Origin of the sequence: Pedobacter sp. PLR, assembly GCF_026239675.1 — a bacterium.
Classification (GTDB): domain Bacteria; phylum Bacteroidota; class Bacteroidia; order Sphingobacteriales; family Sphingobacteriaceae; genus Pedobacter.
Map to the genome: position 1 here is coordinate 1 of NZ_JAPIVQ010000001.1, position 57,671 is coordinate 57,671.

The 57,671-nt window shown below is 41.9% G+C and carries 39 protein-coding genes and 1 pseudogene (1 of these 40 running past the window's edge); 10 read left to right on the forward strand and 30 right to left on the reverse strand.

Translation table 11 applies throughout. The annotated features are described in order from the left end of the window. From OQX61_RS00005 to OQX61_RS00020, 4 genes are all read right to left on the reverse strand, one after another. On the reverse strand, positions 1-343 hold a 343-nt coding region (locus OQX61_RS00005), incomplete at its 3' end, for a hypothetical protein (RefSeq protein ID WP_265839584.1). Positions 344-623: 280 nt separating this feature from the next. Further along, positions 624-779: a hypothetical protein gene (locus OQX61_RS00010; RefSeq protein WP_265839585.1), complete on the reverse strand. Its 156-nt coding sequence runs from the start codon at positions 777-779 to the stop codon at positions 624-626. A gap of 150 nt (positions 780-929) precedes the next feature. Beyond that, positions 930-3,326, reverse strand: coding sequence for a TonB-dependent receptor (locus OQX61_RS00015; RefSeq protein WP_265839586.1), 2,397 nt, complete (start codon positions 3,324-3,326; stop codon positions 930-932). A 129-nt stretch (positions 3,327-3,455) separates the two neighbouring features. Further along, entirely contained in the window at positions 3,456-4,517 is a 1,062-nt protein-coding gene (locus OQX61_RS00020; RefSeq protein ID WP_265839587.1) for a helix-turn-helix domain-containing protein, read from the reverse strand. 449 nt (positions 4,518-4,966) lie between these two features. Between OQX61_RS00020 and OQX61_RS00025 the strand changes: the two genes are divergently transcribed. Further along, positions 4,967-6,406 (forward strand): DUF5689 domain-containing protein, encoded by a 1,440-nt coding sequence (locus OQX61_RS00025; RefSeq protein ID WP_265839588.1) that lies wholly within the window; start codon positions 4,967-4,969, stop codon positions 6,404-6,406. A gap of 77 nt (positions 6,407-6,483) precedes the next feature. Here the strand turns inward: OQX61_RS00025 and OQX61_RS00030 are convergent, their stop codons facing one another. Beyond that, the gene (locus tag OQX61_RS00030; protein ID WP_265839589.1) at positions 6,484-6,927 is read right to left on the reverse strand and encodes an SRPBCC domain-containing protein; all 444 of its coding nucleotides are present in this window, start codon (positions 6,925-6,927) and stop codon (positions 6,484-6,486) included. 214 nt (positions 6,928-7,141) lie between these two features. Between OQX61_RS00030 and OQX61_RS00035 the strand changes: the two genes are divergently transcribed. After that, positions 7,142-7,630, forward strand: a complete 489-nt coding sequence (locus tag OQX61_RS00035) for a hypothetical protein (protein WP_265839590.1) — start codon at positions 7,142-7,144, stop codon at positions 7,628-7,630. A 50-nt stretch (positions 7,631-7,680) separates the two neighbouring features. Here OQX61_RS00035 and OQX61_RS00040 read toward each other — a convergent pair whose 3' ends face one another. Together OQX61_RS00040 and OQX61_RS00045 are read right to left on the reverse strand one after the other, a co-directional pair. Further along, on the reverse strand, positions 7,681-8,538 hold the full coding sequence (locus OQX61_RS00040) for a sugar phosphate isomerase/epimerase (protein ID WP_265839591.1): 858 nt from the start codon (positions 8,536-8,538) through the stop codon (positions 7,681-7,683). Further along, positions 8,513-9,397, reverse strand: coding sequence for a phytanoyl-CoA dioxygenase family protein (locus tag OQX61_RS00045; protein ID WP_265839592.1), 885 nt, complete (start codon positions 9,395-9,397; stop codon positions 8,513-8,515). Before OQX61_RS00045 ends, OQX61_RS00040 begins: the two co-directional genes overlap by 26 nt. A gap of 137 nt (positions 9,398-9,534) precedes the next feature. Here OQX61_RS00045 and OQX61_RS00050 point away from each other — a divergent pair, with 137 nt between their 5' ends. Then, entirely contained in the window at positions 9,535-10,398 is an 864-nt protein-coding gene (locus OQX61_RS00050) for an AraC family transcriptional regulator (RefSeq protein WP_265839593.1), read from the forward strand. A gap of 1 nt (position 10,399) precedes the next feature. Here the strand turns inward: OQX61_RS00050 and OQX61_RS00055 are convergent, their stop codons facing one another. Beyond that, positions 10,400-11,710, reverse strand: a complete 1,311-nt coding sequence (locus tag OQX61_RS00055; RefSeq protein ID WP_265839594.1) for a Gfo/Idh/MocA family oxidoreductase — start codon at positions 11,708-11,710, stop codon at positions 10,400-10,402. A gap of 494 nt (positions 11,711-12,204) precedes the next feature. Between OQX61_RS00055 and OQX61_RS00060 the strand changes: the two genes are divergently transcribed. Next, positions 12,205-13,725: a TlpA disulfide reductase family protein gene (locus OQX61_RS00060; RefSeq protein WP_265839595.1), complete on the forward strand. Its 1,521-nt coding sequence runs from the start codon at positions 12,205-12,207 to the stop codon at positions 13,723-13,725. A gap of 152 nt (positions 13,726-13,877) precedes the next feature. Here the strand turns inward: OQX61_RS00060 and OQX61_RS00065 are convergent, their stop codons facing one another. The 8 genes from OQX61_RS00065 to OQX61_RS00100 all read right to left on the reverse strand — a co-directional run bounded on the left by OQX61_RS00065 (position 13,878) and on the right by OQX61_RS00100 (position 32,291). Continuing rightward, on the reverse strand, positions 13,878-16,091 hold the full coding sequence (locus OQX61_RS00065; protein WP_265839596.1) for a PAS domain S-box protein: 2,214 nt from the start codon (positions 16,089-16,091) through the stop codon (positions 13,878-13,880). A gap of 170 nt (positions 16,092-16,261) precedes the next feature. Next, positions 16,262-19,156 (reverse strand): hypothetical protein, encoded by a 2,895-nt coding sequence (locus OQX61_RS00070; protein WP_265839597.1) that lies wholly within the window; start codon positions 19,154-19,156, stop codon positions 16,262-16,264. Between the two features lies 1 nt (position 19,157). Further along, the gene (locus tag OQX61_RS00075) at positions 19,158-19,703 is read right to left on the reverse strand and encodes a DUF4402 domain-containing protein (protein ID WP_265839598.1); all 546 of its coding nucleotides are present in this window, start codon (positions 19,701-19,703) and stop codon (positions 19,158-19,160) included. Positions 19,704-19,705: 2 nt separating this feature from the next. Further along, the gene (locus OQX61_RS00080) at positions 19,706-27,607 is read right to left on the reverse strand and encodes a hypothetical protein (protein ID WP_265839599.1); all 7,902 of its coding nucleotides are present in this window, start codon (positions 27,605-27,607) and stop codon (positions 19,706-19,708) included. A gap of 100 nt (positions 27,608-27,707) precedes the next feature. Continuing rightward, complete coding sequence (locus tag OQX61_RS00085; protein ID WP_265839600.1) at positions 27,708-28,520, reverse strand: hypothetical protein; 813 nt, start codon at positions 28,518-28,520, stop codon at positions 27,708-27,710. A 140-nt stretch (positions 28,521-28,660) separates the two neighbouring features. Then, positions 28,661-29,167: a DUF4402 domain-containing protein gene (locus tag OQX61_RS00090; protein ID WP_265839601.1), complete on the reverse strand. Its 507-nt coding sequence runs from the start codon at positions 29,165-29,167 to the stop codon at positions 28,661-28,663. 482 nt (positions 29,168-29,649) lie between these two features. Continuing rightward, positions 29,650-30,825, reverse strand: coding sequence for a type IX secretion system outer membrane channel protein PorV (gene porV, locus OQX61_RS00095; RefSeq protein WP_265839602.1), 1,176 nt, complete (start codon positions 30,823-30,825; stop codon positions 29,650-29,652). A 326-nt stretch (positions 30,826-31,151) separates the two neighbouring features. Then, the gene (locus OQX61_RS00100; protein ID WP_265839603.1) at positions 31,152-32,291 is read right to left on the reverse strand and encodes a TlpA disulfide reductase family protein; all 1,140 of its coding nucleotides are present in this window, start codon (positions 32,289-32,291) and stop codon (positions 31,152-31,154) included. Positions 32,292-32,549: 258 nt separating this feature from the next. On the opposite strand from OQX61_RS00100, the gene OQX61_RS00105 reads away from it, so the two are divergent. Continuing rightward, a complete protein-coding gene (locus OQX61_RS00105; RefSeq protein ID WP_265839604.1) occupies positions 32,550-33,638 on the forward strand; it encodes a histidine kinase in 1,089 nt (362 codons plus the stop codon). Positions 33,639-33,706: 68 nt separating this feature from the next. On the opposite strand, the gene OQX61_RS00110 is transcribed toward OQX61_RS00105, so the two are convergent. Then, entirely contained in the window at positions 33,707-34,357 is a 651-nt protein-coding gene (locus OQX61_RS00110; protein WP_265839605.1) for an acetyltransferase, read from the reverse strand. A gap of 385 nt (positions 34,358-34,742) precedes the next feature. Between OQX61_RS00110 and OQX61_RS00115 the strand changes: the two genes are divergently transcribed. After that, positions 34,743-35,444 carry a LytTR family DNA-binding domain-containing protein gene (locus OQX61_RS00115; protein ID WP_265839606.1) on the forward strand — a complete coding sequence of 234 codons (702 nt, stop codon included), beginning with the start codon at positions 34,743-34,745 and terminating at the stop codon, positions 35,442-35,444. Between the two features lie 12 nt (positions 35,445-35,456). Here the strand turns inward: OQX61_RS00115 and OQX61_RS00120 are convergent, their stop codons facing one another. Next, positions 35,457-36,161: a hypothetical protein gene (locus OQX61_RS00120; RefSeq protein WP_265839607.1), complete on the reverse strand. Its 705-nt coding sequence runs from the start codon at positions 36,159-36,161 to the stop codon at positions 35,457-35,459. A 302-nt stretch (positions 36,162-36,463) separates the two neighbouring features. On the opposite strand from OQX61_RS00120, the gene OQX61_RS00125 reads away from it, so the two are divergent. Then, entirely contained in the window at positions 36,464-37,246 is a 783-nt protein-coding gene (locus OQX61_RS00125) for a leucyl/phenylalanyl-tRNA--protein transferase (protein ID WP_265839608.1), read from the forward strand. Between the two features lie 94 nt (positions 37,247-37,340). On the opposite strand, the gene OQX61_RS00130 is transcribed toward OQX61_RS00125, so the two are convergent. From OQX61_RS00130 to OQX61_RS00140, 3 genes are read right to left on the reverse strand one after another with little or no spacing between them, the layout of a single operon-like run. Continuing rightward, on the reverse strand, positions 37,341-40,007 hold the full coding sequence (locus OQX61_RS00130) for a M14 family zinc carboxypeptidase (RefSeq protein WP_265839609.1): 2,667 nt from the start codon (positions 40,005-40,007) through the stop codon (positions 37,341-37,343). Between the two features lie 16 nt (positions 40,008-40,023). After that, positions 40,024-41,361, reverse strand: coding sequence for a RagB/SusD family nutrient uptake outer membrane protein (locus OQX61_RS00135; protein WP_265839610.1), 1,338 nt, complete (start codon positions 41,359-41,361; stop codon positions 40,024-40,026). Positions 41,362-41,381: 20 nt separating this feature from the next. Next, complete coding sequence (locus tag OQX61_RS00140) at positions 41,382-44,456, reverse strand: TonB-dependent receptor (RefSeq protein WP_265839611.1); 3,075 nt, start codon at positions 44,454-44,456, stop codon at positions 41,382-41,384. Between the two features lie 486 nt (positions 44,457-44,942). Between OQX61_RS00140 and OQX61_RS00145 the strand changes: the two genes are divergently transcribed. Then, positions 44,943-45,146, forward strand: coding sequence for a hypothetical protein (locus OQX61_RS00145; protein ID WP_265839612.1), 204 nt, complete (start codon positions 44,943-44,945; stop codon positions 45,144-45,146). A 121-nt stretch (positions 45,147-45,267) separates the two neighbouring features. Here OQX61_RS00145 and OQX61_RS00150 read toward each other — a convergent pair whose 3' ends face one another. From OQX61_RS00150 to OQX61_RS00185, 8 genes and pseudogenes are all read right to left on the reverse strand, one after another. After that, entirely contained in the window at positions 45,268-45,987 is a 720-nt protein-coding gene (locus OQX61_RS00150) for an SUMF1/EgtB/PvdO family nonheme iron enzyme (RefSeq protein WP_265839613.1), read from the reverse strand. A gap of 93 nt (positions 45,988-46,080) precedes the next feature. Continuing rightward, positions 46,081-46,626 carry an MCP four helix bundle domain-containing protein gene (locus OQX61_RS00155; RefSeq protein WP_265839614.1) on the reverse strand — a complete coding sequence of 182 codons (546 nt, stop codon included), beginning with the start codon at positions 46,624-46,626 and terminating at the stop codon, positions 46,081-46,083. A 208-nt stretch (positions 46,627-46,834) separates the two neighbouring features. Further along, complete coding sequence (locus tag OQX61_RS00160) at positions 46,835-49,159, reverse strand: beta-galactosidase (protein WP_265839615.1); 2,325 nt, start codon at positions 49,157-49,159, stop codon at positions 46,835-46,837. Between the two features lie 228 nt (positions 49,160-49,387). Then, positions 49,388-49,627: pseudogene (locus tag OQX61_RS00165) on the reverse strand (helix-turn-helix transcriptional regulator); the annotation flags it as partial. Between the two features lie 246 nt (positions 49,628-49,873). After that, positions 49,874-51,193, reverse strand: a complete 1,320-nt coding sequence (locus tag OQX61_RS00170) for a hypothetical protein (protein ID WP_265839616.1) — start codon at positions 51,191-51,193, stop codon at positions 49,874-49,876. Between the two features lie 212 nt (positions 51,194-51,405). Then, a complete protein-coding gene (locus OQX61_RS00175) occupies positions 51,406-52,068 on the reverse strand; it encodes a response regulator transcription factor (RefSeq protein ID WP_265839617.1) in 663 nt (220 codons plus the stop codon). A gap of 380 nt (positions 52,069-52,448) precedes the next feature. Beyond that, the gene (locus OQX61_RS00180) at positions 52,449-53,648 is read right to left on the reverse strand and encodes an acyltransferase (RefSeq protein WP_265839618.1); all 1,200 of its coding nucleotides are present in this window, start codon (positions 53,646-53,648) and stop codon (positions 52,449-52,451) included. A gap of 220 nt (positions 53,649-53,868) precedes the next feature. Continuing rightward, positions 53,869-54,564 (reverse strand): Crp/Fnr family transcriptional regulator, encoded by a 696-nt coding sequence (locus OQX61_RS00185; protein ID WP_265839619.1) that lies wholly within the window; start codon positions 54,562-54,564, stop codon positions 53,869-53,871. A 221-nt stretch (positions 54,565-54,785) separates the two neighbouring features. On the opposite strand from OQX61_RS00185, the gene OQX61_RS00190 reads away from it, so the two are divergent. Next, positions 54,786-56,465: a chloride channel protein gene (locus tag OQX61_RS00190; protein WP_265839620.1), complete on the forward strand. Its 1,680-nt coding sequence runs from the start codon at positions 54,786-54,788 to the stop codon at positions 56,463-56,465. 118 nt (positions 56,466-56,583) lie between these two features. Next, the gene (locus OQX61_RS00195) at positions 56,584-57,066 is read left to right on the forward strand and encodes a DinB family protein (RefSeq protein WP_265839621.1); all 483 of its coding nucleotides are present in this window, start codon (positions 56,584-56,586) and stop codon (positions 57,064-57,066) included. A 109-nt stretch (positions 57,067-57,175) separates the two neighbouring features. Here OQX61_RS00195 and OQX61_RS00200 read toward each other — a convergent pair whose 3' ends face one another. Next, positions 57,176-57,671, reverse strand: the 3' portion of a protein-coding gene (locus OQX61_RS00200; protein ID WP_265839622.1) for a YafY family protein. Its footprint extends 488 nt past the window's final position; 496 of the gene's 984 nt are visible here — the last part of the coding sequence; its start codon lies off the right edge, out of view; its stop codon occupies positions 57,176-57,178.

The window sequence follows — 57,671 nt, forward strand, 5'->3', positions numbered from 1 at the left end:
ACAACCTTACATTAATAAAAATGAACAGACTCATATTAACAAGCCCAACTAAACGCTCCAGCAAATAATATTCTTGCGGTGTATCGTCAAATCTAATCACCAGCAGAATCAAATGTGCAATGAACAGAAATGATGATAAATACATGTTCCATTTGTCTTCACTTGAAAAAATACCAATGAAATAGAGCGTCAGGAATAAAACATTTAAAAACAAAATGTCTACTACAGCTCCCTCTACCAAAATGGGCATAACAAATACCATAAAAATCAGCATTACCAACAATGTGATAAAGCTGGTGTCAGAGTGCCAATAATCCTTTACTTTATTAATGATGCGTTTCATCGGCAATATGGTTTAGATTAATTGAATCTTAATGAAGTTAAGGTAACTAACTGATAAACACAACTTAATAAATTTCACTTGCTTTCCCGGAACAACCAAAAGCATATAATACCATTAATTTCATACAATCATCTATAAAAGTGTTCGACATTTGCCCCGGCAGGGATCACAGAGAATAGCATCAAAGCTAAAAGAAAGCTTGCAAAGCAAATGATTGCAAGCTTTCTTGTTTTACCGAAAACTCAAAATTTCTAATGAAACTCATGCTGGGTAATTGAATCTATTTTCCAGAAGTTTTATCTGCCAGCAGGCGAATCATCTCTTCTGCCAGTTTTCCGGTAGAAGCGGGATTTTGCCCGGTAACTAAACGCTGGTCTGTCTGCACATTGCTCTGCCAGTTGGCAAGAGGTTTAAATATCCCGCCAGATCGCGGCACCGGAGATCGGCTTTCTGGAGAAACGCAGTTTTCCGGACTAATTACGACTAATTTAATGCCCTATAATAACATAGGGAAATAAAAGCTCTAAATAAAAAGGTCTACAACTATAGTTTCTATTTCGAAGAATTGACCGTTTGTGCTTTAACATTAATTTGCCCTGCTATTTTCTGCCTGCCCTGTTGCCTTATTTTTGTAAGTGCTGTTTTTCAGTTTACCGAAACTATAAGTGGCCATCAGCCGGAAATAGTTGTTGTTAAATGACCTGTCGAAAAATATATCGGTTTGCCCAACGCTATAATCTCCGGAGTTATTTGTTTTATGAAAGATATCGTTTGCCAAAAACTTCAACTTCAATGCATCTTTAAAAAATTCTTTATCAACCCCTATTGTCACTGAAGACCTGCTTCGGTTTTGATACAATCCTGAAGACCGCTCTCCAAGATACCAGGCCAACAGCTGTACCTTAAATAGGTTTTTCACCTTAAACGTGTTGCTGGAATATAAATACCATTGTGGCCTTGGCGCCAGGGATACAAAGGAGAACTGATCATCTATCATTTTGGTATAGCTCAGGTTTACTGTATTTATAGCCGTCCAGAATCCGATACCTGTAGAGACAGAAAGTGCAGCGAAATAAGCATGACTCTTTTCCAGATTAAGGCCCTTTAAGACATAACTATTTGGCGTACTCCCCCTCAAAGCGGCGGAATTAAGCGGGTCATTCACATAATTATAACCGACCCTCAGGTCAATTTTCCGGTAATATGCGCCCAATTCAAAAGCATGGACTTTCTCCGGAATAAGGTTGGGATTTCCTTCTATGGTTGTAAAAGGATCCTGATAGATCACAAATGGATTTAAGGCCTGATACCTCGGCCTGGTGATCCTCGAAACGTAGGAAGCACTCAATTTAAGCCGCTCAGAAATCATCCTGCTGAGCATTAGGTTCGGAAAAAGATTAAAATAATTATCCCGGATCACTTGCCCCCCGCCCACACTCGTATTTAATGTGTAATTGGTCCATTCTCCCCTAAGGCCTAGTCCGAGGTTAATCTTGCCCATAATCAGGCCGCTGTAATTGAGATAGGCAGCCGGTATCTTCTCTCTGTATTCAAAATCACTGGATAGGTTTTCATCCGGTCTAAAATCTCCCCCATTATCTGCGATCAGGAAACCGGTACCAGAGTTGGTATTCACATAGCTGAATTTAAGCCCTAGCTCCAGCTTTTCTCTGGCATTGAACACTTTGGCATAATCCGCCTGCGTACTGGAAATCAGAATCTTATGTTGAACATCATTTTTTAAGACCCTGAACGCATCTGTTCCATCGATAAAACTTTGCTCATCAATGAGGTCATTAATGTCGGCATGGTAATCGGAATACTGACTTCCGACAAAAAACACCGAGCCCAGTGTATCTAAAGACTGGTTGTAATTAAAAGTAAAGGAGTGATTTAGCCGGTGTTCGTTTTTCTTGATGTCGCTGGTATAAAAGCGCGTTCCTTCATTGGTTGTAATGTTGTTCCTACTATCCTGACTCCCCCCCTGTTTTTCTAAATTCCCGCTATAGCCCAGAGAAAGGCTCTTGTTTTTATTGATACTATATTGAGCACCGAGCCCATAATTGGAGAGGTTACGAAGTTTGCGGTTCCAGTTCGTGGTTAACTCGGACCGCAAATAATCTTCTTCCGAGGGCCGGGTTCTGGTGGTATATAGCCGCTCCCTGTCCTTTCCTTGAAAAAGACCATAATTACCTACTACAGATAGCTTTTCTTTATTGTAATTGAAGTCAAACATGGTATTGGTATTCATTCCTGCAAATTCAGATGCCGTAACCTGCTGACTGACGGAGGCGAGCAGCCCTTCTCCAGCATTAGTTTTGGTAATGATATTGATGACCGCTTTTCCTTCTGCATCATATTTTGAAGAGGGATTGGAAATGATCTCAATCTTCTCTATCTGCGAAGCGGGAATAGAAGACATCCGTTCAGCAGTGATGAGTCTGCCATTAAGGTAAATCGTGGCTTCGCCTCTACCTGCCACAGAAATCTGCCCGTCAGTGATGATGACATTTGGAGCCCTGCTGAGGATTTCAGTTAAGGAACTGCTATTCGCAAGTATGGTATTGGCAACCTTCACCTCAAGGTTACCATTTGCCAAATGCCGCGTCAAAGGCACCTGAACACTGACCCGAACTTCATTCAATTGAACGTTACGTTGTTTAATCACAATAGTTCCCAAATCAATAGCTACCGTTCCGTTATACTTTACCCGGATCAGGGTATCGGCAAAAAGCAAGGAGGTTAATTTCAAAATCACTTCTTTTTGATTGATCTCTGACAACTCAAAGCTGCCGTTCAGGAAGCTGATGCCCTTTTTAAAAGCAGGATCTGCAACAGCGGAAAGCAGTACATTCCCCATGAGGGGCTCATGATTGGAATCGGTTACCCTGCCAGAGATACTCTGGATATTTTGGGCTTTTAATTTTAGGGACTGGAAGAATAAAGTCAGGATACTGAGGAATGTGATCACCAGGATTTTCATTTGCGAATTGGATTTGGTTTTTCTTTTTCACAAAAATCAATAGTAAATTCCTGCAGCAGGTGCCGGAAACAGTAATCAGGAGTACGGATTTATAAATTAACACAAAGAACCAGGTTCAGAAACCGGTAATTACTTTTGTAAGGTATGCTGTTGATAACTCAAGGGCGTAGTCCCTTTCAGTTTCTTAAACGCAGCGAAGAAAGTAGACTTTGAGTTAAAACCCACCTCATAACCTATTGATTCCAACGTAAGCCGGTGATCCGTTGAGATGATCCTGCAAGCTTCATTGATCCTGAATTCATTGACAAAGGTTGTAAAATTTTTCCCAAGATTATCATTCAAAAACTGCGACAATTGATGACTGCTTACATTTATCCCTTTCGATAAGTCACTTAATTTTAAATCCGGATTTCTGTAAACCGCCTGTTCTGTCATGACTCTTTCCAGTTTCCCCAGCAAAATTCCGACTTCTTCTTCATTCACTTTTTTGCCCGGGTATTTATTCGGACTGAGTAGAAAGAGGTCGTCGGTCTTCTTTCTAAACAAAAGCACAGAAATAATCAGGTATAAGATCAGGGAAAAACCAATTGCACCACTGATATAGGAAGTAAATGGTGCCCGGATCAGGCTTAGAAAAAAGGCAATGAAAATCACTACATTCCCGAAAAAGATCACCAGTAACCAGGTTTCAGCAGGAGTCAACTGCTGCCCTTTGTTGAACATTTTTTTCAGGATTCCTTTAATCGCAAAGGTCGACATCACGATATAAATAAACCATTGCAAATAAATAACCTTGCTAAAGTATTGGTTCCAGAGCCCTGAATAATTTTCATAAGGATAGCATACACCCGTCACAAGTATCGCCAGAGATAACGAAGCCATCGTCCATTTCCAGGATTCAGGAATTAGCTCCAATCCCTTAACCGTGGACTTCAGAAAAAAATAAAGGAAAGGGCCAATAAAAAAGCAGGCGGAAAGACCAATCTGCAGATAAATCTTCGGCAGACTACCATCAAAATATATAAAAACTGATTTACCAATCCGCACACTCAGGACAAACAACAACGCGCCCAGGAAATAACTGCTCAGGTATTTTTTCCTGGTGAAAAAAGAAAAGTACAAGCTTAGAATAAGCCCGTTGAAAGCTCCCAGAGCACTAAAAAAAAACAAAAGTTCCTTACCGACGTTCATAAAAGGGTTATAGGTGGTGGTAGCTCAAATGTACCTTTTTTTCAATTCAGCATTAGTAATAAATTGAGCGTTCTTTTTCTTAAATTTTTTAAAAAATTGTATATTTATTGTATAACAATTGCGATTAAAACGTCAGTTCGCAGACGTTCCACAAGGTCAGGTCCTAAACCCCTCCGAAACAGCCAAAGCAGTGTTAATTGATTTCCCCTCTGGTATTTATTCTACGACTGCCACACTTAATATGGACAATAGCTGGACATTACGCAGGGACTAGACTAAAATGTTACTTAATTATTTATTATTCATAATATAATTCAGATATAATAATTGTACTTTTATTATAATCAGGATAGTATTACCCAATTAAATTTCCTGCTTAAATCAACCTATTATAAAAGCAAAGGGGCTATGTTTTACATCTTTCAAAAACTTAGCCCTAAAAATTAGTTATGAAAAAAATACACCCAGCTTATCCCGTAATATCATCGATGCTTTTGATCTTCCTATTTAGTATGGTCTCTTGCAAGAAAGATAACAAGCCGATTCGGAAGCCAGGGCTTCCCCCTATTGTCAACCAAATTTCTATTGCTTCTATAAAGGCTTTAAGTACAGAACAATCTGTAAAAATTAAAGACGAGGGCGTAATAAGAGGCGTCGTTATCTCGGATGCCAGCTCAAAAAATGTTGTTAACAACAAAACTTTGTTCCTACAGGAAGGCAGCGGCAAGAGCGGGATCATGGTAAAGCTTCAAGCGGATCATAAATTTAAATTAAATGACAGTCTGGAAATCAAAATTCTTGGGCAGACGGTAACCACACTGAATGAAACGGTTGTCTTGCAGGATTTAGCGAATAATTTAGTGAAAAAGCTGGGTGTCGGGAAAATTATCCCGCGTGAAACCAGTGTCAGAGAACTCGAAGCAAATAAAAAGGATTGGGAAGGTAGCTTAATACGCATCTCAGCCGGCAAACTTATTTCTGATAACGGAAACTATTCGGGCAATATGAAAATCTCAGATGGAAAGGCTACCCTTGCCTCGTATATCATCGAAGATGCAGTATTTAATGGCCAGGGGCTGCCTCAGGATATCATGAGTATTGTGGGTATTGTACATTTAAATGGAAGTAAGCTGCAACTAGCGCCCCGAAATACCTCGGACATTCTTCCATTAAAATATATTAGAGATGAATTTACAACCTGGAGATACACAACCTGGACTTATAATTTAGTAATGGAGCGATACGCATTGCTTACTGAATTAGCAAACTGGTCTGGAGATACGAAGGATGGGACGATCAAACAGTTGGTAAATCCGGCAGATGCCGTTTTTACGAAATCGGGAAAGATTTATCCTTATCTACCAAAAGATTCCCTTGCCTCCAAACTACAGCTATATTCTAGTGATAAACTGAGTTTGAAAGGCCTGAAAGTTTTAAAAATCACATTTGCAGCGAGTAAAAGTACTGGTGATATCCGCTTCATAGAGCAGAGTGTGGGTTATGAGGAAATTGCGATCAACGTGTTGCCATTTAATACCGGGACCGATGTAGTGAATATAGGAGTAGAAATACCAATAGAATCTACAGGCGAACTCATTCCAGGAAAACTGGTCACGCCAAAAGGATTCGAGGACTACTATCGAGTTGCATTATTGACCCCTCCTATCAAAGAAACTGGTAAATTTTATAACGCTATCTTTATTATCCCTTCCAACATGGAAGATCTAAAAGCAATGGGTATTACCTCAATAAACAGACAGAAATGGCTGGATAATCCTGCGATAAGAATCATCAATCTCTCTTCAAGGAAAACAGCTGGTATCACCACTAGAAATCGAGATCGCTATATCCCGATATTAATTGATAAAGTGGAAATGGGCTTTCAATAAAGCTATTTTTACATTTGAACAGCGGTACAATTGACCGCTGCCCAAATGTGATAAAAATGAAACCACTCAAGATTACTTTACAGCTCTGAGAGTCTTTTCACTACTTCCAGTCCCTTAGTAAAGCCCTTGTTCAGGTCCTCCGCCCATTCTTCTGCTATTTGGACAGAAGCTTTAAGTTTAGTAATCCCGTCTTCTTCCGAAAGATGGTATTCTTCAAGGGAACCGGCCCAGCTTTTCACTTTTTCACTGGTGGTATCTTCTTTCCCCTCAGCTATTTGTCCCAGGTGCTCAAATACGATTTCATAAGGTTCATTTTTGGTTTTAATGGTGCTAATCATACCATTGCCTTTTCGATCCACGAAGAGGGTTCTGCCTCCAACCTTCCAATCACTTTGTACGGCCGAACCGCCACCTGGGTTGAAAGCGTCAGTCCATTGGGAATAAGTAGTTTCGTTCCAAAGCGTGTCCCAAACTTTTTGAGCCGGTGCGTTGATCTCTTTTGTGAACTGTAATGTTTTCATAGAAATAATTTTTAAGGTAGCATAAAATAGGCGCAGAACTAATAATGAGTCATTTAAACAATTTCATCAGCGCAATGGTTTTATAAAAAAGTCTTTTAGTTGAAACCATATTGGCAGGAGGCCTAATTTAGATAAGGCGGGGTCCAGTGCTACATTAGTCTTGTATGCTGATTTTTTTTGAGGTATTTTTAATAGGTCTTAAATGTCAAATGTTATGGAATTCGAACAATCAACCAGGGTTATTTACATGACGGGCGAAGGTGACCAGGTGTTCACTTTTATCAAGGATGTAAATGAGAAAAAAGGTTTGTGTATTCTTGATTTTGAGGATGTAGAAATTCCTGAAAATCAGCTGAAATTAAATACCTATTCGAATTTTAGCGTTCCACATGCCATGAGTAAAGATCACATCAAAGCGTATCACTATGACCAGTTGATTAACCTTATAGTAGCGTTTCTTAAGGATCATCATGCTGAAGAATACCTTAAAATTTATCGTGATGTGGATACAATTTATTTTGAAACTGTATTTCATTCACCTAAAACACCTGAAGAAAAGAAACTTTTCCAGGAAGTGGTTGATAAATTTAATAGAACCATAGGGCAGGTTAATAGCGCGGTTAAAAGTCGTTTTAACCAGAAGATTGAGGTTATTTTAAAATTCCCTTTTAGTACCCATCATTTGCATTCCATTCGGGTATAGATAAGATCATTGGTCAAATCAATAGTTATACTACAAACCAGACAGCAGGTTTATTTGCCATATCTTTCTTTCAATAAGTGCATCATATATAAATTGATATCCCATTGATTGGCTACCGGCATCTTAGTAAAGGGTAAATGAACCATATATGGCGCAGGACCAAATTCAGTAGTAATGGTTATTTTATCTATTTTTTTATTTTGATAATCTTTGATAATTTCATCCCACCAGTTCAGGTGAGCCTCCAGTTCTGTTTTAAATTCAGGTAAGCGTGGGTCAATTACCTGTGCACTTTGCGAGCTTCCTACTCTGGAATGAATATGCCCAACTCGTTTACAGGCTACAGCAAGTGCTTCTTGTTGATCTTCGAGTAAACTTTCAGCTACGTTGCACCAATGAGAGAAATCTGCGGTTATCCTTAAATCTGGTAATTCCTTTAGAAACTGATGCGCTATATGCGAGGCAAATAAAGCTTTACCCCGGTGTGTTTCGTGACCAATAGGAATGCCGGTTTCCTTAGCAATTGCATCTGCGACAGCAAATAACGCCAGGTTCTGCTCAAAACTAAAATAATCCTTTCCTGTCTGAGCATTGATTTTCAGTGGCTTAAATGATGACAGCAGGTATAAATGTTTTATATAATTGGCTTTATGCTCGTCAAAATCTTTTTCAAACGATTGATAGTATTGGCCAATCAAAAGCAAATTATTCTTTTCCAATGCTTTGGTCATTATATTTTGCTCATTTGGATCTTCTGGAGCAGGTGTCTCCACACCATCGTATCCTGCCAGTTTTACTTTTTGACAAAAATCATCCCAGTTAGTATTTTCAGAACCCCAGCGTGGACAATAGAATTGTATTTTCATATTTAAAATTGTAGTTCTAGCTATACTGTGCTGCCGGATCAAATAGCATTGGGAAAAACTGCCCCTCCATCTGGTCACCTTCAGGAACTGCAGGTACACCATTCAGCAATACTTTATTTGAGGCAGATTGTGTCCCATCAGCAAACACATTTAATACAAATGCCCGTCTGGAATGATTAGATTTATTTTCATTGGATCCATGTAATAATAAAGGATGATGAAATGTGCCATACCCCTTCTTCATTTCAATGGAAACAGGAACAAATTCTTCTTTTTGCTTTTCAGTCAGGTGATCTGCAATACCATTCATGTCGCCCGCTAGTTCAGGTTTTTCAAGCAAGCCCCATTTGTGACTTTTAGGAACATATAGTAAGCAGCCATTTTCAGTCGTAGCGTCATCTAATCCAACCCAGCAGGTTAAGTGCTGCATTGGGACAGTCCTTGTCCAATAAGAATAATCCTGATGCCAGGCAACAACTCCCCCATGCTTTGCCGGTTTACAAAATAGTTGGTCATGCCAGAATCTAACCCCTTTATCCCCTAGCAACTGACTTGCAGCCATAAGAAAGGCAGGGTTCCAAAGCGTATCATGAAAACCTTTGGTAATACGCCAGGCCCCCAGTGCATGAAATAAAACAGTTTCCGGATTTGAAGATTCATTGGAATGGAACTCATGAAAGAGATGATTTCCGGGATGATTCGCATTGGTGATTTCATGGAGGTCATTTCTTAAAACCTCAACCTGCTCCTCCTCTAAAAGCTTAATGTTACTTAAATACCCATGGTCATTAAAAAACTGGACTTGCTCTTCGGTTAACCGGTATTCCTCCCATTGGATTTTGCCCGCCGGTTTTTTAAATGTATCAGTGATCTGATGGTGAAATTCTGAAAAATCCTGCATGTTTGGTTTGTTGATTGGTCACACAAAGTAATTGAATAAAAAGATACCCGAATTAGCTTATTTTGACTTAATAATCACCTATCTTGTAGTTAAAACTATCTATTAAGTCAGAATGAGCAAAGAATAAGATATTTCCCATGAAACCAGTTTTTGAATCTATTTCACCTCCACCATCAAGCTCCTTAAAGGCATTCTTCCAGGAAAAAGACGAATTTGATGCGCCCTGGCACTTTCATCCACAATTTGAATTAACCTTCATTCTAAAAAGTTCCGGTTTGCGCTATGTGGGGAATAGTATTGAGAATTTTGAGGACAATGACCTGATTCTATTGGGCCCAAACCTACCTCATTGCTGGAAAAATGTAGGTCCACAGATCAATAAAGCCCAGGCCATTGTGATTCAATGGGATCTTGATTTATTGGGGAAAGACTGGTTGAGACAACCTGAATTTACCCACATAAAAAGGATGTTAGACCTTTCTGAAAAAGGAATCCGGTTTGATAAACTATTTGCCGCCGAAATTAAAGACATCTTCATCAGGATGCTTAAAATGGAATCCTTTGAAAAGTTAATGTGTTTTCTAAATCTCCTGGACCTCATGGCTGACCAGGTTCAATTTCAAACCCTTTGTGATCACAATTTTGCGATCATGACCGCTTCACAGCAAAGTGAGCGAATCAATTCCGTTTATCAATATGTGAGACAACATTATGGAACTAAAATAAGATTGGAGGACATCGCAGGACATTTACACATGAGTGAAGAGAACTTCTCCAGATTTTTCAGCAAAGTAATGAAGAAAACGTTTTTCATCTTTTTAAATGAATTCAGGTTAAATATGGCCTGCAAACAACTCATAGAAACAGATCTCCAGGTTAAACAGATTAGTTACGCCTGTGGTTATGAAACACTACCTTTCTTTTTCCGCCAATTTAAGCGATTTAAACAAATCTCCCCTTTACAATTCCGATTAAAATATCATAAAATAGAGGGTGATTAATTTACACCCTCCACTCCTTTTTCATACTTCTCGTAGTTAACTGATTAGCTTCTTTATCATTGTCGAATTTTTCCTTAACAGGATCCCATTTTAACGGACGCTTTAAAGTATACGCGATATTTGCCAAATTGCCTACTGTTGCACTTCTGTGACCGGTTTCTACACTGGCTACGGTTTCACCACGTTGCTGTATGGCATTAATAAAATCCAGATAATGATTTGTGCTTACATAAACTTTTTGTTCCGACTCAGAAAACAAGTGATCTTTTAAATTTATTGGATCAGTTACCAAACTACCCCGCTGCACTTCCAGCTTACCTTTACTTCCAATAATTTGTATCGCATTATTTTTTCCGAAATTTTCGTGAGTTACCTTAATTCCATTTGCATAAGTTAATGATAAAAACGGGTGGTCTGCGCCATTTGGTGGCGTTATCAGCTCAGGCCCACTTTTATCCATATCCAATCCCCACTGTACAATATCGAACATATGTGCACCCCAATCAGTTACATCACCCCCTCCCAAACCTTGATAATAACGCCATTTAGCCCAGTTAGATGGCCTTGCCAAAGTCGGATTAAGCAAACTATTGTAATGAACATATTCATTTGGTCCCAGCCAAAAATTCCAATCAAGGCCCTCCGGAACTTCTTCCTTAGGTAAGTCGTAAGGTAATGGTGCCCCTCCTATACTAACTTTGATGGACTGAATATCACCTAAATAGCCATTCCTCATAATTAAAGCAGTTTTTCTGAATTCTTCGTGAGAACGCTGCATACTCCCGGTTTGGAAAACTCTTTTATACTTATTTGCCGCATTTACCATTGCCCTACCTTCCCCAATACTTAATGAAAGTGGTTTTTCGCAATAAATATCTTTGCCCGCAGCCGCTGCTCTTACTGCAATCGGAGCATGCCAATGATCTGGCACCGCAATTACCACCGCATCAATGTCTTTACGGTTCAATAACGTTCTGAAATCGCTATCTCTATAACAACTATTAGAAGATCCTGAGGTATTCTTACCCGCGTAAAATTGGTTTACCTCATCCGCAAAAAGGTTCATTTTAGTTTTGTGAACATCACAGGCCGCTAATATTCTGACCTTATCAATTCCCTTAAAGGAATTAAATAACCCAAACGACTGCTTTCCGGTACCAATAAATCCCAATGCAATCTGATCGCTGGGTGCGACATAACCAACACCACCCAATACATGACGGGGAACGATCATAAAACCGGATAAAATAGCAGCTCCTTTAAGGAAATCTCTTCTATTAATAACTTTAGGCTTTTCTAGTTCAGAATTCATAAAATTTATAGTTAAGGGTGATCATTTAAAAATAGGTTAAAATTTCTGATATTTATTTACTGCTACCTGAATTTTTATTGTTTGATTTATGAAGATCATGTCAATTTAATCTGATAACGATAATACTTAGCATCAAAAAACCGCTGTAACAAAACCACAAGCAATGATTGGTACAATCAATTATTGTTGCTGAATTCAACTAATAACTAAAAATAATGACCCGGTGCCAGCCATACAATGGAGGATCCTATTAAAAGGATGGACTATTCCAACGATGTTATGTTTAGGATTAAATGGATTTCACCAGATGTGAATCCCTGTTTCTGAGAATTACTGACAGCTGGTTAAAACTATGCAAATCTGTTTTGCAAACGAAAAGATTAGCTAATATTAATCTATAAGATAACCATAACTTAAACGGTTAATTTACTATATTTACAATCGAACCGATTATCCTACAACACACTTGAATTACATTCAAAATCAAAATATCTATGTCTAAAATAGTAAAATTAAATCTTTTATGCCTATTCAGCCTTTTGTTCTTGTTATCATTTAAACAGTCTGCTGGCATGGTAGAGACACCCGATATAAAAGCAGGTATAGCTAAAATAACAGGAAGAATAACAAGTCCAAATGACGCAAACAATGATAGCGTTTTTGTAAATATTACTGTTCCACATCCAATTTCAGGAGAGTTTGTTAAATATAAAGCGTTTGTTGATCGATCAGGGAAGTTCTCTATTGATGTTGATGTTGAAACAGTTATTTCCCTGATTGGTTTACATACAAGTTTAAATCCAGAGAAGTCCCTTCTTGTTAAATTAACAAGTGGTGGTGTTACTAACATTGATATTGCCTATAATTCGGGTTTTGATATCGAAAATATTGACATTAGGCCTGCTAATATGACTCAAAATGATATGACCAGAGGCATAGACGTTATTGGTAAAATGATTGAATCCAGACCGGACAGGGCACCGAAACCTATGTATAACAAAAGCACAGCTGATTTTCTGAATCATGCTAAAACTGTTTTATCGGAAAGATTAGTGATTTTAAATAATGACACATTAATATCAAAAGAGTTAAAAGAAGTTCTGTCTAAAGATTTCCATTTGTTCCTATATAAAGCGCATGTCTTTGATTACAAAGATGAGATGATGCGTAATTATCGCAACACAAATAAGGATAAAAATGAAAATCCTGATATCCAAAAGATTGACAGATCCTATTATCGTTTTTTGAAAGATTTTAAGCTCAATGATCCACAATATCTGAATTGTTTTACGTTCCACGAAGTTCAACTAGAAATTCTTCAAAATGAGATATTAGGGCTCCCTGAGATCGGAGAAAGCGACATTCCCTCCTGGTTAGCAAGTGTAAAAGTTATTTTAGCGGATTTAGTCGGGTTCGACGATGGTCAATATTATGATATTTTAGCGGCCAATGCCTATGGCAGACAGCTAAATGAAGAAGTAAGACCGCTAACCGAAAAGCAAAAAGAGAACATAGTAAATTATTGGAAAGAAGGAGAAATTGCAAAAATACTATTTCGGAAAAACCAACAGATTGTTGAATTGGACAAATTCAAATCACCTGCTGTTGTAAATGAAATCTCCTCAGTTCCGGACGATAAGATTATTGAAACAATTATCGCTAAACACAAGGGCAAGGTTGTTTTTATTGACCTTTGGGCTACATGGTGTGTTCCTTGCCTAGATGCAATGAAGCAATTCAGAGGTACAAAAAATGAGCTTCGGCATAAGGATATTGCATTTGTGTATCTAACAAACGCATCTTCACCCCGAAAGCTATGGGAAGAAAAAATTAAAGGAATAGGAAGTGAGCATTATTATCTGAAAGATACTCAGTGGGAGTACATCATGAACCATTTTGAGTTCAAATATATTCCGTCTTATCTATTATACAATAAAGAAGGTGTGCTCATCAATAAATTTTCAGCCTTTCCTGGAAATGAAAAAGTGAAAGAGATGATTAACGGCCTGTTGTAAAACCGTTTGGGTCCCATACTAAATACCATTTAAACGTTGATTTCAGGACCAGATTCTGATACCAGCGGGATCACGGGAGGCGCAAGAAATTGCGCCTTTTTAGCTCCCATTTCTACCTATCTAAGCCAGTGGCAAATTGAATGGGATGGAATTTAGAAATTCCTGGGTATGGTAAAATAAAAGGTCGTTCCGATACCTTCCTCACTTTCCACCCATAGCTGCCCACCATGCTTTAAAACAAAATCATAACAAAGGCTTAATCCCAGGCCTGTTCCTTTTTCTCCTGAAGTTCCATAGGTCGTATAATTAGAGTTCTTGTAAAAAAGCTCAGGTAGCTTATCTTTAGGGATTCCCTGACCGGTATCTTTAATAGAAAATTTAAACACGTTATCCTCACCAACAGCTTTAACGGTAACCACCCCTCCAACATTAGTAAATTTAACTGCATTGGAGAGCAGGTTACGAATAATGGTCTCCAGCATCGCCGTATCTGCATCAAGTATAAAATCTCCTTTAACACTTTGCACAATTTCAATGTTTTTCTTGACCGCCATTGGCGAAATGGTTTGGATACATTTACTTATCAGAGTTGGCAGATCTTTTATCTCCACCGGGTTAAAACTTACCGCATTAAACTGCAGCTTTGCCCAGGTTAATAAATCTTCAAGCAAGTTATTCGCATTGGAAAGTTCCCGCTTCATCATAAAAAGATAGTTATGTACATCGTCAGCTGAGCTAGATTCAAAATCTGCTAAGGTAAGATCTAAAAGCTGCAGGCTTCCCGATATTGGATTCCTCAAATCATGTCCGATAATAGAGAGCAGTTTATTTTTCTGTTCATTTGAAGCCGTTAATTCTGTATTTAAGGCTTTAAGTGCATTTTCATGAAACTTTCTTGTCGTTACATCTCTCATGCTGCCTTCTGTTCCGATAATAATACCATGCTCAACAATCAATCTGGCATTCACGGACGCATAACGCAATTCTTCATTTTTGGTTTTTAACCTGACCTCAAAGTCAATCACAAAACCATTGACCCTAAGGTTCCCGATAATCCTTTCACGGTCCTGAGGATAGTAGTAAAAGTTTGACACTGGTTTTCCTATAATCTCTGTACGATGGTAACCCGAATGCTGCTCTATTGATGGACTGATCTCCTGAACCAATCCCTCCTGATCAGTCTGATAGAATACATCCTGAACATTCTCAAAAATAGTCCGGTATTTTTTTTCACTCAATACCAGATCACTTTCTATTTCCTTTCTTTTAGTGATGTCCTCTATCTGCGAAACATAATGTAAAGGGTGACCTGAGCTGTCATAAAGCATAGTAGCAGCGATTACTACCCAGATAGGATCACCGTTTTTATGGATGTATCTTTTCTCGAGTTTCTTCTCTCCAATTTTGGCTACTGCTAAATCATTTAAGATATCGATGCTATTCGCCAGATCATCAGGGTGGGTAATCTCCTGTATAGTTAGCTGTTTCATTTCCACTTCTGAATAGCCAAGAATCTGACACAAACTTTTATTCACTCTTTTCCATCGCCCATCGGGGCTGATTAAGGCCATACCAATTAAAGAGTGTTCAAAGGCTTGCTTAAACTGTGCATCACTTTGATAAAGCTCTTCCTCTAATTGCTTACGCTTTGTAATATTAAACGCGATGGCACCTACCATATCTCCTTCGCTTCCCGCACCCGGAAAAGGGAATTTATAGGTCTTAAAATATTGGGGATGTCCATGCTCATCTCTGACCGTTTGATGAAACTCTTTGTTGCGCCCGAATTCCAGAACATCTATATTATTAAGCTGTGCATTCCTTGCAATATCCAATCCGAATATTTCTTCGTTACTCTTTCCGATAACATCTTTTGTCAGGTGAAGCGTATCAAAAAAACACTTGTTCGCATATTTTAAAATATCATCTCTATCGGTAATCCAGCAAAGTCCGGGTAACTCATCCATAAACAGCTGAAACCGTTTTTCATTAATGACGACAGCCCTTTTTTCGGTAACATCCTCACTGTAAATCATGATTCCTCCGATTGAACCATCCTCCCCCAGCCAGTGCCGCACTTCCCATTTCAGCAACATCACTTCTCCATCAGCACGTTCAAATTTATCTTCATCGAATTTTTGATCTACCCCTTGCAGGCAGGCAGCATGTATTACTTTCAATCGATCAGTAATTTCAGGAAAAATCTCATAATGAGATTTCCCAATCAATTCTTTATTTTCCAGGTTATAAAAACTAATCCATTTTTCAGACACAGCCAGATAACGCATATGGGTATCCAGAATAGCCATTGGAACCGGAGCAACAGCAATGATATTTTTTAAAGAATTGGGAAGATGATTCATCATATTTGGTAAGAAAGGGCAATTATTAAATTGCATCAGGAGAAACAAAGATACAAAAACCTTTCTTGCAGTCTGGCAGCTGTAATGGCACATTCACTGGCGATTGCCACCCGGGAGTCTGAAATATAGCGCTTACATTGACCGCCTTTTCCAGCTATCTTCCTGATGGAATATCATTGGCCTTTCCTGTAAATATAGGCATCCGGAAAACCAAGAAATTTCAGCTTTTTGAGTATTTTCTTTGCTTCGGGCACTCCCTTGATGCCAATAATCCGGATGTTAAAATAATGAGATCCGGCCGGTACAACAATGACCGAATAATTGTGATTTGCTAAAAGATCCTTTACAATTAAAGCTTTACGACGTTTAAAATGCGCCGCCTGAATCGTAGTAAGATTCTCAGTCGAAACAGGTATCACCACTATGGTTTGCTCCGCTGTAGTATCCGGAATAACGACAGGAACGATTGGGGCATCCTTAGCTTCAACCACAAATTCAAGGTTGTCAACAAAGGTCCCTTCAATACTACGGGAGATACTGAACGGGAAGCTTCCAGGGGCAGCGGTCAAATTTTGTCTCCTGAGTTCAGCAGTATCAACCCTTGCCGAATATCTCCCTGGTATCAGTCCCAGATAACTGAAATAACCATCCGCTTCCGTATAAGCGCTGGCTACAACAACAGATTTATCATTATAAATACGGATGGTCATACGTCCCGAATTATTCTCGTTGTTTCCTTTCCAGGTCATCCTTCCTGACACTTCACCGGATACAAATACCGGAACATCAATATTTTTAACAGAATTTGGATCAACGGTAACACTATAGTTCTTTTTAAGAAGCTGCCATGCCACGTTGCCAAAACCCGAGGCATCAAGTTCTAAGTTGTAAGTCACATATGCCTCCATGTCTGTTATACGGATGGTTGTGTCTTTCAGGCTTTTTTCAATCCGTCCCCCATTGACGCGAATATTGAGGTTCGGTGCTTTGGGCTCGTCGGCATCACGTAGGCCATTCCCATTCATATCCAGGTAGGGATTTAAAATAATGCTGCCCTTCCCTACACTCGTATGGTTATTGAAATCCAGGTAATTTGATTTCCGGTCATAGATCATACTGCCATTGATCGCTGCCAGATGTCTTATTGTTTTATTACTTTTCCGCACAGAAGCCCTGGTCTGCCCGAAGCCGAAATCATAGCGCAAACCGGCTTCGAAATAGGTCAGGTTGCTGGAATAATTTCGCTCAAAAGAAACATTTACATAACCATTTCTGAATAACCGGTTCTCCAGCTCAGTCTTAATCCCGATAAGCTTATTCTCTTGATATGCATATTGGAGCTGCTGGGTCAACAGCGTGTTTTTAAGCACCCTGGTGCCCACGGAAACGTTACTATATACATAAGGATCATTCTGCTCCCTGAAAATGGCAAATGTATTAATGCTGGTATTGAATGCACCAACCGATGTGGATAGCAACCATTCTGCACTGGTATATTTAAAGTCGGGCAAAACGAACTGTTCAAGTGTGACCCTGGAATAGGCCGAAAATGAACGACCTCTGATCGGGAGGGAAAGACTTATCCTGCGTTCCTCAAGAAACGTATTATTAATTGCCGTCTGTCCTTTTTTATACCAGGTATTGTTCAGTTCCAGTTGCAAACCTGAGGGCAGGTTGTAGCTCAGTATTACTTTCGAGCGCACATTATGATCATATTCCGCGGAAACCAGAAGGTTGGAAAGCACCCGCACCGAAGTGTTTACAAAGGGGATGAATGATCCCGGGGAGACAGAGGAAAGATATTCTGCACCAGCCCCGATGGTGATACTTTTGTTGAGCCCGTAATTACTGCTGAACCGGGAAAACTTACTTTGATGCCCATCCTCAACCATTCCCGCAGAAGCCGTATATTCAAATTCATTTTTAGGAAGAAAGTTAAAAGGTATGCTGATATTTTGCTCACTGGAACGCTCTTCTCCATAGGGTCCAAAAAAACGCAGTTTTACCAGGGAATTTCCATATACAAGTGGAACATCGAATGCGTAAAAACCTGCAGCATCCGCTTTGACATAATTGACCAGTACATTGTTCACGTAGAGTTCTACCGTCCAGTTAGGCTCAGTATAATTGCTCAGCTTATAGGACCCGAATGACCTCCTGTAGGTTGTTGGTGTATTGGTAAGCTGAAGACCGACTATCGGTGCATAGATGGAGGATATTGACTGGCCGTATATTTTCCCTGCCGAAATCTGCTTTGCAAAAGCATGGTCATTATTGGCCAGTCTCCAAAGGTAATATTGCTGCCGCCCGGAGAATGGCGCGGTACTGTAATAATTCATCACCACGTTGGTCTCCCCTCCCGCAATTATCCCTCCGAGCCCGAGGCTCACACGGGTGTCCTGCGCAGCGGTAAGGTTTTCAGCAGAGTTGACTATGGCATAATCTGCTACGCCAAAATGAAATAAGGGATAGCTTCTGCCAATGCTGGTATCCGCCTTAAAATCTCCCTTGAGCTTACTGACATTGGCGCGCATCTGTTCCTGCCGGAGCTGACGGATGACCGGCAGATCAAGATCAGTACGCAACGTTACCGAGAGGTCACGAAAGCTAAAGAAACAGTTCAGCCCGAACACTTTGCCGAAATAATCCGATTTCAAAAAGAGATTTCCACCACTGGCGATCAGGTCATCAGCCTGCAGGTTAAAGATCTTGTCAAGATAGGTAATCCGCTTTCTTGTGTTATCAATGCTGAACTTCGCCCTGGAATCGATAAAAGTACCGCTGATAGAATCCGCATTTGCTGACTGTATATTTTTGATCCCCAGAAAACTAAAAATATTGCCTACCGGAAGATACACCGTCTGGTCTGCAATCAATACCGGGATTTCTATCCCCCCGACACGCTCCACATTTAAAAAGATAGAAACTTCGTCATAGGCCAGCTCCGGGGCTTCGGCCCTAAATGGCTGTGCCAGAGCATCATTTACACCTGAAAACAGAAATACCGCCAAAAAAGTTAATGACCATAACTTTTTAAAAACCATATAGCTGTTTTCTGCGTAAAACATGCTACGGCTGTATAAATGTAACTGTAAAGGTCCCGTTATAATTTCCCGGAGGACTGGCAATCGGGTTGCCAACGGTCAGAGTACCACCGATTCTTATTAATGTCCGTGCGGGAGATGCAGCTGTGGCAATAAAGGGACTGCCCAGGTTGGAACTACCAATACGAAGGGTCATGGTCCCACCGTTGCTACCGCTCAGGTTTACATCCGGTCCGTTGCTGATGGTTACAATGGTCCCAGGTTCTGCATCGACTTCAAAAACGGCCGGCGAAAAGGAAATTCCGAGACTGGCCTGAATAATGCTGCCGGTAGTTGATCTGGAGCCGTTTGGATCGATGATCACCATACCACCGGAACCGCCCTGGTAAAAGGCTCCGAAATTTAATCCCTGTGCCGGATTTACAAAGATGCTGATCGGCCGCGGGGGATTCTCTACCATGAGCGAAGGCGGCCTGTGCTGTGCCCGGACTGCCAAACCCAGCCCCAGGAAAAGCAATATCAAAAACCCGGTGGTGACCGGTTTCAAACAGACAATATGTTTAACAGTCATCCTCATTTGTTTTCTAAAAATACTTTTTTTGAATGCGCACCCCGGGGAGTGATAAAACTGATGATATAGAAACCCGAATTCACGCGGCTGTCTACCGGGTATTCTCCGTTGCCGGGTATCGGACTCCTCGAAATCACCTGACCAATTGCATTGCTGACAACCAGGGTTCCCTTTTGTTCTGAAGCAAGTTTGATACGTACAAACAATGCACCTGCTGAGCCAAATACGGTATATTCATCTTTACTTCCTACAACATTTTCCGTCCCGGTAAAGCTTAACGAGAAACGGTTGTTATGACTCCCGGAACTGACATTTGTACGGTAAACAGGGTTCGTACGCAAATCCTGTTTTGCACCAGTAGCCCCATCGTTTAGAAAAATACGTAAATGCTCAGGCCATTGTTCGGTATTTTGCAGGTTAAAAATAACGGTCCCGTTCCTGTTGTTTTCCAGACCAAGCGGTATTACGGTAAGGCTGTCAAGATCCGGCAGGCTATTGATGACAAGTTTTGAGGCATCAGCGCCAACCGAATACAGGTTGGGAACCTGATCATCCAGATTCATCAGCTTTATGGCATCAAGTTTTTTATCAAAAACAGGGCTTGCCTCTCCGCTGGTATAGATCACCAGAGGATCTGCTCCCTGCTCCTGGTCTGAAAACTTCGCACTCAGGCGGAGCAGGATTCGCGGGTTCTTTGCAGTATGATCAGCAAACGAGCTCATCGACTTATGAAAAACCGGGGACAAATCGTTCACCCTGACAATGTTGTTCATGGCCAGGGTCGCCGTAACCGGGTAAGCTCCGTCGCTGACATGAATAAAGAACCCCTGCATGGAAGCAATGATATTTCCTGCAATCCCGTCGCTTGAAACTCCATTGATGTAGGTACTGTAAACACCGGTATATTGACTGGTCGTTCCCGATTTAAAGAAATAAACAGCATTGTCAATATTGGTTTTGGTCCAGCCTGTGGATGCATTCCAGTCTATCGGTGAAGGATAAGGATTCCCAACCAGGTTAAACCCTTTTGAATAAGGCTGGTTGTGATTATACAACGTTGAAGACAGCGTCCCATTGTTGACCACACCGATGATACTTACCATTTTCGGAGCTGTCGATGATCCAAAATCCGCGGCATAACCCTGCATTGGAACAAGCGGATTCGTACTGGTGGTGTATGCCTTGAATCCCGTACTCGCCTGGTTTTCTATATAGGTGTAAAAGTTCGGAAAAACCGCATTGAGATCTACGGTACTGGCAAAGCTGCTTACCGTAGCCGATTGTACCGCTGAGCTGAAGTATTTATAGCCAAATCCTGCGGCCAGATAGCGCTGCATGGTCACATTACCCGACACGTTCCCTGTTCCGCTGCCGTCTATCAGCGCCGTCTGAGTTGGGGATGAAACCAGACTAAGGTATCCCCCGGTATTGAGCTGACCGGATGATACCAGCAGTATCCCGGTAAGATTCAGTGTTCCCCCCAGGGTGACACCGGCACTATTATTTACCGTCAGGTTTCTAATCATGTTGCCGGCAAAAACCGATGAGGGCAGGTTTTGCGCAGTTGCTCCGTTTAGTTCAACCGTACCGTTGCTCACTGTAAAGCTGCCGGTATTGCTGATGCTGCCGCCAATTTGTAAAATTCCGTTGTTCACAGTCAGCGCGGCACCCGCCTGGATGGTGAAATTCTTTCCTGTTGCAGTCCCGATGTTGATGGTCGGGTAATTGGAAAGGCCTGAGGGGATGATCACGTCCGAAGTGTTTATCGGAACAAAACCAGAGGACCAGTTGCCGGTTGTATACCAGTCAACGCTGAGCGCCCCCGTCCAACTGGTTATGCCTGCGAATGCACCCACAGCAATATCGCCAATAAAGCTCAGACCGGTTGCCTGTATAGAAGCAGGCAGTGGCGAGGTAACCGCAGGCTGCGACCAGGTTGATCCGTTGAAATTACTTACTCTCAGGTTTGCAGTCACTGTTCCGGGATCCAGATCCGTTGCAATCCAGTTCACTGTAACCGAGGCAGTACTGAAAACAGTACCGGTGTTACTAAAAGACCAATACCTGTTGACGCTGCTCCCCGCGCTGATACCTGAAGTCGCCAGATTGGGATGATCGGTGTTAAACACGACCGAACTTAGATTTCCGGCTGTTGAAACAGCGGCGAAAAGTACCGTAGCCGGTGTGTAACTGATGCTATCGCCGACCTCAAAAATCCTGGTAACGTTTGTACCCGTTGCAATATTTTTTTGTAGTTTACCGTATACCCAACCCGTTGCTTGTGATGCGCTGGTTACATTGCCCGTGGCAGGGATGATTACCCTGTTACTGCCGGTTTTTATTTTGCCCGCAGCAAAATTCAGCACGCCATTTACGGTTACATTTGACGATAGAGTGGCAAAAGCCGTCGTTTTATTGATGGTTAGGTTATTGAACGCTCCTGTAGAGGACACCAGTTGTGCCGTACTGCCTGAAAGGACAATTGTGTTGCCGGTGTTGGTAAAGGTGCCGCTGGTCATGTTCCAGTTTCCCTCAATGATATCGGTAAAGCTGCCAGGGACAAAGGTGCCATTGGCCAGGGCGAAATCACTTAGCGTATGCAGTGCCGCTGAAGCCGTTTTTGTGCCTGCTGTGGAGATGCTTAGTTTTCCATAAGTTGTGGCAGAAGATATAGCTTGTATCCCGCCATTGTATTCAACAGTACTTAAGGTATCCAGGGCATAACTGGCAAAAGTCGGCAGGGTATTCGTACCGCCTATTTTTAGAAAAGAATTGTCATCAATAACGAGTGAGCCGCCGGCAATATCCTGGGTAATGCTAAAAGTGGAGGCATCCAGCGTACCGCTCAAAATATGGAGATCGGTGACCTCTGTTATATCTTTTGTCAGCGTCACGGTTCCCCCGGAGCTTTTACTGATGGCAAATTGTGCCAATGGAAAAGGAGAGGCAGTCCCTCCCACAGTGGATGCGCCCGCACCGGTCATGATCAGTGCGCCCATGGAGGCATCAAAACTGTTGTTATTTGTGAAATTATGAGATACATTGAAATCACTGTTGGACAGCACGATGCCGGTGATCACAAGGTCGTAAAATGTGGTACCCGGACTTCCTGAAAGCTCAGCTGCCGCTGAACTCATGGTAAATACGGATGTGCCTCCATTTAATGTGCCGTCACTTTCGATGTCACCTCCTACCGTGTAGCTATTGCTTCCTGCATTAAAAATGGCATTGTTAGCGATCGAGAAAGTGCCTGCGATGTTCCAGTCCGCGGCAGGCGACACACCTGCGGTATTGGAGATCTTCACATTATTTAAACCCGCGGGGATGCCTGTAACATTCATTGCCCCGGATCCACCGAATATGACAGTACCAGTGCTGGTAAATGAAGTTCCGGCGAGTTTGATTGTACGTGCTGCTGCAGGGGCATAATTCATGATGCCGCTGCTGGTTACCGTCCCTTCGTTGGTAAAACTACCCAGGATGTTATGGGTAGGATTCCCACCGTTAAATTTCGCTCCCAAACTGATATTAAAAGCCACGGCGACCGTCCATCCAACACTTGGATTAATGCCCGCGGTGTTATTCACATTCAGGGTAGCGAATACCGGAGGGCTGGTTGAATTCAATACGGGTGAAACATTACCGTTGAAATTGATCACACCACTGGAATTGGAAGTAATGGCATTTAAAAAACGGATGATTTGTACCTGTGTCCCTGAGAAAGTAGTTACTCCATTGCTCACCAGTGAGCCGCTGTTGGTAAGATCGCCATTTAATGTGGCGGTGCCGGAACCGCCGTCAAAGGATCCGCTGGCGGTAACAAATAGCAGACCGTTATAGGTAATGTCACTTCCCGCCACCCCATAGCCGCCGTACACTGTTACCCGGTTAAATATGGTGTTGCCACTTATGGTTTTTCCGCTCCCGTTCAGCACCAGCGTTCCGGTTCCGGAATTGAATGTGCCATTGTTGACAAAATTGCCGCCAAGATTGATCGTATGAGCGCCGGCACCAAAGTTAGATCCGCTGTTGATGGTCAGATTTCCGTTGGCGGTTAGCGGACCGGTTAAAGTCTTGACTCCGCTGTTGGCAAATACGATATTCCCGAGTGTTACCGCAGGCACTGTCTGGGCAACCGTTCCGTTAAAAGTAACCGTACTGTTAAGGTCGATATTGTATGCTCCAAAATTTGAAGGAAAGTTATTTGCCCCGCTGAGTAAAATATTTGTTCCGCCCGATGCCGTGAATGTACCGCCTGTACCGCTCCTGTTAAGTGTAAAGGTAGAAAGATCCAGGGTACCGGCACTAAATGTCACGGCACCATTGATGCTGATGTTACCGGTCAGGGTTGCCGTACTTCCTGGTTTATTGATCGTTAAATTGTTAAATGTAGTTGAAGATATGCTTTGCGGCCCCGCGCCATTGAGCAATATGGTGCCACTTAATGATAAAAAAGTCCCGTTATTGATCCAGTTGCCGCCAACAGTGGTTGTAATACCATCGCCATTCAATATGGCACCCGAAGCGACCGTTACATTTCCGGAAATACTGGCCGGTGAATTAATATCCAGCTCACCTGTGGTCACTGAAAGATTTCCCGCAATTGTTGTGGGACTGTTGATTGCGGCAATACCAGCTGTTTTATTAATGCTGAGGTTATTGTAATTTATTCCGGCAACAGATTGCGCGGAACTGCCATTATAAACTACCGTACTGCCTGAGGGCGTAAAAGTCCCACTGAGGTAATTATAACCGGCACCGATGTTTAAAGTCCCGGCACCCGTAAAAGTCACGTTCGCTCCGCCCGACTGGCTCAGCGATCCCGCAACCGTAGTTGTGCCGGATCCCATATTCAGGTTGATGACATGGCCTGCTGTACCGTCACTCAGACTCAGATCCCCGTTGACAATCAGGTTCTGGTTATTTATATTAATGGTATGGGTGGTACTAAGTCCTCCCCAGGAACCATTGATATTGCCCTGTGTGGTTAAGCTGCCCCCTGTCACACTGAGTGTGACTGCCTTTGTACTACCGAAGGTGATGCTTTTTGCCACTGCACTGCCATTAATAACAGGCTGATTGACAAATGTTGTGGCACCTATCTCCACAATATCATCAGCCGAGGGCGGCAATGAGGGAGCTCCCTGTACGGTAGTCCAGTTGGCCGCAGTGAACCAGTCGCTACTTACAGATCCGTTCCACCTTACCAGATTAGCGTCATCAGATAATGTCCATCGATTACTCACATTCAATAATAAAATTTGCTCCACATAATTGGCCGTCGCACTGTTAGTTGTCTTGCCGGATGCCCCCCAGCTGGCACCATTATAATGCCATAGCCGGATCGTAGATTCGTTGTTCCCGTTCAGGTCCGCGTCTTCATAATGTAGCCTGAGGGTAGCCGCAGACACTGCAGTACCTGTAAGGACAACATTATAGACAAGATTAGCCGAACCTCCAAAAGGAAAATCACTGATGGATCCTTTGGTGACTGTGACAGTCACTGCCGTCAGCAGTACATTCAGGCCGTTGAACGTGATGGTATTATTCGGTCCTTCAAATGCATAGGCAGTGCCCGAATTAAAGCTATGTGTATGCCGGATGGTCCCCAGAATGATGCCATTACCAGTCCGGTTACTGAGTATGTTAATAATGTTGTTTCCGGTGGACATGCTGCCGTTGGTCATGTTTAAAGTATTCACCGTCACATTACTCAGGATATCCACAAGGTTGGTAGCTGCCGTTTTATTGATGGTAAGGATATTAAAAGTACTAACCCCGGTAATTGATGCGTTGGCAATACCTGTGAACTGCACAGTACTGGTAGCGGCGGTAAAGGTACCTGTTGTGGTCCAGTTGCCACTTATCGTGTGTGAAAATGAGGATGCATTAAAAGTAGTGGAGGCGGCAATGGTCAGGTCACTGCTTACATTTATTGCCCCACCCGCCGTTTTGGTGCTGCCGTTGGATAAAATAAGATTGCCATAATTACCCGCAACTACTGTTTGAGCACCACTGCCATTGTAATTGACTGTGTTTGGTGTAGTCGAAGTGACGTTCAGCGCACCGCTGGTTATTACATAGGCACCGGAAATCCCCAGTACCGCATTGGTAGAGAGTTGCAGTGAAGTACCATTTAAAGTGACATTGAATAAATTAGCGGTGCCATTTAAAGTATTTGTCCCTGTAAATGTTGCTGTGCCTGCGCTGGCTGTAAAACTGCCGATCACATCAACAGACCCCGCAACTGAAAAGTTGCTGGCGGTGGTGATGTTTCCGGTTACCGATAGACCACTGAATCCAATAAAACCTGCGCCTGAAATGTTGTTCCCGGTGCCACTCATGGCCACTGTATTATTTGTGTTTGTAAAACTGTTGCTGACTGATAAATTTCCGGTTATAATCAGGTTACTGCTGGAACTGATGGTTCCTGAAATGGTAAGATTGCTGAATATAAAACCTGTACCGGCAATGGTTTTCGCTGTACCGGACATCATCAGTGACCCTCCGGTGGCATGGGAAAATGATCCTGGTCCGGTAGAGGAAAGGTTTCCTGTTATGTTAAGGGCACTGGCAGCATTAGCGGTAATATTCGAGGCGCTGATGGACAGGTCATTGAAATTATGCGTACCAGTACCGCTAATGGACGAACCGGCACCAGAAAGGTTAACCATCCCGGTTCCCCCTGTGAATGTGCCGTTATTTACCCAATTGCCTGCAATTTCCACTAAAAAACTTCCGCCGTTAAAGACAGTGGAAGCACCGATGTTAAGGCTTCCTCTGACAGAAATATTCGATGTTGCAGTGAAACTGACCGAGGTACCCGTTGTAAGTGTGCTGGAGAAATCCCCGGTCACGGTAAGGGCTGTGGCGGGCATTGTTTTGACGGCGGCGCCAGTTGAGGAGGATAGGATTAAATTACCATAAATTCGATTAGCGACCACCTGGGTGGTCCCCGAATACTGAACTGTACTGGTTAAACTGAGAGAATGGGTTCCATAATTTAACGGAAAGGTATTGGTGCCTCCTATCCTTAGCGTAGCACCATTGGCAACAGTGAAGGTCCCTCCGGCAACAGTAGTTCCACGGTTTGCCGTAAAAGTCGAAAGATCAAGTGTACCAGAGCTCACATTAATGTTTCCTGCTGTTGCAGTAGTTGAATTTAAGGACAATAAGTTGCCGGCAGGTGTCTTCACTCCTGCTCCGCTTATTCTAAGAATAGAGTAGCTAAGGTTTTCCCTGATGGTCTGATTCACAAGTGTCGCGTTGTAATCTACCGTGGATCCTGCAGCCAGGGTTACCGATCCGGTAAGCGCATAGTTCAAGGCAAACGTTGCTGCGTTTACCCTCAGCACACCGTTCACCCCGACACTTAAGGATCCTGCGCCCGAAAGGCGGAAGGCTGTTACATTTTCAGTCGGCATAAACGTTCCGCCTACCGAGACAGCCCCCGTAGCCACAGTATTTATATTCATAACTACGGTACTTCCCGCGTTGATGGTCAGCCGTCTGAATGTAGTGGAATTTGATCCTCCGATGCTCTGGCTGGTGCCGCCAAAAGTAACCTTTGAGTTGTTCTGGTTTGCACTGAAGATACCGGAATTGCTCCAGTTTCCTTTTACTGTCAGGGTAACACCTGCCTGATTGAGTCTGCCGCTAGAGGCAATGGTCAGGTTGCCCGCAACAGACAGTCCTTTGTTTTGTGTCAAAATTGGGCTGCCGGTTCCTGCTCCGATGGTGAGGGATTTACAGGTTGAAGAAACGTTTACCGTTGGTTGAAATGATCCGGTAAAATTTGCATCACCAATCGTTGCGTCTGTTGCCGAATTGGGGATCCCCGCTGTCCAGTTGGCACTATTGTTCCAGGATGAACTGACAGTCCCTTTCCAACTTGTCTGTCCCATGGAAATTCCCGGTACACACAAGAATAATAATGCAAATAAGCAAGAAAACAATATTTTAAGCACATTCATTTGCCCGTTGTTTTAAGTGCCTGAAATTACCTCAATGTAATTCCAGCTCTGTTTCTGCAATTTTAACAGTCCTGGTGCCAGAGGTTGTGGTAAATAGGATACGTAGTTTGCCGGTATGGTAACTGAAGTTTTGATGATCGACCAAGGGGAATACAGCATGCCGCTGTTTATTTGGCGTATAAATCGCAAATCCCTTAACCAAACTTACCCGGGTTGTTTTCCCCTGCGGAGAAACATGGTCAATTTGGATATCGCCGTAAACCGAAACGTTTCCTGTACGGCTAAACGTGGTTTTCAATTGCCGTGCACCCTGGCCATCGATTTCTAAGGCCGCTCTTTCCACCGCAACGGTACTTACCGGAGGCCCCACGCGAATAATAACCGGGATAGCTATGCCAAATATCGGCACCAGCTTTACTGAAATCTCCTTACTGTTAGTGTCTGCCGGTTGTTCTCCGGGGGGCTTCACATTAGGGACCGATCTGAAGTACAAGTGTGACCGGTATTCCCCGGGGTTTAATCCGCTGGTATTTATGGTCTGCAGTTTTACTGTCTGTGCCTCATTTGGCGCCAGAACTACACTGCGGGGGAAAAAACGAAAGTTTTTATCTGCAAAATACTGCCCGGAATCCGGTTGTGTAATCAGTTCGAAAGCGCCATTGTCCAACATCCGGTAATGAATTACGGAGATCAGATATTTGGCTGTGTCGGCACCGGTATTTGCCAGACTGAGTGCCTCTGTTCTTTTGGGTCCCTCAAAAACTACCCGTCTGGGGATAATGATTAGGTTTCCCTGTGCAAAGCCTTCTGAAGTAAAAATCAATACACTGGGGAAGAAGAGCAAAAAAAATATAATTCGTCGTTTTTTAAACGATGATAGCGTTGTTACATTCATTGATTTGAGCCAGTAGGGGGATGATCAGGTCAATTCGATGAGCTATTTACTTAATTAACAGAGATTATTAATCAGCTTTATTAGCTTTTCTAATTGTAATTTACGGTTACTGTAAACGGTGTTGCGGAGGTATATGCTCCTGCTGCCTGTGTTGCAGCCAAGTGTAATGTCGCTCCTACAGTCAGTGTTGATGTACCTCCTGCCAAGGTACCTGTAGCAGATGGTGTACTGGTAAAAGTATCAACAGTCATCGTGTTGGCTCCGCTGGTAATCTCAATGGTAGTAGGAAGGGTAATGGCATAGGTATAAGTACCAGACCCTCCGACTGTAAAAGCCGCAGCGGTGACTGTACCTGCAGCGGCAGGAAGGGTTACCCCACCAGTTGAGCTGCGTGTACTTCCGGGGGTGAGGACAACTGTCCCGATGGCGCCGTTGGTTGCCACATTTCCGAAATTCATGTCTGCGGTTTTAGTAATGCTGATTGGGGCTACAATAGTAGCAGATGCAGTGGCTGTAGCAGATGCCTGGGCGTAAGCAGAAGTAGCGAATGCGACACAAGCGAGGGCGATGCCCATGGTTACAAATAATCGTTTCATAATAGGGTAATTAAATAGTTAATTATATGTGGATCTAAATGTTCATTGCATTAAAGTCCTATCAGAAGGAATTGATTATTGAGGATGCTGATCACAAAAGGTGACTTGCATCACCCAGGAAAATAAAAACACCAACAATACGATGTAATTATCTGTGCTTAGTCCTGACTCTGAACCGATTTAAGTAAATGTTAAATCAGAATAATCAGAAGCATTAACCTAAAGGTAGGAGAATAATCCAAATAACAATAATTTTTATACGATTTTTTTTTACTTTATTTTTCACAAAAACCCGCCATTTAATAACACTAACGCAACTAAAATTCTAAATTAAATTCTGTTTGTGATTAATTATCTGACGATACGCTGGTAACAGCATACTTTTCATGATCACTACACGCATTATATTCACTCTGAATCTATGCTTTGTTTAATAAAACATAATAATCAAAATTAAGCTGTTAATTTTCTTTAACACAAGATCACAAAGTACCTGCTTTAAACGGCGTGAATGTCAAACTAAATCTAAGTGTATTGGCAAGAGGGCTGTTCTCCACTCCTGAGATAAGGTAAGCCAGATCCAGCGAGAATGATTGATACTTCAGACCTACACCAGTAGTAAAATAGCGTCTATCTCCTTTTTTTGGATCTTCATAAAAATATCCGCAACGTACTGCGAATTGTTTATTATAGGAATACTCCAGGCCAGTGGCAATACTGACCTCACTGAACTCCTCCCGGGCCCCGCCCGGAGCATCATTGAATGACCCAAATATCCCCGCAGGCACAGATACATTCGGATCGCGCCCCCTGATGATCTTGCCGTCCTGGTCATACACAGGCTGTGTCGGAACCAATAATTTATTAAAATCAAGGGCAAAAGTCAACTGGTTCAAATTATCAAGAAGAAAGGTCGACGCGCCCCCAAGTTTTAGGTTTGCCGGCAAGAAAAACTTATCAGCCCCCTCAGCATAGCTTACTTTTGTTCCAATATTGGAGATATTGATTCCCAGAGACAAGATCACATCTTTTCTGAAAAGAATCGTCTCATTCCTGACATATCCTGATACATCAACCGCCAATGCATTTGCGGGTTTTGTTTCCTGCCCGTCAGAGAACTTTCCGGAAGATAAGTTTGATCTAATGTAACTCACCGCAGTTCCAAGAGAAAAGGATTCGCCAAACATTCGGGAATAGGCAATATCCAGCGCAAATTCATTAGGCCTGTAAGTTCCTAAGTCCTGGCGATCGCGATCAAAAAGCTGAACTTCTCCCAATGAAAAGTACCGGAGCGAAGTCCCAACAGCGCTGTTTTTAGCCACCTTATAATATCCGCTTAAATAAACAAAATTCATATCTGAATTTAAGTTGTTTAACCAGGGACTATAGGACATTGAAAATCCATAGGGATCATTTAGGTAAGCCAGTTTTGAAGGATTGATACTCATCACGTTCACATCTGGCAATACGGCAACTCCGGCCTCTCCCATCGCCCCGGCACGGGCATCCGGGGTTATCAATAAAAATGGTACCGCAACAGTAACATTTGTAACTTCATTCCCATTATTCTGAGTACCTGGATGAACCTGAGCGTGTGCATAAAAGAAGTGTAAAGAGAGTACGATGACAATAAAAGTAGTTATAAGAAAATACCTCATATACATGGCTATAAAATTTACAGGATATATACTAAAGGTACATTACACTTTCATAAATTCAAAGCTGATGAGTATTACTTCCGACAATTTAAGGGGCATTTTAAAGAATAAAGATCTTAATTTCTCGGTTTTAGAAAGCCATGAAGCATATAAGGGAGAACCTAAAATAAATTCAATTCCAAAAAAAACTTTTTCCTGAGAAGTATGTAGCGGTAAAATATAATGAAGAAAATTATCAGATAGATAGGGATCCAATCCTTATGGATATCAATGATGAAACGAATTTCATTACTAAAATCAGGCAGGACTTTTGTGTCGACAGAAAATCACAATACTTCTTCCAATTTATTTATTAATTCCATTCCTCTTAAGTCCCTGGCTATAATTTTACCTTCTTTATCGATCAGGAAATTCATTGGTAGAAGCGTTATCCCATACTTTTTCCTTGTTTCACTTTGCATCCCTTTCAAATCAGATAACTGCAACCAGGATAACTTATCCTCATTTACGGCCTTTAACCACAAGGCCTTATTGGTATCCATTGATATACTAATGATTTTAAACCCTTTAGCCTGATAACTATTGTAGGCTTTGATCAGATTGGGATGTTCCATCCGACAGGGGCCACACCAGCTCGCCCAAAAATCAATTAGTGTATAAGATCCCCTCGAGTCTTCTAATGAAACAAGCTGACCTTTTAAATCCGGTATATTAAATGAAGGTAAAATACGATCTATACTGGTTAATTCGTTTGACTGTAGCATTTGTAGGAGTGCTATCCCATATACTGATTCTTTAACTGTGCTTGTTAGCGGATCATATACAGATTTAATTGTAGTGGCATCGGCATTTTCTAGATTTAATTTAGCAATATAGGCTGAAACCAAAGAATTTGGGAATTGAATAACATGAGCCTTAACAGCATCTTTTATCTGATTTCCCACCAATCGGTACCGGGTATTCAAACTATCGGGTCTTTTGGTTTTTGTACCATTTCTTTCACCTAAGATATTTGTGAGTTTCTTTTGTAGCGGGCCTACTTTCTTACTAAAAGCATTATATTCATCTTGCGCCTTGGTTCCATAAGCGGTAAGCGGGGATTGCCCATCAAATTCACCTCCTGTATAAAGGTGTCCGGGAGACAATATAAATGGCCCTTGGTACATAACTGAAGGCCTTATTTTTCCTTTATTATCCTTATCATGTATCCCTAGAATAAATGGAGCGATTCCTGAAATCTCTCCAGAAAAACTAAATTCTCCATTGATAACTTTGGCAGAGTCAATCCTCATGCCTCTCTTAATATTATCACTATGGCCTAAGTAAATCCATTCATTATTATAATTACGAATTTTACCTGTAATTAAGTAACTACTTGCAGAGTCAACCGGAGCGGTTAATCCTTTTACATCATTACTTCCTGAGGATAGTATCAATAGCATTCCTGCTAGTAGAGTCTTAATCATAAGGTTTTATTTAGATCATGGTTTCCTGATTAATTAAATCTACGATTATCAGCAGGCTTAAAACCCAACCTGATTATCAAAAACATAAACTATTTTATCCTTTTACGACTAAGCAACTGAAATAATCCAAATATATTGGATCGTTGGGATGTTCTGAGCATGAGCTCCCTGAGACCTCAAATCCATTCATTCATCTATACATTTATGGTATTAGCCGACAGACTCTTGAAATTTCAAATAAAATAGGTTGATTTGTATATGACCAGAGCAAGAACAACCACTATTATTATTCATGCTGCCGCCTGGCTACTTTTTGTAAGTTTCCCAATAATTTTCATTAATCAGAGGAACAATTCTCTGAATTCCTTTTACGGGAACAACGCCTGGACTTATATTAGATTCTGTCTGTTGTATATGGGCATTTTTTACTTCAATGCCTATTACCTCTTTCCAAAACTATATTTCAATAAGAAGTACCTGTTATATGGCATTTCCATTATGGCCTTGCTAGTCCTTATTTCCATGATCAAACCCTTTGATCAGCTGATGCGACTTAATCGTAAACCCAGAGGTCCAGCTCCCATGTATAAACCTCATTTACAGGACGTCGTTACAAAAACACCATTACCCCAGACAAAAGACCGAAATAGAGACTATTTTTTTGACATCAACAGTCTCTTTATTTTTTTGATGGTGATAGGCATAGGAATTGCATTGAGAACCATCAAAGAGTGGCAGCTTACTGAAAAACGGGCAATTCTCGCTGAAGCAGAGAAGGCGAATGCAGAGCTTTCTTTTTTAAAGGCCCAGATCAATCCGCACTTCTTATACAATACGCTCAACAATATCTATACCTTATGCATTACAAGAAATGAAAAAGCAGCTGAAAGCATCCTGAGGTTATCTCATATCATGCGCTATGTAACTGATGAAGCTGAAGCAGATTTTGTCCCCCTAAAGGGAGAATTAGACTGTATTGATGATTTCATAGCCCTGCAAAAAATCCGTCTTGGGAAAAAAGTGACTTTGATATATGAGGTACACGGAAATGCTGAGGGACACCAGATCTCACCATTAATTTTGATGACCTTCATTGAGAATGTCTTTAAATATGGCTTAAGCAATCATATTGAGACCACTATTGTCATTAAAATCCGTATTGAGGCGAAACTGATCAGCTTCTTTGCCCAAAACACGATATTCGAAAATAGAAATCCAAATGAGCGCAAAGGTCTCGGGATCTCCAATACCAGACAGCGACTTGAACATCTATATCCGGGCAAATACAAATTAGAGATAGCCGATAAAGACAATCTTTTCACCGTCAGTCTCCAGCTGGTATCCTAGTTTATTCTTCTCCAATAGGAATAATAATCCCCGGGTGTATCCGGGATCACCTTGAATTAGATAACGAATTATTTAAGCTGATTATAATAGTTTGTTTTCTTTATAATTGCCGGAACCCCGGCAGTCATGACGTGGTCTGGCATATTGTGAGTGACAACTGCTCCCGCCGCGATTTTCACATATTTACCAATAATCACCCCGGGTAATATTATTGCTCCTGATCCGATATGGGTGAAATTACCTATTTTACACTTTCCCAAAACCATAGCACCAGGAGATATTTCAACAAACTTCCCAATCACCACATCATGGTTTATGATGGAATTATAGTAAATCATGGTTCCCATCCCGATTTCTACACTATTAGAAATCCTTACACCGGACAGAATATTGCAGCCCTGCCCTATTTTCACATCATAGTGACCAATGTCTGCTTTCGGACTGATGGTAGAATGTAATAAACCACCTAACGAGGTAAACTTGTGGTACATATCACACCTTAAATTGGGGTTTCCGATACCAATTGAAAATCTGGCATCAACGTTTGAAAAGTATTCCTCAGCCTCCTCATTGGTTTTTATGATTGGGAACTCTCCAAATAATTCATCTTCAATATCTGAATTTAAATCATCATAAAAAACCAGTTGATTTAGTTCATTATTCTGTTGAAGAATTTCCAGAATATCTTTTGCAAATCCTTTAGCCCCTACGATTAACATAATTGAATTAATAAAGCATCCATTAAAAATTATACCATTGTTGATTTACCATTTCAATAGAATAAAAAATAACAACTAATTATGCGTGAAATAACCCGTTTATTATTTAATCATTCAGAAATTGAAAACGTTAAACATGAGAAGTTAAAATGTGTGGTAGGAAAGCCCCCCACTTCCTACCACACCTCTTCCTTCCATATGACTATTTTTACAGGGATGTATAGTCAAAAGTGTTAAAACTGTAGAATTTATCAGGAGGTGTCCCGATAAACAGGACTTTTGTATCGATAAAATCTCAAACCGTTTTTATTCTTTAAACTTTTCATCCTCAGCCTCCTGCTGGTATCCTTGTTTATTTATATATTTAATACCCTAAACTAATTGCATGCTTTTAAAATGTATCGCTATTGATGACGAGCCTTTGGCACTGGAACTGATCCATACCTATATCGGACGTCGACCTGATGTCCAACTCATCCATACGTTTGAAGATGCCATTTCTGGTGCTGAGTATTTATCTACAGCTCAGGTAGATTTAATATTCATGGATATCAACATGCCGGATATTTCTGGAATTGACCTGGCTAAAGCGCTAAAAAGTAAACCTATGCTCATTTTCACGACCGCTTTTAAGCAGTTCGCATTTGATGGTTTCGAGCTGGAAGCCGTAGATTACTTATTAAAGCCAATAGATTACGATAGATTCTCTAAAGCACTGGACAAGGCAATCGAGGTCAAAAAATATAAAATGAGTCCCCCTCCAGAGCAGAATGAAGCTTTTATTTATGTCCATTCCGCCTATCAGATGATCAAAATTGTATTCCATGAAGTTGAATACATTGAAAGCATGGAAGACTATATCAAAATTCACCTTAAAACGAAAAAAACCGTACTTACACTAATGACCTTAAAAAGGATGATGGGATTACTTCCGGATGAACAGTTTAAAAGAATTCACCGGAGCTATATTGTGTCTATTGCAGCTGTAAAAGCTGTACAACATAAAAAGATCCACCTAATTGAGGCTATACTGCCCATTGGCGAAAGTTACGCAGCACAGGTGAAATCCTGGATAAAAAACGCTTAAACTATGGTTATCTTAATCCAAATCACCCAATTCTAAATACAACTGCTTGTGCTTTTTAAATACCGCCTGCTGGTCTGTTCCTAAAATCAGCGCATCTGACTTCTTCCATGAAAAAGGTTTACGGCTTTCTTTTTCTCCAAAGACAATCAGCTGATAAGATTCATTTGAAGGAATCATTTTCCAATTTGATAACTGAACGGCCAATACCTCATTAAAATCAGGCTTTTTGCTAATCAGATGACTCAAAAATTGCTCTTTCTTATTCCCGAACAAAATGTATTTAAGATGCTCCGGTCTCTGTTCATTTTTATCAAACTGCTTGTAATAAACAATCTTCTTAATTTTGACAGTGATCGTGTCCAAAAATTTCACACCTCCCCTTTCAAAATGCCCCCTGTATACATTGGCTTTAAACACTTTAGTATGATTAACCATTTGTGGCAAAACAAAGGTTTCAGGTTCAATAGTATACACCAGTTCTTTGGGATGCGCTACACGATCTTTGCGATACATTTCTATATCCTCTTTTGAAAACTCAAGTTCAAGGATAATCTGATAATCATGCGGAGTATGGAACATAGGAAGGTGTTCCGCATATACAGTCTCTTTTCCCATCAATAACATTCCATGAGTATTGGGCTTGTCAGGATAATGGCTATGCTGACTATAGGCTGTGTTAAAAGTGAGGAGCAATATAAATAGACTGATGTATTTCATTATGAGTTTGTTTTAATAATAGCGCGGACAAAACTAGCTAAAAACAAAAAAAATTACATGCCCCAAATGTCATATTATAAGTTCCTCCTTCAGTCTGCATTATTGCTTACGGTATTCCCATCAGCAATCGCTTCAGCAAGATGGTTGGTCTGCGAATTGAAAAACCTGTAACGCGAAACCAATTCTGACCCTGGCTGTTTTATGATTAAGAGAATTATTTTTTAGCGGTTAGATTTTTAAACAACAATTGGCTAAATTTAAGGAAAGTTTTTTTTGTTCATTTTGTTAAAATATCATGAGATATGGGTTTTTTGCCAAAAGTAGTATCATCTATAGTCCCTACAAGATTTAAAGGTCCCTCAAAAAGATTACTTCAACAAATACTTCATTCGGGGCTGATAAAGGTATCCGGAGGTCATGAAGATGCTTTATTCTGGTCCTATGCACAGGTTGAGTTAACCCCGTATATGATGATACAGGGGTATTTACAAGGTACTTTCCCTATGCCTAAGGTAGATAATAATAAGATCTTTATATGGCATGACCCCGATCCCCGGGCAATTATACCCGTTGCTGATTTTAAAATAAGAAATGATTTATTACGTTGCTTAAAAAAAGACAGGCTACAGGAGTCAGATAAACGATTTGAAATAAAGGTGAATGCTAATTTTGAACAAACCATCATAAATTGTTCGAAGCCGAGGGGGGAGAAAACAACCACATGGATATCCACTGAATATATGAAGGTGATGTTAGAACTTCATAAAATGGGGATAGCCCATAGTGTGGAAACCTATCAAAACGGGGAGCTTGTAGGTGGTGTTTTGGGAGTTGCTTTAAATGGTTATTTTATAACTTTAAGCCTCTTTAGAACGGTTGATAATGCGAGTAAAGTTGCTTTTTGTTATTTATTAACCAAGCTTAAGGAAGATGGATTTAAGCTGCACATTACCGGAGATGCGGATAGCTGGTTTGCTCAATTTGGAGCGATTAATGTCACAAAGAATGATTTCAGACAGGAGCTGATACCTGCGATTACAGCACCCGTTACCTTTACTTCCAGGGTGCCTGAACTTGTACTGTAGCAAACTCATCGGGCTAAGCCCGATTCCTGATAAGGATAACATCGCTCCGTATGCCAAACAATTTATGCTTACGGAGCTGATGCTACTCATCGCGTTATCTATATCCGCCGTTTAATAAGTTGCCGAAGAATATGGCGTTTAGGAACAGCCGTCCCGTCCCCAGCCAGTAGCCCCTGTAAGTAGGATCATCGGCAAAGAGGATCACCTCTCCACTACCAAGCCCTGTGGCGATAATTGCCGCAGAACCAGCTACTTTTGCGATATTGGCTTTAGAAGAATAACCATTCACGAAGGGCTTTGCTGCATACTCCGCTACGGTTGAATACTTGTTCTCACACGGCAACAATAATGTAGGGCCATTTTTATTGATAAACAGCTTACGTGAAGTTACCCCGAAGGCAATCGGATGGGTAATATCGAGGTCGGCCAAAAAAATTGCTCCATTGATCCTTTTCGAACCTTCTACATCTTCCTGTCTTGCATAATCCAGTCTTTCTTTAACGGGTTTAACAACCAACTCTGCTCCTGCGCTTTTGGAATGATCCTTATCAGGCTCAGCAGTTTTTGGTACCGCAACTGCTGACCTGGCTGGTATGTCTCCCCTTCCGGAGAAATTATCGGTTTCCGAAAGCTTCTCCTTTACGATACCCTGGTTTACCGCCCAGGCCGTTGCCGTCTGGAAGGTGATCAGTGTCCCGCCATCGGTCACCCAGTTTTTGATCTTATCGATTGTCGGTTTGTCCCATTCGCTATAATTCCCGCCTGGTAGTACCAATACATTGTAGCGGTTCAGTGGTGCCCTGGCAAAACTTTGCAGATCCAGCTTGGTTACCGGCAGGTTCAGTTGCTGGTTCAATAGAAACCAAACCTGTCCCGCCTCCGAAGAGGTCACTCCCTGACCAAAAGCCAGGACCACCTCAGGTTTTCGCAGCGACTTGATATTGCTGCTTCCCAAATCTATACCTTCGGCACTAAAGCCTGTAGAAACCGGGGTAATAGCTACATTGGCGGAACGGGCTACAGTTTTCAACACCGAATACAAGGAATCCCGGGAAAGTGTCTGCCCCACTACCGGAATAACCAGGGATCCGGGGAGGTAGGCGCTTTTTACTGAGCCAACATTTACTGCGAAGGACTTAAATGCAGTTTTAACTAAAACGTTCTTCAACTGCAGCTGATAAAGTGCTTTTGTAAAGTTATAATCGCCCGAATTGATCAGATAGGCATAAGAAGAACGTTCGCCAGCTAGCCTGCCCGTTTCGGCAGCTACATTTTTCACTGCCGCAGCCTTTGAAAAAGCGCCCTTGACTTTGGCATATTTCAGCCCGTATGCCTGAATAATACTCCATCCGGTATTGTCATAAAAGATACTATCCTTCAGCGTATTTTCCTCAAAGATAGAGTGAACAATTAAAAAGTTCGGCTGGGCGGCTGGAACCAGGTAGGCCTTTCCTTTATCAAAGGTTTTACCGTCCTGAATGATCTTTTCGCCAAGCTCATAGACCTCCACATGGTGTTGCAACAGCAGTCCGAGGAACTTCTGCGTCAGGTTCACATCATTGTTATCGCCAAACACAAATGCTTTGGCCGGATTCTTTTTCCCCTGCTCCAGCGCGTATTTGAAGAAATCTTTCTGTACTTTAAAAAGACCTGATTTCTCCTCCACAGCCCCCCTGATGGTAGAGATACTTGTTGCCAGATGGTTGCGGATTGTAAAGGCAAAGGTCAGCGGTCCATTGGCCGATTCCTGCAATATTCCTCTTGAACCCGCCTGTTCAAAAGTTGCAGCCACCGAACCAAAAAACTTGGGATAGGTAGAACCATAAATCGGCGACAGGTTATCATAATTCTCTTTGGTAAAATAAAGCGAACCAATATCATCCAGTGCCTTTGCATGGTATTTCGCCAGGGTCACCTGAAAATCATACAAAAACTGCGGGATGACCGGGCTCTCATGGCTCTTCGGCGTGGGCTCAAAATAATAGGTTGCATTGGTTCCCTGCTCATGAAAATCTATCTGCACATTCGGATACCATTTATGGAAGAAAACCAGACGATTGCGACTTTCTACCTGTACCAGATTGAGCCAGTCGCGGTTCAGATCGGTAAAATAATGGTTGCTCCTCCCATTTGGCCATGCCTCCTGATGCGCTTTGTCCAGGGGATCGCCCACGGCAGGAAAAGAATGGTAGGCATTGTGCCAGTTCGCCGCCCTGTCCCTGCCATCAGGATTGAGCGAGGGATCAATAAATATCACCGAAGCTGTCAGCCATTTCTGTGTCTCCGCATCATTGCTTGCCGCCAGATAGTAAGCCGTAAGCAAACTCGTTTCTGTACTTGAGGTTTCATTCCCGTGTACCCCGTATCCCAGGTGGATAATCACCGGGGCAGCATTACTCAGCGGAGCTTTCGAAGGATCTACCTGATTCAGGTGTTCCTGTCTGATCTGTTCCAGTTTCGCATAGTTGGAGGGCGCGGTGATGGTCACGATAATCTGCTCCCGCTGTTCATAGGTTTTCCCCAGGCTTTCTACGTGCACCCGGTCTGATACCTTTTCCAGCTCGCGGAAATAGGCCAGCACCTGTTCATGCCGGGTAAAATAACTGCCGATGGGATAACCCAGAAACTGTTCGGGTGTAGGGATCCTGGCATCCAGTGAGGTCGCCTTCGGAAAGAAGTAATTGTTCTGCGCTGTTGAGGGCTGAATACTGATCAAACTGAGTACGGTCAGTATTTTTATAGTATGGAAGAAAAATTTCATGTCTTTATGTTATAGATTAATAACCCGGGTTCTGTGTCACATCGGGATCTGACTGTATATCCGAATAAGGGATTGGGAATAACCAGAAGTTCCTGTTGGTAATACCCAATACCGCTCCTGCACGTTCGGTCCTGACCAGGTCAAACCAACGGTGTGCTTCAAAGGCAAACTCGATACCGTTCTCGTCCTCAATCGCCTGTATCAATGCTGCCTGAGTAACTGCTGTGGTTACCGCAACATCAGCTCTTGCCCTGATGGCATTCAGATCTTCCGCAGCATCAGTCAGCTTGTTCTGTTGCGCCCTTGCCTCTGCACGGATCAGGTAAAGCTCTGCAATGCGGATCAGGTACGATGGATCGGTGCTGATCCCAACGGTGTTATAGAGCACGCCATAAACTGTCGCTCCCGTGCCGGCAATCAGTGTATTTCTGCTGCCGCCAATCGCTGGATTGTTCAGTTTGGCAATCAGCGCATCCGAAGGCTTCAGTGTAAATTGTCCTCCGGACGAACTAGGATACCACAGATTCCAATAACTATTCCTGTCATTAGCAGAATAGCTCAGCTCCAAAACGGACTCCCTGGTTAGAAAAGGTGCGGTAAAAAAGGACTTATAGGGTTTCAGCAGCGTATATTTCGTATTGTTGATCACTTGAGTAGCATACGTTTCTGCATCTGCCCACTGTTTTCTGTACAGGTGCAGTCTTGCACGTAAAGCCCTTGCAGCACTTTTCTGGGCGCGGTTTCTCGTCGTGGCATCCTCTGGCAACAACTGCTCGGCCCGGGTCAGATCTGCCAGTACCTGGTCATAAGTCTGATCGAGCGTACTGCGTTTGATCCCTTTCAGCACACTCAGGTTTGTGGTTGGCTTCAGCTGAAGCTGTACCCCACCCCATCCTCTGCCCAAATCAAAGTAAGACAGTGCGCGGATAAAATAGGCTTCCCCTAAGATTTTGTTTTTCTCCGCATCCGTCAGCAAGGGATCATTTACCAGAGGCACATAGGTAATTACGCTGTTGGCAGAATTGATCGTTCTGTAGATACTCTGATAGGCCGAAACCGTGATTACGTTGTCCGTAGGTATGGCATTCTGGTCCAGCTGCAAGTATTCGCTCAGCGTTCCGTTAAAGATTACGTTGTCTGTAGTGATGGTTCCCAGTGTTGGGTAGGCTGATGCGTAGTAATTTTGCACCCTGTCGTATGTACCTATAATTGCCGCACGGGCGGTACTTGCATCAGTGATAGCACTTCCTGTGGGCAGTGCATAATCCGGCACTTCCTCCAGGTATTTTTTGCAGGAAACGGAGAGCAGGACAAAAGCTATAAGCACTGCGTTTCTGAGATATGATGTGTTCATTTTTTTCTGTTTTAAGGTCATTAAAAGGTTACGTTTGCGCCAATCTGGATGGTCCCTGGCTGAGGCACAGTTGCCCAGTCGTAGCCCACGGTATTCTGGTTATTGGACTGGGAGCTTACTTCCGGATCAAGACCACCATATCTGGTGAAGGTCAGCAGGTTGGTTCCCTGCAGATAAACACGAAGTTTACTTACACCTACCCTCGTCAGTACATTCCTGGGAAGGGTGTATCCGAGCGTTAGTGTTTTCAGTCTGATGAAAGATCCGTCTTCCAGGTATCGGGAAGAAAGGCTGGCAACATTTCCACCATAGTTGTTTGCTGCACCGCCGTTTTCTGTAGGGTTTCCGCTATAGGTAGTCAGTCGCGGAATATCGGTGATGTCGCCTGGTTGCTGCCATCTCTCCAGTTGGCGTGGCAGGAAACCTATATTCGCCTGGGTTCCGCCATGCACCATAAAGAAATCGTTCATATTCATGATCTTGTTGCCCTGCTGGAAGTAAAAGAAAAAGCTAAAATCTATTCCCTTATAGCTAAAGCTATTTGTTAGTCCACCTGTATATTTTGGCAATGCATTGCCCACAATCTGGCGGTCTGCCGAGGTAATCTGTCCGTCTTTATTCACATCCTCATAGACGGCATTTCCTGTTTGCGGATCTACATACAACTGTTTGTATAACTGGAAGGAGTTGACAGCGTAACCTTGCCTTAAGATAGAGATATTCCTTCCTGAGGCACCTAAACTGATATCCGAGGCCAGTTTCTCAATCTTATTGTTGTTAAAGGAGATATTAAAATTCGTGGTCCACTGAAAAGCATCCGTCTGAATATTGGTGGAGTTAATGCCTAGTTCAAATCCCTTGTTCCTTACTGCACCGTAGTTCTGCAAATAGGAAGAGAATCCAGAGCGGTAAGGCACGGGAACATTCAGCAACAGGTCGTATGTATATTTATTGTAATAGTCCGCCACAATTTGCAGACGTTTCTTCAGAATAGTAAACTCTGTCCCAACATTAAACTGCCTTGTGGTTTCCCAGGTCAGGTCGGGATTGATGAGCTGTGTAGGCGCAATGCCTGGCTGTTCGAGGTAATTGGCTCCCGAAGACCATAGTCCCTGTGCTGCATAGGCCCCTATACCGTTCTGGTTACCGGAAAGCCCCAGACTGGCCCGCAGTTTCAGTTCATCAAAAATGTTAAGGTTTTTGATGAAATCTTCCTGGCTCAGGCGCCATGCCAGTCCTCCTGAAGGGAAATAGCCCCAACGCTTATTCGTTCCGAATTTCGAAGAACCATCTGCGCGGATACTTCCATCGATGGTATACTTTCCGTCATAGGTATAACTGGCCTTCCCAAAGAAAGACAACAGCTTTGTTTCAGCACTCGATGCCGTACCGGAGCGTGTAGCAGCCACTGAAACCGATTTGAGGCTGTTTGCGGCGAAGCCTGTTCCGGAGGCGGATGTGGACTGGTTCAATACCGTATTGATGGTATTCCCGATAAGCGCATTGACATTATGCTTCCTGCCCTCGCCCAGGTTTTTCACAAAACTCAATACCTGTTCATTGGTGAGTACCAATGCTTTGTTCTCTGTAGAAGAGGCCGAACCATTGCTGGCGATACCTGCACTGATGAGCGTATTTGAATAACTATTGTCATACTCGCTGGTATTGTCAATACTCCAGCTGCTGCGCAGTTTTAGTCCGGGAAGGAAGGTATACTCTCCAAAGATATTGCCGATTGTCCTCCATCCCAGGGCCTTACTATCCAGGTTGTTGATCAAAGCGAGGTGGTTGTCAAAACTTCCGTACCGTGCATAAGTGCCATCGGCATTGTAAACCGGCAGATAAGACCTTGGGAAAAGTGCGGAGTTGATCACTCCTGTGGGATTGTTATCGCTACCGCTCAGGTTTCTGTCAGAACGTATAAAATTGATGCTGGTACCCACCTTCAGTCTATCCGTCAAGTAGTTATCGTAGTTAAATCTGCCCGAGTACCGTTTATAATCCGAGGGCTTCACAATAGACTCCTGGCTCAGGTAGCCTAAACCAATGTAGTAGGTACTCCTATCAGTCCCTCCCAGTGTGGAGAGCTCATAATTGGATGTTCTGGCGGTACGGAACAGACTGCTGATCCTGTCGTAGGTCTGCTGAGCTGATGGATCCGGGAAAGGAAGCACCACCGTTGAAGGATTCAGGCCATTATCAATGGCGGTATTGACCCTTGATTCATTAGTCAGCAAGGCCACTTCAGGGCCAGTAGCCACTTTAAATTGATCTACGGCAGTAGACCATCCCTGGAAAGTGCTCAGGTTGATGGCTGCTTTGGTATTCCTTTTTCCCCGTTTGGTTGTCACGATGACTACCCCGTTTGCCCCGAGCGATCCATATATCGCCGTTGCGTTTGCATCTTTCAGAATCTGGATATCCTCAATATCGGCAGGATTCAGATCGGCCATGGGATTAGATGCAGCCTGATTTCCCAGTCCAGCCGTAATCGGATCACTATTATTTACAAATACACCATCGATAATATACAAGGGATCCACAGAGGCGTTGATCGAGTTGTTTCCACGCACACGGAAGGTGATCCCTCCTCCCGGCACGCCGGAGTTCGTCGTTACCTGTACGCCGGTGGCTTTCCCCTGTAGCAGCTGGTTGAAACCACCTGAGGGCTGGTTCTGCACTACCGAACCACTGATACTGCTGATGGAACCGGCAATATATTTTCGCTCCTGGGTACTGTAACCGGTGACTACTACATCGTTTAATTGGTTCAGTGTTTCCTGCAATCTGATCGTCACAGGACTACCGTTAACAGTCACTTCCTTTTGGTCGTAGCCAATGAAGCTAACCAGCAGCGTATAAGGAAAACTCTGGCCGGTCACAAAGCTGAATTTACCATCGGAATCTGTTGATACTGTATGTGTAGTTCCCCTGATTTTAACTACCGCACCAGGCAGAGGCTGATTGGTACCAGCATCCAGTACGATACCGTTGAGATGCGATTTGATAGTCGGGCTTACCTGTTGTGCGCTGGCTATGGAAGACCAGACAATGCACAGAAACAGGTAAAACCCTTTTTTATAAAGATTTTTCATTTGTTGTTGTTTAGGAAATTTCAGACAAAGCACTTCCATCAGCCCCTCTTGGTGGCAGTCAGGAAACAGTTAATTGAGTATTGGATTTAAATCCGCAGGGGATTTTGGTGGGTGTTAACAGCCGATGCTATTACAAAAAAGGCAGCAACATACTGGAGGAAGCGATGAGCCGTATAGGTGTTTCAGATAACCGGAATGATGGTCTGCTTTTTTAGGAAAACCGCTGGAGAATAAAGAGTGTTTCATGCTTATGTTTTATAAAGTCTACTAATTTAATAGGATAAACCTAAGGCAATAATTTTGCTTCTCCAAATAAACTACCAAATTACTAGACTTTATTTAATATTTGTATCAAACCCCTACCCTAAACTGCGGAAATTGGCTGGCATGGAAAGATATTTTACGCAACGAAGTATTAGTATTTTTTTTAAAACACAAACCTGCAGGGGGTAATAACTGTTTAATCTTTGACTAGAATGAATAAACATGGAAAATTTAAACAATGGTGATACCCGAAATGAGAAATCACATCCAAAACCCGCTGATGATCCTGGTGCACAGATTGAGACGGTAAGTCCAGACTCCGAAAAAGAGGGTTTGCCAAATGATCAGGGCAAGGAAAGGCATAACAAATCAGAACGTCCTGAAATCGAAACTGTAATTCCGGATACCGAAAATGAGCTTTTGTAGGATGATCAGGAATTGCTACCGGAGATATCGTAGTCGACCAGGAAACTGATCTGGACGACGACGATATGGCCGCCAAAAATCTCAGCGGGATCACAGAAAGGCTGGCGCTGAGATAGCGATGTTAAGGGGGCGTTGCTTTATCAGTCTTATTTCTTGCAATTCTAAACCCAAGATCGTCAATTTTAAACTTTAGGGGATGACTTCTTCTTCTGGTAGTGGCCATTACACTTCGTTCTTCGTCACACCAACCACCGCCTCTGAAAATCCTATAGGAACCATAAACAGTTTCATCATAAATATCAGAACACCATTCCCATACGTTGCCCAACATATCATAAAGCCCCCAATTATTTGGTTCTTTCTGTCCAACCATATGCGTGGTCCGATCTGAATTATCCTTGAACCAGGCAATACTGTTTAATTCTCCGTACCTGATTCCTGTGGTCCCTGCTTTACAAGCATATTCCCATTCTGTTTCCGTCGGCAACCGGAATCCATCTGCTGTGCTATCAAAGGTAATTTCTTCGTTTTCCTCCTGAATCGTATAGCAAGGGTTTAGCCCTTCCAGCATCGACAGGGCATTACAAAAACTAACCGCATCTTTCCAGGTAACCGTCTCAACAGGTAGCCCATTACCTTCAAAAGTAGCTGGTGTTTCTTTTGTAATTTCAAAATACAATTCTTGTGTTACAGGGAACTTTGCAAGCAAAAAAGGTTGAACTTCAACGGTCCATTTCTGCTTTATTCTATCATCCCTCAATTCGATTTTCCCACCCGGGATTTCAACCATTTGGTCGTTAATAATTGAGCTATCGGGTGTATTAATTTCGTTCTTAATCACGTGTTTTTTTACATTATTTTCCGCCGGCCATCACCCAGCCCTATTACTTTCGTACAATTGCTTTAGTTATGTATAGTTTATCCGACAAAATAGCTATCCTGGCTCCTGAGATTTAGCAATCAAATCAGGGAGATTCACCACAAGTGAAAATAATAGCAGAAAGCAAAAGGAAGCTGCCAGTACAAGATAGGTTGCAGCTTTCTGTACACCTTCCTGTGCTAACGTGTTTTTTCTGATGACGGCATTCATATTCAACTCTTCAATAATTCTTATCTGCAACCGTGCCTTATTCAGTGCTTCCTGTTTGGCGGTAATATTGCTGGCTGGGTCTACTATTGTTTCGTAAGCTTGCGAAAGTGCTAATACAGCCTCTCTTTCCCCTTTTTCAGTTATGTTGTTTCTTTCTTTCTCCAATTCAAGACGAAATTGACTGGCCGGTACACTGGAAAGCGGCAATACATTTTCGTCAAGTACCTTTCTCATCTTACCCAGGTAGTTCAAACTTTCATAATTATCCTTTAAAATGTTTTTTGAACCTGAGGCTATCTTATTCATGTAGTATAGAGAGATTCCTCCGAAAGATAGCACTACTGCGAACAACACTGCAAATGCAAGACGCAATTTCGTTTTTATTTTCATGTCATTATCAATTAAATTGATTTAACTAAATGATAAGACCCACAAAAACTATGCAGATTATTCAGGGATCAAATGTTTTTCATTTTTAACCCTGGAACGCCTGAATAAAAACTGAAAAAGAGTGGTTTTTAATAGGAACCACAGCCAGATTGCTGAACTGTGGCCCTATAACTAACCTAACCAGGGCTATGAGATGCTGCTTGTGTAACTACAAGGCTTTAAATGGCCCTTTAGAGAAATACAGCTTATAATCTTTTATTCTTCCGTTTGCCCCATCCTGTCTTGGCAGGAGTTTCATCCCCGAAACGGAATATTCCTTTCCTAGATCAATCACAATCTGGTGTGGCATTTTAGTCGGCTTTTGCCATTCTGTATGCCAGAAACTGGTTAACTGTAAATCAAAGACATTTGCAGCATTTCCATCATCACCGCTTAGCTCTTCACTATCTGCATAAACAACTTTCCAATTATTACGGGGAATTTCCATTCCTTTTTGATCCAGGAGCACAATTTCTGCAACCGAACTGAACTGCTGACCTTGCTGTTCTGACAAGGCCTCCAAAGCAAAATACCTGGCATTTTCAGGATTAAATTTCACGATTTGCCATTTATCGGTATTTTCAAATGTACCTTCAACAGTCACCCTATAATCCGCAGCATTCCATTTCTGCTCAGCTTTTCTATGTCTTTCAGGCTGAGGTTCATTTACCATATCCAGTATGGGATGATCCAGGAAGGTCAATTCCGGCTTTGCCGAACCGTAAAGGTCAAACACAACAACTTCGTTTACTCCTTTTTTAAGCCAGCTAGCGGGTACTAACATCGTTTGTGTAGGACCTATACTCCAAAAACGGCTCAGGCATTGACCATTTACCCATACTAAACCTTTATTCCATTTACTTAAATCCAAATAGGTATCCAGTAGCTCGTTTGCGGTAAACTTTCCTTTATAAAAACCTGCCTGAGGTTTCTGTGCAGCATATGGCTCATATTTAACCGGGATCGTTACATCCCCCATCCTTAAGCTATAGTTTTTCCAATTGCGGACTTCAGTTTTGTTGTTATTGTCATCAATCAGATAAACCTTGCCATGAATACCTTTTCTATCGTGCATTCCCACCGCATAATTTACCCTTCCTGTGGCCTCAACCAATACTTTTAATTGAACAGCTTTAGCTCTTGCAGGTATTGAAATGCTAAATTTTGCTTTACGCCTATCTAAGCTGCCAATTAATTTACCATCCACATAAACTATGGCATAATCGTGGATATCTTTAAACTGTAAAATAGATTTGGCACCCGCCGGAAGTGTTGAGGTGTACATTACCGAGCCAAAATCCTGATTTAGATCCTCCATAAACAGGGTGGTATCACTTAAAACCGGCTTAGGTAAATTTTGATTTAATCCTGCAAAAGCAGTGAATTTAACCGGTGCTAAGGCTTGTATTTTATTTTCAGCTGGTATTGGAGTCAACTGCTCCCCTTCCTGCAAATACTTGCCAAACAACGCTCTTAATTCATAGAACTTTTCTGTCGTATTTCCTGCCTCATTGATCGGTGCATCATAGTCGTAGCTGCTGGTTTGCGGCAGATATGGTGGATCATTTGCTCCGGAATAAGTGCCAAAAGTCGTTCCTCCATGCGCCATATAAATACTGAATGATGCCTTTTGATCTAACATATATTTCAGCTCAGCCACAATTCTCTTAGTATCTCCTTTATGGTGAGGCCTACCCCAGCTATCAAACCAGCCTGGATAATATTCCCCACACATTAATGGCCCTGTTGGTTGAATTTCCCTCAGTGCTTTGAAATTCGCTTCAGGTCCGGAACCGAAATTTACAACGGCAAATAATCCTTCCGGGTGGTCGGCTTTCAATTGAGAAGGTCCATCGCAATGGAACAAGGGAACGGTGAATCCAGCTTCAATTAAATTGTTTTTAATGATGTTCATATAAGCTTTATCACTTCCGTAACTGCCATATTCGTTCTCTACCTGCACCATTAAGATGTTACCTCCTCTGGAGATTTGTAGCGGCGCCAATTCTTTCCCAACTTCCATCAGGTATTTCTTGCTTCTTGCTAAATAATAAGGATGTTGAGTACGTAGTTGAATAGATTTGTCTTTTAACAGCCACCATGGGAAGCCGCCAAAGTCCCATTCGGCGCAAGCATATGGACCTGGTCTTAAAATCACATATAAACCTTCTTCCTGAGCAATTTTACAAAAGGTCTTAGCATCTGCCTGACCTGTCCAGGTGAACTTATCTTGCTGGTTCTCGTGCATATTCCAGAACAGATACGCACACACGGCATTTAAGCCCATTGCTTTTGCCATTTTTAAGCGTTGACGCCACTCGGCTTTCGGTATTCTGGCAAAATGCATTTCGCCACAGCGAATCACATAAGGTTTCCCATTAAGTTCAAAATGTTCAGTGCCTATAGCAAAGGTTTGGGCTTGTTGTGCCTTCAGGCTGATGGTAAGACACAGTATTGCTGAGAGTGTAAATAGTTTTTTAAAATGCTTTTTCATTTATCTTTATAATCAACGAAATCCGTCATGGTATCTGGTGCCAATAAATACGCGGAGAAGCGCTTATCTCTGGTTTAATACTGCGCCGCCAAATTATAAATCAAAATATGGAATAACTAAAAGTAGATTGGCCAATACTGAACGTATATTGTCCTTATTTAACTAAAACCCTGGTAAGATAGCCTAAGAAAACAGCTGATATGGGCGATTCCGTAAATGAAAGCTGTTTTAATTAAAGGATTTCCGGAAGGCATTCGGAGACAGGTTTGTACTCCTTTTAAAAAGTTTATTAAATGACTGCGGATGTTCAAAACCAAGCTTGTAGGCAATTTCGGCAATGCTAAGCCGACTTGTGCTCAACATATCCTTGGCATTTTCGATCAGTCTGACATGAATATGCTGCCGGGTATTTTGCCCGGTTAGTGATTTGAGCAAATCGGTTAGATAGCGGGTTGAAACCCTGAGATGATCCACGACTTTTCCTTTGATAGGATTTGATATATTATTCATTATAATTGATTTAGTACTCATTACCACAAAGTTCAACAACCTAAACCGTCAAAAAGTAGCCGGATAAGTCAAAGTTGTAGCCTGAAATCAATTTAACGGATCGGTTGTAAACAAAAAATCCCTACCTGAATAAACAGGTAAGGATTTTTATAAAAAAACAGGAGGACTTTCCTCCTGCCCCCCCCTTAATCAGGAGATATAAACTTATTTAGCCCTTGCACCTCCGGTAATGGTAAAACTTCCCAATGAAAGTTGAACTTCTGCTAAAGACCTTAAATTCTCTATCGCACCAAGTCTTTTAACTGCATCAAGGTAGTTGGTATGCCCATGTTTTAAATTCCATACCTGAGTAATCTCAAGCGCTGAAGAAGCAGGTAGAAGCTTTCCATCAGGCCCTTCGAATCTAACTTTAAGGTTGCCTTTGTAATTTCCCGGAAGTGAGACCGTTTTCCTGATTTCCTGAACAGATGAAGTAACAATGATTTCACCGGTAGTAAATTTCAAGGCACTATCGTCAGATGCCAGTGATATTTTAGAGCCCGGCGGAACATTTTTACATCTGGCCACAAAAGTAAAATCTTCTTCAGTGTCATCCTGGTTATAGAACTTCAAAGTATCCTCCAGACTTTTTTGAGGATCAAAATTATGCCAGGCGGAAGCCCCGTTGCTAGTGATATAGGTATTGGAATTCCAATTCCCTAAAGGTATGGTAAGCGGGTTGTTTTTGAGAAAGAAATCAGAAGTCAGCGCCGCAATCACACAGATATGGTTATTCGAAGTAGGGTTTAAAAAGAATGCTTCTGAAACACCACGGACACCCGGAGCAAGTGAACCTTCTTCTCCGCCCTGTAATACCACATTTCCAACCGCAGTACCATTGGCGGCTGTTAAACATTGTATCCAGGAAGTTGGTGGTTGATTAAAGCCTCCTGTAGAATAAAACATTTGCAATTGAGGGTTGGTAATGTCACCCTTGAAATTTGTGTTTGCACAACGCGCATAAATATAATTTTTTCCCACCTGAGGTGTTTGCCAGAACTGATTATTCCACTGTTCAATTACCTGATCAGTATTTAGCTCTGTATTCTGATTACAAACGATATCAACACTCTGGGTATAATCAGTCCCGGTTGGAATAGTGCCAATATCTCTAATATTTTTACGGCACAATATACCTCTCCACTGACGAATAGAGATTGCAGCCAGATTATTTGCACTAGCCATGTCTAATCCTAAAGCCTGAACCAGACTCTTAGCCAGGAATGAAGGATCCATAAATATGTTGTTCCAATAAGTATCCGCAAATACACCACTACAAACATTTGAAATGTCCTGATAGGTAAGTTTTGGATTCATATTTTTATAAATGGCATACATGGTTTCAGTATCATATGAACCGTTACTCTGCATCTCAATTGCCGTGTCCCACATTTGCTGAATGTTACGGATTTCATTACCGGTTACTACACCATTTTCTTCATAAAGAACATCTGTTCCTTGTGAAGCATTTTTAGATTGTGACATAATGTAATTGTATTATAGGGATGATACCTACTCTTTTGAGGCTTTTCGGTAAACGCCTGTTATTCAGTTGTAAAACTGATTAACTACGAACCAAAGTAACATCAATTCCAGCCTTCATAATAGCCTGGAACTACTCGATTTCGAAATCGAGTAGTTCTACTTGCCTACTGAGTTTTAATCCTGCAGCCATAGTATATCAGGAGATGAATTAATTATGGGCTTAGGTTGACCAGGCCGTTTTTCACAGCGAACAAGACGAGTCCAGCGGTGTTATGGCTTTTTGTTTTTGATAACAAGTGTTTCCGATGTCCTTCAATAGTGCGTGCACTTAAAAAAAGTTTATCAGCAATTTGAGTAGTACTTAACTCCATACAAATCAAATGAAGTATTTCCTTTTCACGTTTGGTGAGCGCCCACTTAATTTCCCATGGCTTCTTGTTTTGCACAACTTTAAAAACAGATGGACATTGGGCATCTTGAATTGCCTGAAGGTTTGTATAAAACCCACCCCTGTGAACAATATTAATTGCACTAATCAGCTCGTCCTTGTCACAGTTTTTGATGAGGTATGCGCCAAGCCCATCTTCAATCATTTTTGAAACCAGCTTCGGTTGGGGATGTAAAGAGAGGATAATTACTTTTATGGAAGGAAAGTACCTTTGCAGTTGATGGTTAAGCTCTATACCGTTGATTTCCGGCAGATCCATATTCATCAGAATTACATCTGGTAATTTTTGCGCACTTTCCAATAGCCGCAAAAGCTCAGTGCCATTCTCTGCCTGGATGTTAAGACAGAGCCCCTCTTCCTGCGCTATCAGCGTAGCGAGTGCCTGCCTAAATAGTTTTTGATTGTCAGCTATCGCCAAATGAATCATAAGTCAATGTTAATCACTCTTAACTTCGTAGCCTTATCCTTATTAATAAGCGCATCATTCAGGACTACGGGTAAAATTATTTCTTTAACTATAGTGTGATAACTACCTGCAATCACATATTATAGACAATAAATTTTAAATTATAAGACATTGATGTTGCTAAAACACATTTCGTTATAATTAAAGTTAATCTTTTCACTTCTTATATCCTAGTATTATTACATAGAATTGCAACAAAAAATTAAACATTTACATAAGATGCAAGATTTTGTTTGCTTAGTTACGCATAGCAACACTCCCTGGTTAGGGTTAGAAATGTGTCGTAAAAGCAAAAGGCCGTATCCTATGATACAGCCCAGTGCCTGATTTGATGTTTTTTATCATTTCCCCCACATGCGGTTTATAAACTTCCGACTGGGGCGCTCTACCCACTGGTAAGTAATGTATGATATCAGAATGAGTAGAATTAAATAGACTATGCAATACAGCACTCCAATTGAAAAATCAATATTCTGTTTACCCCTCCCTATTCCTACAGTACCCGGCAGATATGCACCATGCGAAAATGGTTCTTGCAGAAAGATTTGCATGAGATAAACGGAGTAAGAGATATTCCCTAAGAATTGCAAGAATTTCCGGTTACAGAAACTAGCTATCTTACCTTTGTTTGCGGTAAAGCTGAGCACAAGAATAGCAAACAGAAAAACCGTTAGTCCATCATTTAGCGAAAAATGCATAGACACGATTATCGCAAAAATGCTGAGCAGAGATGCCATATCCGAGGAGAACGCTTTTCTGACAGCGCGTAATTCGTAGAGCAGATATATGAGTACACCAGCTGTAAATCCGGCTATTCCCCGAATATACCCGTAATCGAATGTTGTATTTAGATTATGAGGAACTGGTATAGCGGGATTAATAGGGTTTACCCGGGGCAGTAAATACATGATTGCATAATATGCCACTACCACAAGTATGACTAAAAGTACCACTGCAACAGTCTTCTTTTTATTAATAAATAGAGCAATTACCGGAAACAACAGGTAAGCAGCCCATTCCGCACTGATACTCCAGGAAGGAATATTCCAGGAATAGATGTTGGTAAAGCCAAAGGAATGAAGTAGAAATATATTCGGCAAAATATCGGCTGGCTGTTCAAAGATAATGGGCGGATTGCCCCAATCGGTAACCCAGCGCACAATTACTACCAACAGCAGGAGTGAAAATAAATGCAGGGGATACACTCTTGCAAATCGGGCAACAAGAAAGCTTTTCAACGATCCTGCCTGTATTTTGTTTTTAAAATGGTTGCTATAGACATGCATCATAATAAAGCCACTCATAATAAAGAACAGGTCCACCATCAGGTAGGATTTTTCAAAAAACATCGTTGTTTCCGCAGGAACAAACCGGGCAACAGCCATTTCAAAATGAAATACTGCCACAAGTAATGCCGCGATGCCCCGTAAGGCGGTTAACGAAGGAAGGTACTCAACTTTATGATCTGTTACTGGAATAGGTTTAGCAATTACTGTCGGTATTTCCCTGGCGGGAGGAGAATAAATAGGGATTTGGTTCATATGGTATCTGGTTGTTTATAGAAAGGAATAAGCGGTGATTGTAAAAGTTAGGATATTTTTTTAAATAATAAAATAAATATCGTTCAGTGTACTTTTAAATCCACCTCCTATGGCAACTGAGCAAGTTGACCAATCTTATTAAACGTGATTGTTACATTTCCAAAGAAAAACTAATACTGTAGTTTTTAGGACTTTCAGCCAGTGGATGGTTCCATGGAAATCAGACATGGTCATTATTTACAATTTCCTGTAGTTTCAAATGATCTGTTATGAGAATTTTCCTCCCTGTTAAGGTCAGTATATTTTGTTTGGCAAAGTCATTTAAAACTTTAAATAAGGTCTCATAAGTGGTACCTGCAAAGGAAGAAATATCTTGCCGGCTGATTTCTATATCAATGAAACCATGCTCATCGATACCAAATTGCTGGTGAAGGGAAATAAATGCCTGTGCAATACGCGCTTTAACGGACATATGAGCTAAATCCCGCATACTTCTATGGGAGTCATCAAGTTCATTTGCCAGAAATCGAATGAGTTGATAGGCCAGTTCTGTGTTTACTTTTAAGGTACTTTCAAAAAAGCTCATTTCCAGGTAACAAACTACAGATGGCTCCAGGGCTGTTGCCGATACCGGATACAGCAGCCTTTTGCCTAGTCCCATGTGGCCTATAATGTCTGCCGGTCTGGCAAAACGGATAATCAGTTCCTTATCCTTATCCCATCTTTTATGGACTTTAAAACTGCCTTTGTGCACAAAATAAATTCCATTAACGGCATCCCCTTCTTTAAAGATCAACTCCCCCTTTTTCAGCTCAAAATTCCTTTTCTGTACTGCCAAAGCAGGAAGCCATTCCGGCAAACAGAGTTTACATAAGAAACACTTTTTAAGATCACAAGCATTACCGCATTCTTTCATTCTTCAAATATGCAATTTTTACAACAAAACCTTAGCCACCAGATTGCAAGGAATAGATATTCAAGCGCTAATAACATTGTAAAAACAATACTATTTACCATCAATTACAAATTAATAAACAAATAATATAATTTAAACAATATTCATAGCTTCCGAATATGAATTACAAACTCTACCTTTGCGGCGGTTCGCTCAAAGCGGGCCTTTAATAAACTCATATCATGAAGAGATCCAAATCTCAGTTCCTAAAAAAACGCTTGTTACAGATATCCCTTTTATCCATTGGCGTAGCCATTCTCATTAGCCTGATTGCCAAAATCCTGGTTTTATTGATCAACCTGGTGACTAATCTATTTTTCTACGGTTCATTTGATCTGGCTTTTCATAGTCCGGCAGAAAATACGCTGGGATTATTTGTCATCATTATTCCGGCAATTGGAGGTGTTTTAGTAGGACTGATGGCATTATTTGGTTCTAAAGCAATCAGGGGTCACGGCATACCGGAAGCAATGGAACAAATTTTAACCAACCACAGCAAGATTAAGCCGGCTATTGCTTTTTTGAAACCCATTTCATCGGCAATCGCCATTGGATCCGGAGGTCCTTTTGGAGCCGAGGGGCCAATTATTGCGACCGGAGGCGCGTTAGGTTCTACCATTGGTCAGCTTTTTAAGATCACTCCCAACGAGCGCAAAATCATTCTTGCCGCGGGTGCTACAGCAGGGATGTCGGCCATATTCGGTACGCCTATTGCGGCCATTTTCCTTGCCATTGAACTGCTGCTTTTTGAGTTCTCTCCTAAGGCGATTTTACCTGTGGCACTGGCCTGTATAACGGGAGCAGCAGGACATCAGCTTCTTTTCGAATCTGGTCCGGTTTTCCCAATGCCTGATTTAGAAAGTCCGACGAACTTTGCATTGGCCATTTATAGTGCCATTGGTATAGTTATTGGATTTATCTCTTTGGCCCTTACGAAAATAGTTTATTGGGTGGAAGATGCTTTTGAAAAGCTTCCTGTTCATTGGATGTGGTGGCCGGCAATTGGTGGACTTGTTGTAGGCCTCATCGGATATTTTTTCCCACATACACTTGGAGTGGGTTACAATAACATCATCAATATGCTTTCCGGAAAGATTCCGTTGGCACTGATGCTTAGCCTGTGTTTTTTTAAATTTCTTTCCTGGGCAATTGCGCTTGGCAGTGGCACTTCAGGAGGAACCCTGGCTCCTCTTTTAACGATCGGCGGTGCGGCAGGAGCTATTATAGGAACGTTGATACAGCTGTTTTTCCCGGAAACGGGGATTAGCATTCCTATGGCTGCACTTGTTGGTATGTCCTCCATGTTTGCAGGTGCTTCCAGAGCCTATTTAACGAGTATCATTTTTGCTTTGGAGTCAACCATGCAATCACAGGCCTTGCTTCCATTATTAGGCGCTTGTACCGCTTCTTACCTGGTTTCCTTTTTCTTTATGGAAAACACGATTATGACGGAAAAAATCGCCAGAAGGGGTATTTACACACCCGATGCCTATGAACCTGATATCCTTAGAAGAATCGTTGTTTCCCGGGTGCTTGGAAAGGGCAAAAAGATGGTTCAGCAAACAGCTTCCATTGAAGAATTAATATTAAGAAAGGTCCCGGTATTAAGTCCTGGTGATCCGCTTTCTAAAGCCGTAGAGCTGATGGCCATCACTGGTGAAGAAGTTTTGCCGGTTATGTCCGGCGAAAATGCAACGCTGATTGGCATGCTTAGCTATAATGATGTGCTCCATGCCTATGCGTTATATCATCAGGAGAATCAGGAAGCCGGAATTAACCTTTCGCTTAAAAGACAACGTATAAAAATCATAGTAAAGAGTCGTAAATTTATGAAACAACAGGGTGTGAAAACAACCCGGTAACCTTGCGTTAAAGCGTGCATTGTTATTTTTATTTTTTAATAATTCCTGTTGACATACTGCTGTCAGTAGCTGGTTTTAGATTTGTCTTATTAAACCTCATCATCTAAAAAGATAAATCATGAACACGACCACAGCACAACTGATCAACGCAACAGAATTACTGGCACACTGGCAGGGACACCGTGCCTTAACAAGAAGGGTAATCGAAGCCTTTCCGGAAAAGGAGCTTTTTAATTATTCAATTGGAGGTATGCGCAGCTTTGCCGGAATGGTGATGGAACTGCTTGGCATTGGCGCACCAGGAATACAGGAAATCGCTACTGGTAAGATTACTGAACTGAATGAACATTTTGAAGGCATCACCCAAAAAGAGCAATTGCTTAAATTATGGGACGAAGCTACAGAAACGATCAATACCTATTGGGAGCAAATTCCTGAAGAAAAGTTTTCTGAAGAGATTACTGTTTTTGGGCAGTATAAAGGAACAACGTGGTCTTCTATTTTCTATTTTATAGATAATGAAATCCACCATCGCGGTGAAGGTTATGTATACCTGCGCAGCCTGGGTATTACCCCTCCTTTCTTTTTTGAAAGAGCCTAAGAAGCCTTTCCATACTGAAGAAGGTTGCTAAGCCATCCAGAGTTTGTCTTGTCAAGGTTTACCCGACAAGACAAACTCTGGATGGCTTATACCAGACCGGCTGTTATTTTCAGTTTGGTACTAGTTCCGGAAGTTCAAGATTGGCCATTACTTTTTTTGCCAGATCATGGACCCTCAGTTTCATATATTCAGGTTCCAGGATCTCTGCAACGTCTCCAAACATCAGGTACCAGCGGGGAAAGCCTTCATCAGTTCCGTTGATCATAAAAATCATTTCTACCTGGTTGCCCCTGCTCTTTTCTTCTACAAATCCGTAATGTTTTCTACTGCTTTGCAGGTATTTCGCCGTTTTCTTTTCGACCAATATCCTGACCCTGGTTTTCTCCTCCCAATTCGATTCTTTATTTCGGTATTGCTCCAGAGGGCCATGTGCAGTCAGATATGGCTGATTAGTTCTTCTGATCTGTGCAATTCGGTCGGTGCGGAACTGCCGGTAATCCTGCCTCAAAAGACAATAACCTAAAACATACCAAAAGTTATTTTCATGAAAGAGCCCAACGGGTTCAATAGTCCTTTGCCCCGGCTCCTCGGCTTCAAATGCCTGA

What these genes read in the sequence shown, in the direction of transcription:
- OQX61_RS00015 (WP_265839586.1), bottom strand. Translation starts at nt 3,326, where the DNA reads ATGAAAATCCTGGTGATCACATTCCTCAGTATCCTGACTTTATTCTTC.
- OQX61_RS00020 (WP_265839587.1), bottom strand. Translation starts at nt 4,517, where the DNA reads ATGAACGTCGGTAAGGAACTTTTGTTTTTTTTTAGTGCTCTGGGAGCT.
- OQX61_RS00025 (WP_265839588.1), top strand. Translation starts at nt 4,967, where the DNA reads ATGAAAAAAATACACCCAGCTTATCCCGTAATATCATCGATGCTTTTG.
- OQX61_RS00030 (WP_265839589.1), bottom strand. Translation starts at nt 6,927, where the DNA reads ATGAAAACATTACAGTTCACAAAAGAGATCAACGCACCGGCTCAAAAA.
- OQX61_RS00035 (WP_265839590.1), top strand. Translation starts at nt 7,142, where the DNA reads ATGGAATTCGAACAATCAACCAGGGTTATTTACATGACGGGCGAAGGT.
- OQX61_RS00045 (WP_265839592.1), bottom strand. Translation starts at nt 9,397, where the DNA reads ATGCAGGATTTTTCAGAATTTCACCATCAGATCACTGATACATTTAAA.
- OQX61_RS00050 (WP_265839593.1), top strand. Translation starts at nt 9,535, where the DNA reads ATGAAACCAGTTTTTGAATCTATTTCACCTCCACCATCAAGCTCCTTA.
- OQX61_RS00055 (WP_265839594.1), bottom strand. Translation starts at nt 11,710, where the DNA reads ATGAATTCTGAACTAGAAAAGCCTAAAGTTATTAATAGAAGAGATTTC.
- OQX61_RS00060 (WP_265839595.1), top strand. Translation starts at nt 12,205, where the DNA reads ATGTCTAAAATAGTAAAATTAAATCTTTTATGCCTATTCAGCCTTTTG.
- OQX61_RS00065 (WP_265839596.1), bottom strand. Translation starts at nt 16,091, where the DNA reads ATGATGAATCATCTTCCCAATTCTTTAAAAAATATCATTGCTGTTGCT.
- OQX61_RS00070 (WP_265839597.1), bottom strand. Translation starts at nt 19,156, where the DNA reads ATGTTTTACGCAGAAAACAGCTATATGGTTTTTAAAAAGTTATGGTCA.
- OQX61_RS00075 (WP_265839598.1), bottom strand. Translation starts at nt 19,703, where the DNA reads ATGACTGTTAAACATATTGTCTGTTTGAAACCGGTCACCACCGGGTTT.
- OQX61_RS00080 (WP_265839599.1), bottom strand. Translation starts at nt 27,607, where the DNA reads ATGGGACAGACAAGTTGGAAAGGGACTGTCAGTTCATCCTGGAACAAT.
- OQX61_RS00090 (WP_265839601.1), bottom strand. Translation starts at nt 29,167, where the DNA reads ATGAAACGATTATTTGTAACCATGGGCATCGCCCTCGCTTGTGTCGCA.
- porV (WP_265839602.1), bottom strand. Translation starts at nt 30,825, where the DNA reads ATGAGGTATTTTCTTATAACTACTTTTATTGTCATCGTACTCTCTTTA.
- OQX61_RS00100 (WP_265839603.1), bottom strand. Translation starts at nt 32,291, where the DNA reads ATGATTAAGACTCTACTAGCAGGAATGCTATTGATACTATCCTCAGGA.
- OQX61_RS00105 (WP_265839604.1), top strand. Translation starts at nt 32,550, where the DNA reads ATGACCAGAGCAAGAACAACCACTATTATTATTCATGCTGCCGCCTGG.
- OQX61_RS00110 (WP_265839605.1), bottom strand. Translation starts at nt 34,357, where the DNA reads ATGTTAATCGTAGGGGCTAAAGGATTTGCAAAAGATATTCTGGAAATT.
- OQX61_RS00115 (WP_265839606.1), top strand. Translation starts at nt 34,743, where the DNA reads ATGCTTTTAAAATGTATCGCTATTGATGACGAGCCTTTGGCACTGGAA.
- OQX61_RS00120 (WP_265839607.1), bottom strand. Translation starts at nt 36,161, where the DNA reads ATGAAATACATCAGTCTATTTATATTGCTCCTCACTTTTAACACAGCC.
- OQX61_RS00125 (WP_265839608.1), top strand. Translation starts at nt 36,464, where the DNA reads ATGGGTTTTTTGCCAAAAGTAGTATCATCTATAGTCCCTACAAGATTT.
- OQX61_RS00130 (WP_265839609.1), bottom strand. Translation starts at nt 40,007, where the DNA reads ATGAAATTTTTCTTCCATACTATAAAAATACTGACCGTACTCAGTTTG.
- OQX61_RS00135 (WP_265839610.1), bottom strand. Translation starts at nt 41,361, where the DNA reads ATGAACACATCATATCTCAGAAACGCAGTGCTTATAGCTTTTGTCCTG.
- OQX61_RS00140 (WP_265839611.1), bottom strand. Translation starts at nt 44,456, where the DNA reads ATGAAAAATCTTTATAAAAAAGGGTTTTACCTGTTTCTGTGCATTGTC.
- OQX61_RS00145 (WP_265839612.1), top strand. Translation starts at nt 44,943, where the DNA reads ATGGAAAATTTAAACAATGGTGATACCCGAAATGAGAAATCACATCCA.
- OQX61_RS00155 (WP_265839614.1), bottom strand. Translation starts at nt 46,626, where the DNA reads ATGAAAATAAAAACGAAATTGCGTCTTGCATTTGCAGTGTTGTTCGCA.
- OQX61_RS00160 (WP_265839615.1), bottom strand. Translation starts at nt 49,159, where the DNA reads ATGAAAAAGCATTTTAAAAAACTATTTACACTCTCAGCAATACTGTGT.
- OQX61_RS00170 (WP_265839616.1), bottom strand. Translation starts at nt 51,193, where the DNA reads ATGTCACAATCTAAAAATGCTTCACAAGGAACAGATGTTCTTTATGAA.
- OQX61_RS00175 (WP_265839617.1), bottom strand. Translation starts at nt 52,068, where the DNA reads ATGATTCATTTGGCGATAGCTGACAATCAAAAACTATTTAGGCAGGCA.
- OQX61_RS00180 (WP_265839618.1), bottom strand. Translation starts at nt 53,648, where the DNA reads ATGAACCAAATCCCTATTTATTCTCCTCCCGCCAGGGAAATACCGACA.
- OQX61_RS00185 (WP_265839619.1), bottom strand. Translation starts at nt 54,564, where the DNA reads ATGAAAGAATGCGGTAATGCTTGTGATCTTAAAAAGTGTTTCTTATGT.
- OQX61_RS00190 (WP_265839620.1), top strand. Translation starts at nt 54,786, where the DNA reads ATGAAGAGATCCAAATCTCAGTTCCTAAAAAAACGCTTGTTACAGATA.
- OQX61_RS00195 (WP_265839621.1), top strand. Translation starts at nt 56,584, where the DNA reads ATGAACACGACCACAGCACAACTGATCAACGCAACAGAATTACTGGCA.